General features: G+C 37.4%; 44 protein-coding genes (1 of these 44 running past the window's edge). 41 read left to right on the forward strand and 3 right to left on the reverse strand.

Going from position 1 to position 57,253, the window contains the following annotated elements:
• Positions 1–2,402, forward strand: the 3' portion of a protein-coding gene (locus OM074_RS08415; RefSeq protein ID WP_301199021.1) for a putative LPS assembly protein LptD. The gene continues 367 nt to the left of window position 1, outside the view; only the last 2,402 of its 2,769 coding nucleotides appear in the window; its start codon lies beyond the left edge, outside the window; the stop codon is at positions 2,400–2,402.
• Between the two features lie 45 nt (positions 2,403–2,447).
• Complete coding sequence (locus tag OM074_RS08420; RefSeq protein ID WP_301199022.1) at positions 2,448–2,828, forward strand: RidA family protein; 381 nt, start codon at positions 2,448–2,450, stop codon at positions 2,826–2,828.
• A gap of 85 nt (positions 2,829–2,913) precedes the next feature.
• Here OM074_RS08420 and OM074_RS08425 read toward each other — a convergent pair whose 3' ends face one another.
• Positions 2,914–4,692: an SLC13 family permease gene (locus OM074_RS08425; RefSeq protein ID WP_301199023.1), complete on the reverse strand. Its 1,779-nt coding sequence runs from the start codon at positions 4,690–4,692 to the stop codon at positions 2,914–2,916.
• A 288-nt stretch (positions 4,693–4,980) separates the two neighbouring features.
• Complete coding sequence (locus tag OM074_RS08430; protein WP_301199024.1) at positions 4,981–8,214, reverse strand: TonB-dependent receptor; 3,234 nt, start codon at positions 8,212–8,214, stop codon at positions 4,981–4,983.
• 838 nt (positions 8,215–9,052) lie between these two features.
• On the opposite strand from OM074_RS08430, the gene OM074_RS08435 reads away from it, so the two are divergent.
• From OM074_RS08435 to dnaG, 6 genes are all read left to right on the forward strand, one after another.
• Positions 9,053–10,036 (forward strand): hypothetical protein, encoded by a 984-nt coding sequence (locus OM074_RS08435; protein WP_301199025.1) that lies wholly within the window; start codon positions 9,053–9,055, stop codon positions 10,034–10,036.
• A gap of 233 nt (positions 10,037–10,269) precedes the next feature.
• Entirely contained in the window at positions 10,270–10,596 is a 327-nt protein-coding gene (locus OM074_RS08440) for a helix-turn-helix domain-containing protein (RefSeq protein ID WP_301199026.1), read from the forward strand.
• Between the two features lie 185 nt (positions 10,597–10,781).
• Positions 10,782–11,117, forward strand: a complete 336-nt coding sequence (locus tag OM074_RS08445; RefSeq protein WP_301192667.1) for a DUF4406 domain-containing protein — start codon at positions 10,782–10,784, stop codon at positions 11,115–11,117.
• A gap of 66 nt (positions 11,118–11,183) precedes the next feature.
• Positions 11,184–11,720, forward strand: a complete 537-nt coding sequence (locus OM074_RS08450; protein WP_301199027.1) for a phage antirepressor N-terminal domain-containing protein — start codon at positions 11,184–11,186, stop codon at positions 11,718–11,720.
• A gap of 5 nt (positions 11,721–11,725) precedes the next feature.
• The gene (locus OM074_RS08455) at positions 11,726–12,016 is read left to right on the forward strand and encodes a hypothetical protein (RefSeq protein ID WP_301199028.1); all 291 of its coding nucleotides are present in this window, start codon (positions 11,726–11,728) and stop codon (positions 12,014–12,016) included.
• 3 nt (positions 12,017–12,019) lie between these two features.
• Entirely contained in the window at positions 12,020–15,241 is a 3,222-nt protein-coding gene (gene dnaG / locus OM074_RS08460) for a DNA primase (protein WP_301199029.1), read from the forward strand.
• A gap of 341 nt (positions 15,242–15,582) precedes the next feature.
• Here dnaG and OM074_RS08465 read toward each other — a convergent pair whose 3' ends face one another.
• Positions 15,583–15,861: a hypothetical protein gene (locus OM074_RS08465; RefSeq protein WP_301199030.1), complete on the reverse strand. Its 279-nt coding sequence runs from the start codon at positions 15,859–15,861 to the stop codon at positions 15,583–15,585.
• A gap of 324 nt (positions 15,862–16,185) precedes the next feature.
• Here OM074_RS08465 and OM074_RS08470 point away from each other — a divergent pair, with 324 nt between their 5' ends.
• The 33 genes from OM074_RS08470 (at position 16,186) to OM074_RS08630 (ending at position 57,200) form a co-directional block, all read left to right on the forward strand.
• Positions 16,186–16,494, forward strand: a complete 309-nt coding sequence (locus tag OM074_RS08470; RefSeq protein WP_301199031.1) for a hypothetical protein — start codon at positions 16,186–16,188, stop codon at positions 16,492–16,494.
• Between the two features lie 508 nt (positions 16,495–17,002).
• Positions 17,003–17,236: a DUF4248 domain-containing protein gene (locus OM074_RS08475; protein ID WP_301199032.1), complete on the forward strand. Its 234-nt coding sequence runs from the start codon at positions 17,003–17,005 to the stop codon at positions 17,234–17,236.
• A 93-nt stretch (positions 17,237–17,329) separates the two neighbouring features.
• On the forward strand, positions 17,330–17,683 hold the full coding sequence (locus tag OM074_RS08480) for a J domain-containing protein (RefSeq protein ID WP_301199033.1): 354 nt from the start codon (positions 17,330–17,332) through the stop codon (positions 17,681–17,683).
• A 118-nt stretch (positions 17,684–17,801) separates the two neighbouring features.
• Positions 17,802–18,089 (forward strand): helix-turn-helix domain-containing protein, encoded by a 288-nt coding sequence (locus OM074_RS08485; RefSeq protein WP_301199034.1) that lies wholly within the window; start codon positions 17,802–17,804, stop codon positions 18,087–18,089.
• Positions 18,089–19,627, forward strand: coding sequence for a class I SAM-dependent DNA methyltransferase (locus OM074_RS08490; protein WP_301199035.1), 1,539 nt, complete (start codon positions 18,089–18,091; stop codon positions 19,625–19,627). The genes OM074_RS08485 and OM074_RS08490 overlap by 1 nt, the downstream gene beginning before the upstream one ends.
• Entirely contained in the window at positions 19,624–20,874 is a 1,251-nt protein-coding gene (locus OM074_RS08495) for a restriction endonuclease subunit S (RefSeq protein ID WP_301199036.1), read from the forward strand. Before OM074_RS08490 ends, OM074_RS08495 begins: the two co-directional genes overlap by 4 nt.
• A gap of 8 nt (positions 20,875–20,882) precedes the next feature.
• A complete protein-coding gene (locus OM074_RS08500; RefSeq protein ID WP_301199037.1) occupies positions 20,883–22,076 on the forward strand; it encodes an SIR2 family protein in 1,194 nt (397 codons plus the stop codon).
• A complete protein-coding gene (locus OM074_RS08505) occupies positions 22,069–23,928 on the forward strand; it encodes an ATP-binding protein (RefSeq protein ID WP_301199038.1) in 1,860 nt (619 codons plus the stop codon). The genes OM074_RS08500 and OM074_RS08505 overlap by 8 nt, the downstream gene beginning before the upstream one ends.
• Before the next feature lie 12 nt (positions 23,929–23,940).
• On the forward strand, positions 23,941–25,746 hold the full coding sequence (locus tag OM074_RS08510) for an McrB family protein (protein ID WP_301199039.1): 1,806 nt from the start codon (positions 23,941–23,943) through the stop codon (positions 25,744–25,746).
• Positions 25,739–27,055: a 5-methylcytosine restriction system specificity protein McrC gene (locus OM074_RS08515; RefSeq protein ID WP_301199040.1), complete on the forward strand. Its 1,317-nt coding sequence runs from the start codon at positions 25,739–25,741 to the stop codon at positions 27,053–27,055. Before OM074_RS08510 ends, OM074_RS08515 begins: the two co-directional genes overlap by 8 nt.
• Before the next feature lie 18 nt (positions 27,056–27,073).
• Positions 27,074–28,081 (forward strand): PGN_0703 family putative restriction endonuclease, encoded by a 1,008-nt coding sequence (locus OM074_RS08520; RefSeq protein ID WP_301199041.1) that lies wholly within the window; start codon positions 27,074–27,076, stop codon positions 28,079–28,081.
• Between the two features lie 12 nt (positions 28,082–28,093).
• On the forward strand, positions 28,094–31,312 hold the full coding sequence (locus tag OM074_RS08525; RefSeq protein WP_301199042.1) for a type I restriction endonuclease subunit R: 3,219 nt from the start codon (positions 28,094–28,096) through the stop codon (positions 31,310–31,312).
• A 133-nt stretch (positions 31,313–31,445) separates the two neighbouring features.
• Complete coding sequence (locus tag OM074_RS08530) at positions 31,446–33,260, forward strand: CFI-box-CTERM domain-containing protein (protein WP_301199043.1); 1,815 nt, start codon at positions 31,446–31,448, stop codon at positions 33,258–33,260.
• Positions 33,260–34,195 (forward strand): coiled-coil domain-containing protein, encoded by a 936-nt coding sequence (locus OM074_RS08535; protein ID WP_301199044.1) that lies wholly within the window; start codon positions 33,260–33,262, stop codon positions 34,193–34,195. Before OM074_RS08530 ends, OM074_RS08535 begins: the two co-directional genes overlap by 1 nt.
• 15 nt (positions 34,196–34,210) lie before the next feature.
• A complete protein-coding gene (locus tag OM074_RS08540; protein WP_301199045.1) occupies positions 34,211–36,766 on the forward strand; it encodes an Hsp70 family protein in 2,556 nt (851 codons plus the stop codon).
• Position 36,767: 1 nt separating this feature from the next.
• Positions 36,768–38,552, forward strand: coding sequence for an AAA family ATPase (locus OM074_RS08545; RefSeq protein WP_301199046.1), 1,785 nt, complete (start codon positions 36,768–36,770; stop codon positions 38,550–38,552).
• Positions 38,553–38,564: 12 nt separating this feature from the next.
• Positions 38,565–39,062 carry a tellurite resistance TerB family protein gene (locus OM074_RS08550; RefSeq protein WP_301199047.1) on the forward strand — a complete coding sequence of 166 codons (498 nt, stop codon included), beginning with the start codon at positions 38,565–38,567 and terminating at the stop codon, positions 39,060–39,062.
• 150 nt (positions 39,063–39,212) lie between these two features.
• Complete coding sequence (locus OM074_RS08555; RefSeq protein ID WP_301199048.1) at positions 39,213–41,693, forward strand: hypothetical protein; 2,481 nt, start codon at positions 39,213–39,215, stop codon at positions 41,691–41,693.
• 34 nt (positions 41,694–41,727) lie between these two features.
• Positions 41,728–42,390: a hypothetical protein gene (locus OM074_RS08560; RefSeq protein ID WP_301199049.1), complete on the forward strand. Its 663-nt coding sequence runs from the start codon at positions 41,728–41,730 to the stop codon at positions 42,388–42,390.
• A gap of 64 nt (positions 42,391–42,454) precedes the next feature.
• Entirely contained in the window at positions 42,455–43,297 is an 843-nt protein-coding gene (locus tag OM074_RS08565) for a hypothetical protein (protein WP_120271258.1), read from the forward strand.
• 78 nt (positions 43,298–43,375) lie between these two features.
• Complete coding sequence (locus OM074_RS08570; RefSeq protein WP_212191656.1) at positions 43,376–43,765, forward strand: hypothetical protein; 390 nt, start codon at positions 43,376–43,378, stop codon at positions 43,763–43,765.
• 18 nt (positions 43,766–43,783) lie between these two features.
• Positions 43,784–44,560 carry a hypothetical protein gene (locus tag OM074_RS08575; RefSeq protein WP_301199050.1) on the forward strand — a complete coding sequence of 259 codons (777 nt, stop codon included), beginning with the start codon at positions 43,784–43,786 and terminating at the stop codon, positions 44,558–44,560.
• Positions 44,547–44,897, forward strand: a complete 351-nt coding sequence (locus tag OM074_RS08580; protein ID WP_301199051.1) for a hypothetical protein — start codon at positions 44,547–44,549, stop codon at positions 44,895–44,897. The genes OM074_RS08575 and OM074_RS08580 overlap by 14 nt, the downstream gene beginning before the upstream one ends.
• Positions 44,898–44,904: 7 nt before the next feature.
• Positions 44,905–46,026: a hypothetical protein gene (locus OM074_RS08585; protein ID WP_301199052.1), complete on the forward strand. Its 1,122-nt coding sequence runs from the start codon at positions 44,905–44,907 to the stop codon at positions 46,024–46,026.
• Positions 46,027–46,037: 11 nt separating this feature from the next.
• Positions 46,038–46,214: a hypothetical protein gene (locus OM074_RS08590; protein WP_301199053.1), complete on the forward strand. Its 177-nt coding sequence runs from the start codon at positions 46,038–46,040 to the stop codon at positions 46,212–46,214.
• A 13-nt stretch (positions 46,215–46,227) separates the two neighbouring features.
• Positions 46,228–46,704: a hypothetical protein gene (locus tag OM074_RS08595; RefSeq protein ID WP_301199054.1), complete on the forward strand. Its 477-nt coding sequence runs from the start codon at positions 46,228–46,230 to the stop codon at positions 46,702–46,704.
• A 56-nt stretch (positions 46,705–46,760) separates the two neighbouring features.
• Positions 46,761–47,360, forward strand: a complete 600-nt coding sequence (locus OM074_RS08600; RefSeq protein WP_301199055.1) for a hypothetical protein — start codon at positions 46,761–46,763, stop codon at positions 47,358–47,360.
• Between the two features lie 20 nt (positions 47,361–47,380).
• Positions 47,381–49,882 carry a hypothetical protein gene (locus tag OM074_RS08605; RefSeq protein ID WP_301199056.1) on the forward strand — a complete coding sequence of 834 codons (2,502 nt, stop codon included), beginning with the start codon at positions 47,381–47,383 and terminating at the stop codon, positions 49,880–49,882.
• A 2-nt stretch (positions 49,883–49,884) separates the two neighbouring features.
• On the forward strand, positions 49,885–50,385 hold the full coding sequence (locus tag OM074_RS08610; protein WP_301199057.1) for a hypothetical protein: 501 nt from the start codon (positions 49,885–49,887) through the stop codon (positions 50,383–50,385).
• 13 nt (positions 50,386–50,398) lie between these two features.
• Positions 50,399–51,832: a class I SAM-dependent methyltransferase gene (locus OM074_RS08615; protein ID WP_301199058.1), complete on the forward strand. Its 1,434-nt coding sequence runs from the start codon at positions 50,399–50,401 to the stop codon at positions 51,830–51,832.
• A 1-nt stretch (position 51,833) separates the two neighbouring features.
• Positions 51,834–52,583, forward strand: a complete 750-nt coding sequence (locus tag OM074_RS08620; RefSeq protein ID WP_301199059.1) for a hypothetical protein — start codon at positions 51,834–51,836, stop codon at positions 52,581–52,583.
• Between the two features lie 2 nt (positions 52,584–52,585).
• Positions 52,586–53,275, forward strand: a complete 690-nt coding sequence (locus tag OM074_RS08625) for a DNA cytosine methyltransferase (protein WP_301199060.1) — start codon at positions 52,586–52,588, stop codon at positions 53,273–53,275.
• The gene (locus OM074_RS08630) at positions 53,253–57,200 is read left to right on the forward strand and encodes a strawberry notch C-terminal domain-containing protein (protein ID WP_301199061.1); all 3,948 of its coding nucleotides are present in this window, start codon (positions 53,253–53,255) and stop codon (positions 57,198–57,200) included. Before OM074_RS08625 ends, OM074_RS08630 begins: the two co-directional genes overlap by 23 nt.
• Positions 57,201–57,253 lie beyond the last annotated feature (53 nt).

The following is a 57,253-nucleotide window of genomic DNA, read 5'->3' on the forward strand; positions in this document are numbered from 1 at the left end:
CCTACGGAATTGAAGATTCCTTAGGTGTTGCCAGCGGACTGCCTGTATTTACAGACAAAAGCGGTTCGTACGAAATGAAAAAGATAAAATACAATTTCGAAAGCAAAAAGGCTATTATCGAACATGTTGTTACTGAACAGGGCGAAGGATATGTTGTTAGCGAATATGCAAAAAAAGCACCTGATGATTCATTTTCGATAAAAGACGGACATTATAGTACATGCGACAACCATGAACACCCTCACTTTTACCTTAACCTTACAAAAGCCAAGGTTATTCCAGGTAAAAAAACCATCACTGGTCCGGCCTATCTGGTTGTTGAAGACATCCCGCTGCCAATTGGGATTCCGTTTGCAGTTATACCCAACACAAGCAGCTATAGTTCAGGTATAATCATGCCTTCGTATGGAGAAGAAAGCAACAGGGGTCTGTTTTTACGCGACGGAGGCTATTACTGGGCTGCCAGTGATTACTTCGACATGGCCATTACGGGTGATTTATATGCCAACGAATCCTGGGGTTTAAGGGGTAATTCCAAATACAAACTCAACTATAAGTTTTCAGGAAATTTAAGCGTTCAATACATAGTGAATGTAAATAGCGAAAAGGATCTCCCTGATTACAGCAAATCAAAGGATTTTTCTATAAACTGGTCTCACCGTCAGGATTCCAAAGCCAATCCATTTCAAACCTTTTCAGCAAGTGTAAACTTTTCAAGTAGTTCGTTTGACCAAAACAACGTTACAAGTGTAATCAACCCAAATAAACTGGCGCAAAACACTAAACGTTCAAGTATATCTTACAGCAGGAGGTTTCCTAATTCACCGTTCAACTTTTCGGCCAATATTTTAGCATCACAAAACACACGTGATACTACCATTAGCCTTACTACTCCTGACCTTACTTTAACCATGAACAGGATTTTTCCCTTTAAGAGGAAAAATAAAATTGGCTCTAAGGAAGCATGGTACGAAAAATTAAGTTTGTCGTATACTGCAAATTTAAGGAATTCCCTGAACGCAAAGGAGTATGAATTCTCTGAAAAAAAATTCCCTCAGGAATGGGAAAACGGCGTTAAACACTCCGTACCTCTTTCTTTAAACCTGAAATTACTAAAGTACTTTACTTTAACTCCATCTGTAAATTATACAGAAAGGTGGTACAGTAAATCAATAACAAAAGAATGGGATGAAGAGCTTGGAAAAGTGGTAACAGCCGATACAACCAACGGCTTTAAAAGGGTATACGACTACAGCTATTCTGTAAGCACCTCCACCAAGTTTTATACTATGTATACTCCGTGGCGCAAATTATTTGGTAAGAAAGTAGACCGGATAAGACATGTAATGACACCTTCGGCAAGTTTATCCTATCGCCCCGACTTTGGAGATGAAAAATTTGGTTACTATGACTGGTTTGAATATTACAACCCTAATTTAGATTCGATAATCAGGCATGAGTATTCACGATACGAAGGAGCCCTTTATGGTACTCCGGGCAAAGGAAAATCAGGATCTTTAGGCCTTTCTGTTGGCAACACCCTTGAGATGAAGGTAAAAAGCGAAAGAGACACTACCGGCTTTAAAAAAATAAAAATACTGGAGAGCCTGAACTTCTCCACATCACACAACTTCCTGGCCGACTCTCTGAAATGGTCGAGAATAAATATGAGCGGAAGAACCAAAATATTAGGGACCAGTATCAATTTTGGGGCTACCTTTGATCCTTATGCCTTAGACACTACTGCCACAGGTTCACCAATTCGCATCAATACATCGTTATGGAAGGCGGACAGAAAATTAGTAAGAATGGAATCTGCAAACCTAAGCTTTGGTTTGTCATTTGGTTCTGAAAAGCTTAAAAAATGGAGAGAACAGAGAAACGGAACCGATTCTGAAGAAGAAGAAACTGACGAATCCCAGTTACCTGAGGATGAAATGTTAGACAATCCACTGGACCGGGTTGATCGTTTAGGCGATGATTTTGCCGAGACACGGGGTACCCGCGAAACACTTATGGACGACGATGGATATACAAAGTTTGAATTTCCATGGAACATTTCACTGAACTATAGTTTTCGATTAAGCAACGGCGAATTTGACAAGCAAAAAATGGCTTACAAGAAAAAGATAACTTCGGATATTAATTTTAATGGAGATTTCTCTTTAACCCCCAAATGGAAATTTTCTTTTTCTTCGGGATATAACTTTGACAGAAAAGAAATATCACACACAAACCTTAGAATATCAAGAGACTTACACTGCTGGGGCATGAGCTTCAACCTGGTTCCTGTAGGAAGGTATAAATCTTACTTTTTTACACTTAACGTAAACTCTTCCATACTTCAGGATCTGAAATACGACAAACGAAGTAGTCCCAGAGACAATCCTAATTTCTTTTAGCACATTAAGTTCTAACGTAAGATATTAAACATAAAATTACCCAAAATGAAAAAAGTAATCAGCACCCCCAATGCACCAGCAGCTATAGGTCCATATAGCCAGGCAATAGAAGCAAACGGAATGCTATTCATATCAGGACAAATTCCCATTAATCCGGAAACCGGAAATATTGTAGAAGGTGGAATAATTGAACAAACAGAGCAGGTAATGAAAAACATTGAGGCCATACTTTCTGAAGCTGGCTACTCTTTTTGCGACGTTATTAAATCAACTTGCTTGCTTTCGGATATGGCAAACTTTAAGGAGATGAATGAAGTGTATGGGAAGTGTTATACAGAAAACCCGCCTGCCAGAGCTGCCTTTGCAGTGAAAGAACTTCCCCTGGGCGTTTTAGTAGAAATTGAAACAATTGCAGTTAAACAGTAAATTTTAACGCATTATAAAACCAGGCCAACCTACATCGGGTTGGCTTTTTTTTGCACCTTAACTACAAAACAAAGTATCAACCAAACTACAAATACATGTAATTTAAGATAACAACAGTAACCACCATGTAAATAATAGTCAATGGCCATCCAATCCTAAAAAAATCTTTAAAAGTATAACCCCCTGGCCCATATACCATCAAGTTCGTTTGATAACCTATAGGGGTAAGAAAATTAGCGGCTGCAGCAAAAGAAACCACCAATGCGAAGGGCAACGGATTAAGTTCTAAAGCATGTGCTGCAGTAAGCGATATAGGAAAGATTATTGCAACAGCAGCCTTATTAGTAATATATGCAGCCAAAACAGTTGTAATTAAATATATACCGGCTAAAACAGCTATTTTCCCAAATGGGAATAATATGGATATCATAAAGTCGGCAATCATATCAGCAACACCTGTTTTTATCATGGCCGTTCCCAATGCCAGCGACAAAGCAATAATAACAGCCAGATTATAATCAATGTTTTTAGGTAAATCCTTGGCACTAACAACACCCAGTATATTGATTACCACCAGCACAACCAACAATCCCATAAACAACGGAATTAAATTCAGGGCCGAAAGAAAAATTGCCAATAAGGTTCCTCCAAACAAGGTCCAGACTTTATATCGCTCAGGCTTCCTAACTTCTTTAACTTTTGAAATTACATAAAAATCCAGATCATCCTGCAAACGCGAATTAAAATCATCACCCGCCAATATCAGGATAACATCACCTGCTTTTAACTTTAACTCCTCAAGCTTTCCGGTAATCCTTTCTCCATTACGATGTATTGCCAAAAGAACAGAATCATATTTTGCCCTAAACTTAACATCTTTAACCATTTTAGATATTAAACTACTATTGTGGGATATAACGATTTCAACGACATCTGCCCTTTTCAACTTGCTCATCATTCCAACCGTAGGTAGTGTAAGGTTACTACCATCCGAAAGCAAGTTGGCAATATCTTCACTCTCCCCTGCAAACCGCAACAAATCACCACACTCCAGCACAAAGTCTTTGTCAAATACCTGAAAAGTATATTTTTTTCTGACAACTTCGGCTAAAAACAGCCCTTTTGAATTCCCCAAACCAGACTCTTCAATAGTTTTCCCGGCCAATTTGGAGCTTTTATGAACTTTTGCCTCTACAACATATTTACGCTCTGAGCCGGAAATTTCCTTTGACAAAATATTTCGTTCCGGCAACAGTCTGTTTCCAAAAAAGAAAAGGTATAAAAACCCGATAATCAACATAGGAAAACCTACCCAAAAGAAATCGAACATACGGATAGGTTCCATATCCGGAAATATGGTTTGATCAACAACCATACCATTAACGATAAGGTTGGTAGAAGTTCCTATAAGTGTAACACAGCCCCCTAAAATTGCTGCATACGACAAGGGCAATAGCAATTTAGATGGAGAAATATTATTCCGTTTACACCAGTTATGCACATAGGGCATCATTACGGCTACTAAAGGTGTGTTATTTAAAAACGCAGAAAACCCACCAATCCATAGCATAATTCGGGAAAGAAAACCCCGGTACCCACTTTGCCTGGGAAAAATACGACTGAAAAATATTTCGATGACAGATATCTGCCTGATAGCATCACCCAACAACAGGAGCATAATAATTACAGCAAGTTGCTCATTTGCAAAACCAGCCAATAGTTCTTTAGGAGTTAGCACCCCAAAAAAACCCAACACCATAGTTGCCACAAAAAAAGTAAAAGCCGCTCCCAATATTTCTTTGTACAAAGAAACCAATATAAAGGCCAATACAACAAATACAATTATTACATCAAAATGCTCCATCCTTAAATTTCGGGGATTTTATTTCAACAAACAAAAATATAAAAATCCTCTATATTAAATCACCTTGCCCGAATGATTCGGGAATAATAACGAATAAAATGTTGTTTTGTAACTTTTATATAAACTATAATACCATCTCTTTTATCAGATATAAAAAAGGCATCCCAACAAATCCGGGACGCCTTTAAATAAAATATTATAAATACAATCTATTTTGCAATCAGAGAACCTTCTGCAAAAGAAAAAAGGGCAAGTATAAGCTGCCCTTCATATAAAAAACTATATAAATCAAAAGATATATCTCACTCCAATTTGAGCTTGCCAACGAGAACTTTTAAATCCAGAATCATCAATTCCATAAGTTTTATTACCATTCTTATTATAATAAGAATAAGTTGGAGTTGTGCCATCAGCTTGATATCCTTGAAATTTCAATACCTGGTACACTCCATAATCACCTATAGAATAATGCATTCTTCCCCAATCTTTATTTAGCATATTAGTAAAATTAAAGACATCAAAAGTTATCTGAATTTTATTTTCACGATTTGCAGCAACTTTAAATCTAAACTCCTGCATAAATTTTAAATCCAAAGTATGTTCAAATGGCATACGTTGAGAGTTACGATCTACTATTTCACCTCGATGTTCATCTAAGTATTTATGATCATTAATAAAAGAGTTTAAATCATTCCACTGCGCCTGAGCGGTGTAGTCTCCATCATCTACCAAAACAATATCATTTTGATCTTCTGGAACATACATTAAAGTTAAGTTTTTACCATCAACTTCACCTCCTGCAGGCCCAGCGTATCTGCTAACACCATTATTGTATCCAAACGAATATCTACTACCCGATTGTCCGTTATAAAATAATGTAATGGTTGAATTTGTAAAGGAACAATAATCAAATTTATAAGATACATTTGCCATAATACGATGTCCTAAATCATAAGCTGAGTATCCTAATTTTAAATTATTGCGACCGTTTTGGTTTGGAACACGCCATTGCGATGAGTTTTGAGATGATTGTCCATCATTCATTGCCTTAGCAATACCGTAGTTATAACCTACACTAGCAAACAAGCCATTATTCCATTTTTTATCAAACATTGTGGAAAAGTTAAAACTATGACCTTTACTAGTATTATAGCCTAAATAAATTCCAGTGTACTTTCCTTCTGCACCAGAATTATTATTAACATCATTCTGGATGTTTTCCCAGATAATCCTGTCATCACCAGTTCCTGTAAGCTTTTTGCCACTATTATTAACCAACAAATTTTGATATGCTACATTATTAACATTCTTTGTATATGTTATATCAAAAGTACTATTGATACCATAAGGCAATTTTTTATCCAAAGCCAAATTAGCTCTAAACACTTGAGGCATTTTAAAATCTTCTGCAAAGATGTCTATTTGTCCAGATGGGGCTCCTTCAATTTTTGGCTGATTATTCCACTTACCACTAAAAGAATAAGCTTGAGAATAATCTGAAATACCACCAATGGTCATTCCGTTATTATTATACGATCCTCCAGGCCATACATAAGGTATGCGACTGGTAAATAAACCAGCACCCCCTCGAACCTGCATAGTTTTGTCTCCATTAACATCCCAGTTAAAACCAACACGAGGAGAGAACAATGCTGAAGTTTTAGGCATTTTACCTGTTTTAGCTCCTTTTAAATCAACTCCATAAGTATCCTCCAGGTATGGGATTACTGAATTATTAAAATCCAAATTCTCTCTAGGATCATCTAAGTACATAGGTAAATCCATCCTAACTCCGTAAGTCAATTTAAAATTATCATTAACCTGATAATCATCTTGAACATAGAATCCCAATTGTAACACTTTAAATTCAGCAGCCCCTTTAGTTCCGTCACCCGTAACATCATCCACAGCCGAAAAACTACGTCTAAAGCTATCGTAATTATTAGGATCAGCCATAAATGTAGCCAAATCAGCATATGAATAATATCCATAATTTTGACGGATAAACACATTAAACATGTCATAGTATTCATGATGCATCCCTAGAGTAAAACTATGCTTACCCGAATAAATATTTAAATTATCAGTAAATGATAGAACTTTTTGCTTTAATCTATTAGCTGTGGAGTATTGCTCACTTCCCAAATTAATCTTCTCTTCTGCCAAATATATATATGGAAACCTTCCTCCCATCGGATCTCTGTTATCATCAACATTTGTATAAACTAAACGAAGTTTATTTGCAACCTTTGAACTAAATATACTTTTCAATTCAGCTGTAGTTGAATTTGTTTTAGAAGAGAAATCCTTTCCTGAATTTGAAAAGTAAATACTTGATTTACTCGATGTAGAAGGAGATATACTAACTCCATTTGAGTATTGATGACGAATAGAAAACTTATGTTTCTGACTAATATTCCAATCTAATTTCAAAAATACTTTTTCACTTTCCAAAGTTGATTTTGTATTTTCATAAGATCCTGGATTATATCCGTAATCATTAACTAATTTGTTTTCTAAGGATATTAAATCCTGTTGACTTGCAGAACCAGTATAATCAGCAAAGTCAAAAGGTTTTGGGGTTTCATCTCTTTGAATTTCAACATTACCAAAAAAGAAAAGTTTATTTTTAACAAGAGGTCCTGCTAATGTCAATCCATATGTTTTAGCAGTAAATTCATCCATTTTTTCTCTTTTCACTTCTGGATTATCTGTAGGTGTTTTTCCTGCCAGGCTTTCATTTCGGTAATACCCATATGCCGATCCATTAAACTTATTTGTACCACTTTTTGTAACAGCATTTATACCAGCTCCTGCAAAACCACTTTGAGTAACATCATATGGCGACAACGAAATAGTTAACTGGTCAATGATATCCATACTCATTGGGTTAATTCCAATCTGCCCACCATTTGTACCACTACTGGCTAAACCAAAAACATCATTCTGAACTGCACCATCAATAGTAAAGCTATTGTATTTACTGTTTTGTCCTGCAATCTCCACTCCCCCATCAGAATTAATTTTAGCCTGGGGTGTAAGCATTGCAAAATCACTAATACCACGACTTATAGCCGGCAAACTTTCAATTCTTTCTCTTGATACTGTTGTTTTTGAACCTGTAGTATTACCATCAAAAACACCAGAAGCAACTGCCACAACCTGCACTTCATCAATATTCATTGCAGATTCACTTAATTTAACATTAAACTGTAAGGTTTGTCCTAATGTCAAATAAACATCTTTTTTAACATATTGATTATAACCAATAAATGAAACCGTTAAAACATAGGGTCCTCCTGGGTTTAAGTTTGGAAGATTATAAATTCCTGATTCATTGGTAATTGTTCCATACTGCGCTCCAGTAGGTTCATGCACAAGAATTACAGTTGCCCCGGTTAATTTTTCCCCACTGGAAATAACACGACCGGTAATACCAGATGTTGTCATCTGTGCATTTACAGAAACTGCACAGATGCACAACACAATACAACTGAGTACTACAAAAAAATACTTTTTCATTTTTAATTTGATTTAGGTTTTTCTATTATAAATAGTTACTTACAAAAATATAAAATTATTGATGCAAATATCAGCTAAATCGACCGATAAGTCGGTTTAATAATGTTTAATTATCTGTTAAAACATTATTATCTGCCAAAAATCGAATACCTCAAAAGCAATATCTGGGGTAACACCATAATTTTAGCTGCTCTGCTAAACTGCAAAAACGACTATAGCGCTAACATACCAAGAAGAAGAAGAAGAAGAAGAAGAAGAAGAAGAAGGCGCCATGTGAATAAGGAATTTTATAGTTACGAATGTACATAGTGGGAGAAAACGGATACGAGGATTCTTCAAGGTTCGTTCAAGGTTCGTTCGAGGTTTCTTCAATAAAATTGATATTAGGTTGAAGAAATTAAATACAATTTATAAAAAGTATATCCGAACGAAAAATAAATGATTTGCAATACATTAATATACAGTAACTAACAGTGGTTTTTAAGCAAGGTTTAAAAATTGCCTATCATACATTTTACTATACTTTTTGACGCAAAATAACGGAGAAAAAAGAAATTAAATTTTTTTGATTTTTTTTTCAATCAAGCCGTTTTTGCCTTCCATTTTTATTTCAATTGCATTCAATTCGGTTTTTTCTGCTAATAAATTAGTTTTGCAGCCAATGAAAATTATTTACCACAAAATTTTTGCTTATGGTTAAACTCATTGGAACAACGAAGAACGGCAGAAATAAACTTATTCAAAAAATAAGACTTATAATATGATGTAATAACACAACTTTCGATTGAGCTTGAGGATAATCATAAGCCATTATTTTTTAACATTTTAAAAGAAGCTTATGATGATAAATCAGAAAATTGTTGCGGAGAACTTTGAAAAGGATTGCCTTGCTGTATTTGAGAATTTACTGCAAGGCTACAGGAAGGCGAAAGAATCGACAGTATGGGAGTCCAAAATGGATAACCTTGTAGAGAAATTAACACATTTACCTACAGCTCCATTCCCTACCGAGTTAATGAAACTCTTTGATTATGATTTTCTCGTACAATCGGAAGATATAAATAGTATAATTGAAAAAGCCCTCATTATAAGGGAACGGATGAAACACACCAAGAGGTATGTTACCATCAAAGAACGATACTTCTCGTTTTTATTTCTGCCCCCAAACACTCACCTTAAAAGACTTGAAGTGTATAATAACGAAGGAGAACTTTGTTATTTACAGGTCGGTAAAATCCGAATAAAGCCAAAAGCAATACTCCAATGGCTTATACCCGGCAACAATCAAGTCAAATTTCAAGATGTAATAAATTTCAGACAAAAGACCTTTAACTATAAGGCATTAGAGATTTATTACTACTCACCCCTCGTTGACCTTTCGTCAACAAATCCCCAGGACTATTATAATTTTTTCAGCGACTATTTTGGGAAACTTCAATTTCTCAAATATTTCAAATCAAACGGAAATGTTGAAGCGTTTCCAAACCTCCAACAAATTAAGCCAAGAACGCACGATGCCATCTTAAAGCTTTCTAGTGCCCAGCAGGTGCTTTGGGCTTACTTTATTTTTCGGCTTTTGGGCTTAAAACACCGGGTAGATGTTGGTAACTCAACACTTGCCCGGTTTTTATGTGTGGTAAACGGTATTGATGTGGATAATTACAAAAATGTATATTTCTATCGGCTCATAGATAAAGCTCCATACATTAAAAATGACAAGAATCTTTTGGTTGACCTTGAAGTTATCAAATTGCATTTTCAGGAACGCAATTTACCAACAGGTGACATCGAAAAAGTAATCATTGAAATTGTAACCCGATAATTTGCAAAAATACCGATTACCATTTATTGCTTTTTATTGCCATTTGAATTAAAAAAGTATCCGACAAAAACAGCAAAAAGTGTCCGGTAAGGCTAATTAATGCCTTTGTAAGATGCTGAATACATGAGAAATAAAAATTATTTGAAAAATGTCGGATAGTCCGACGTTGGAAATTGCTATGCGCCTATCCTATACTTGCTATCGAAAATTTGAATAAAAAAAACAGCAAGAAAATGGATGAGCAAATGGAAGAACAGATAGAAGTGCAAATCGACTTCAAAACTGAAACTTTAAAGAATCTTGAACAGCTAAACAAAAAGGTTTCAGAACTAATAAAAGTACAACATAAAGCCGGAACAGGCTTTGACTATGTTAATGCTGCGGAACTAGCCCTGCTATTGGGCGAAAGTGTTAAAACCATTTATGGCAGGGTGTATAATAAACAGATTCCCTTCTATAAACCGGGTGGTAAGATATTACTGTTCAAATTGGATGAAGTAATGGATTGGATTAAAGCTGGTCGTCATTCTTCCTTGGAGGAAATAAAGAGCAATGTGTAATTGGTTATATGCAGTTCTAATAATCTAAAACTCCAATGAAGGAAAGGAAGGAAAGAAAGTCTCAAGTTAAAAAACAGGAAATCAGGTTCTCGTTCTTTAAACTTTTGTTGAAGAAAAAATCACATACTCAAGTTCTGCCGGAGAGCCAATTATGTAATCATTTGAACATAGTAAAGAAGTAGAGAATGCCAACTATTTATATATGCGGTAGTGATATACCCGAAAACAGTTCCAAAGGCTTGGTTGATACCGATAAAATAAAAGCCAAACTAAAGTCATTGAAATGTGCCGTTGTAAATCCAACTGAAATGCCCTTTGCAAAAATGAGTTGGACTGACAAACTGGATAACCGTGTTCAGCTTTTAAAGAAAAGCCAGGCGGTTTATGTTCTGCCCAATTGGAAAGAGAGCATAATGTCACGCATAGAGCTGACCGTTGCGATGGACTTAAAGTTGGAAACCATTTTTCATCCGATGAGCCACAAAGAGATAAAGCAAATAATAACCGCCCTTGGCAATTAGCTCGGTTCCGGCAGGGTTGTTCAAGGGTAGCCCTGCCATTATTTAAGTATCAAATTCAGAACGATTATGAAGACAAAGACAGTAGCAAGAATCAAAGATGTTAGCATCATGCTTATTGATGATGCAGAAAAGTTAGTCCCCATTAAACCAATATGTCAAGCTTTAGAAGTTAATTACTCAAGCCAGTTAGAAAAGATTAAGAGTGATGAAATATTGGGTTCAACTGTACCGCTCAGGGGTATAGTTGCTGCCGATGGGAAAGAACGAGAAATGGCTTGCATTCCTTTTAAGCTTGTATTTGGTTGGCTATTTACAATTAACCCCAAGAATGTCAAGGCTGAGGCTAAAGAACAAATCATTAAGTACAGGCTGGAATGCTACAATGCCCTTTTCAATTATTTCACTGACCAGGGAGAGTTTTTAGAGCAAAAGCAAAAGGCGTTAGAAAAGCAGTTAGAAGAAGTAGAACGAATACGAAATGATTATAGCGACCAAAAGAAGCTGCTCAATGACGCAAGAAAAGCACTTAATGATATAAAGGAATTGACTTTTGAAGAATGGCAAATGAATAAACGACAATTATCACTGGACTTTCCAAAATAAAACACATGACAGCATTAGCACCTAATACGGTATCGAAGTTATATTATTTCGATAACCGCATAAAGAGTTTCTATGAAAAAAACGGCTATACCAACCTTCCGTTTGATGGCAATAAAATTCAAAAAATGATTGAAGATTCACAGTTGGAGCTAAATGCTCTCTTTTACAAGATTTGGGGTTCAGACATGGGCTACCACCTGTTAGATAAGTTTTACGATTTCAGGGGTAACGTTTATGAGTTCTTTATGAGCCTTGACAGCAACAATCGTGAATTATTGACAGGAAAAGATTGGTAGCCGATGGATGCAAAAAGGGTCATAGAGCAAATCAATGATGAAGTTTATGAGGTAGTCTCCAATTTTGTCACACTAAAGAAAGCAGGGATTAATTACAAAGCTTGTTGTCCGTTTCATAATGAGAAAACGGCTTCGTTCAGCGTTAATCCGGCAAAAGGAATTTTCAAATGCTTTGGTTGTGATAAAGGCGGTAATGCCATTGAGTTTATTAAGGAGCATGAAAATGTTGAGTTTAAAGAAGCCGTTGAAATTGGCGCAAAGCTTTTGAACCTCAATTTTGAATGGAAAAAAAGCACCAATTGGGATGAAGCCAAATTCAAACATGAAGAAAGCCTGAAAATCGCTTGTAGTATTATTGAGAAGTTCTTTTTGGAACAAGTTAATCACAAAGATGCCCAGCAGTACATCAAGGAGCGTAACATGGCTATTCCTGAAAACGGCAGTTTCAATATTGGTTATGCTCCAACTGATAATGCTCTACTGGCCCATGCAAGAGAAAAAGGATTAAAAACAGAGATACTTGAAGAAATTGGCGTACTTAGAAGCAATGACAAAGGCGTTTATGACTTTTTTAGAAACCGATTGATATTCCCTGTTTCAAATTCACGAGGTCAGACTATTGCATTTGCCGGGCGTGATTTGAATGAAAATCCAAAGGTTAAGTATTTGAATACACCTGAAAGCAGCATCTACATCAAAGGCAATGAGCTGTATGCTTTAAATGTGGCTCGTTTTGCCATTAAAAACAATGACAGAGCATATATAGTTGAAGGTTATTCCGATGTGCTTCGGATGCACGAAATAGGTGTGATAAATACAGTCGCCACTTGCGGAACTGCACTCACCAATGCACAGGCAAAGCTCCTGAAAAAATATACCAATAAGGCTACACTTATTTACGATGGCGATAGTGCCGGGCGAAATGCCATGTGCCGAAATGCTGAAATCCTGATTAAGAACCAATTTCACGTTTCGGTATTGGTACTCCCGGAAAAACAAGACCCTGATTCTCTTTTCATCGACAACAAAACGTTTCTTCAGTACGATGAACAACAGGAGGATTACATCATCTACAAAACGGCTGAATATGCTGACCGCTTTGCAAATGACCCTGTAAAGAAATCGGAAGTAATAAAACGTATGGCTTCCTTGATATGCTGCTATGACAAAACGAACCAGGAGGTCTATCTGGACTTTGTTTCTGAACAGATTAAACCCAAGAAAGCTTGGCAGGATGCTTTAAAGGATTATAGTCAGCCTACGGAGAAAAAGGTCAAGAAAAAGGAAAACATCAGCGATATAATCAAGCTGAAAAAGGAACAACAGGAGAACCTTCTGACCAATCAGTTTTATGAAGAAGATGGAGCTTATTGGACGGTTGAAGGAAAGAACCCGAAGCAAATATCCAACTTTACTTTTGAAGCCTTATTCTGTGTGTTCCATAAAGACCCACAAGGCAGAACCGACCTGAAATATGTTTTGCGCCTGATGAGCCAATACGGAAGAAAACGCCTGGCTATTATTTCATCCGATGATTTTTGTACCCCTGCATCATTCAAGAAACAGGTACACAGGCGACATGGATTCTTTTGGTACGGTAACGATAGCCAGCTCGACAATATTAAAAATGTGAAACTGCTTGGAATACCCGAAGCCAAAGAGTTGGAGCGTGTAGGTTACAATGAAGAAAACCGCTTTTGGGTTTTTGCAAACGGCTTATACTACACGAAAAACTTTCATCCAATTGACGAATACGGTATCACTACCCATGCCACACAAATAAACAACATGGATGAATTTGAAAACATTCCTCCGGAAAGTCAGATACGAATTAACGATACCTTTCATGTACTTAATACCACAGCAGAATTTATCGGCAAGTATGGAAAAGATAAACTAAAGGAGAATATTAAACAGAGCCAGGTTCATTTGTTGCATTTCTTCTATCTGCCCTATGGTAAAGCTCTTAAAATCGGTAGTTCCGATGGTGGTAATCCATTCAAAGAAAACTCAAAGTATGTGAAGCCGATAAAAGGCAACGATTGGAACTTTGGAAAATGGGCAACTTCAATGAGTAGTGTTTATCCCGGCAATGCTGAATTATTGATTGCTTATTACATATCAACCGTTTTTAGTGACCTTATCTACAAAGCCAATTTCGGATACTTCCCTTTATTGTTCCTTTTCGGGAAACGTCAATCCGGTAAGAGTACCGCAGCCCGAAGCATCATGTATATGTTTGGTAAACCTCCGATGGAGGACGGTATTAACCTCGCATCAGGGAGTACAAGTACAGGTATGCAGCGTAGTATGGATTCCACTACCAACCATCCGTTTTGGGGTAATGAGTACAAGAATAGCATTCACAAAAATACCATCGAGGCGTTAAAAGGTATTGCCGACCGTAATGGAAAATTGACAGGTGTAAAATCGGGTGGTAATGAAACACGTATTGCCAAGCCCAGGGGTTCGGGTATAATTAGCGGTCAGGATTTACCGACACAAGACCCTGCTTTATGTAGCCGTAGTTTATTGGGCGAATTTGATGATACTAACCGTGGGAATTATTCCGATTTAAAATCATTTAAAGCAGCCGAGGAAAGTTTACAGTTTACCAATATTACATGCTCCGTTTTTGATTTTCGTTATTTGGTTGAAGAACATTACTCAAAAGAGGAACCAGGAGTAAGTTCTGAGGTCATGGATGAACTGACCCAAGAGTATGGTAATGTTGACCGAAGGACGGTACTCAATATCTCATCGGTGCTTACGCCAATGAAAATTCTAATGGAGCATTCCGATTTAGAATTTCCGTTTGATTATCAAACAGCAAAACAAGCTTTAATCCGCTCTGCAAAACTTACCATATCAGTACAGCATCAAAGTGATGAAGTGGAGCAATACTTTCATGTACTGCAATCATTGGTTAACCTTTACAAACTTACTGAGGATGTACATTACAAGATTGTGGTTGGAGAAAACAACAGCAAACAACTTTACCTGAGAGTTGGCTCGATACACGGACTGTACAGGGAACAAGCACGAAAAGAAGGATTAACCACGCTTGACCAGGCGGTTGTTGGTGAGTACCTGAAGAAACACCGCTCATTTATCGAACACCGCAGGAAAAATGTATTGTTTGGTAAAAGCCGGACAAGTGCCTACATATTGAATTATGACATGCTCAATGACCAGGGCATAGAATTGGAAAGGATAACCTTATAAAATACTAAACTATGCAGTTTTACTTTAGCAAATGGTATTAAAGCAAAAACCGTCCTCATTTCCTCAATCTTTATGAGGATAGATATTAATAGATTGATATTTAATACTATATGTTTTCTTGCTCTAAAAATAAGTGAGGACAGGTGAGGGATGAACGAGGGATAAATGAGGGACGAGTGAGGGAAAAACGGCTCTCGTCCCTCACCTGTCCTCAGTGTCCTCATTTTAATTTATTGATAATAAGATATATAGCTAAAAAGTGAGGGGTGAGGACGGTTTTGGAAAAATACCATAGCCCACAGAAAAGTAAAAAATTATTATCAGGTATCGGGTTTTTAATGTCATTTGTGAAGCAAAGAATTCTTTTTAAAATCTTTTGATAGGTGAAGTACAATAAAACACATTGATTCATCCTTGCTGTATTTGCTGAAATTTCTTTCAACCATAAAACACTCATCTTCTTCAATTTCATCAAGTTGTTGTACCATTGCTCTATCTTTTATAAAATCCTCCCACTTACAGGTAAATATCTCTCCATGTACAGGAAGATGTCCCGGATTTTCAATTATAAATCCGTTTAATCCGGCATTATCAAATTCTACTTTCAAAATGGTTTTCATCCTCAAAAATGCTTTATACAAAGTGCTAAATATAACCTGTTTGTTTCTTTTTATTGCTCGTTTTTCAAAAAATGGCTTTCAAATCATTACTTTTACAGCAAATAATAATATAAAACTGAATATTGATATAAACAAAAAAGGAAGCGAACATATAATCTTAAAATATTAAGACTTAATCTCTTAACAATCGAAAATCGCCAAATTTTAATTGCAGTAAAGAGAGTAGGTACGGGCGTGGTCTGTACTACTTTACTGCGTGGGTGTTTGGCGATACCTCGATTGTTGGTGGTTTCAGTGCCACGCTCCTTTTTAATACAATTCAGAATGAAAGATTTATATGTTTGGTTACAACATGAGGTAAATGAATCGCTTGATTTATTGGAAAATGAAATCATAAAAGATGGAGCTGATGAAATTGTCTTTTCGTCAAGTAAGGAGTTCCTGAAAAAAAGCAAGGATGTATTGAATAGAATGGTTGACTTGTTATCTGAATACGACTTGGATATAATGAAGCTGATAAATTTGATTGCCAAACTAAAGACCGAGGGTAATGATGCTGATGAAGATGCCATCATTCAATCTATGATTCTGAAAATGTTGGAAACAAGTTCCCTGGAAACCAAATTTCGCTAATTTTTTCTATCTTTATATAGCTAATTGTCAAGGGTATAATGTTTTAAATTATGCCCAGTATATATTCTAATTCATTAAAAATGAGCCTCCTATTGGGGCTTTTCGTGTTTATAACGGTTTGTGGTTTTACTATTTATTGCGTTATTCTTTGTTTTATTCTCCGCAATACGCTGGTAATATGGTGGTATTCTCATGGTATTACCGATTTTTTTCAAAAGCAGTTTCTTTTTTCTTCAAATTATCTCAAAACAGCCTCCAAAATCCCTAATACTTCGACAAGTTGGCAACAATTTTTTATAAGCTTGACAAACCACATAAAAAGACCTCTTCATTTTTCTCAATATTCAAAAAAGTCTTTAAAATATTGTCCTAAAGTCCTCAAAAGCAGTCTGTATAAGCTAAAAAGTATTCAAAAGCCTTCAAAAGCATTTGAAATATACTCAACAAGCTTACTTCTCTTAACATTTAGGTTGTGTTATCGCTCATTTTTCAATCCAAATCCAACGCTATGATAGTGCGCAGAACCATATTAAAACAGGATTTGGTAAAGAAACTTTACCCGGATAGCGTTTCGGTTGATGCAGCAATGCAGCAATTAAGAAGAGATATTGAGTTGTGTCCGGAATTAAAAGCACGGATAGCAAATACAGGACGAACCAAACGCCATTACTACAACAAACAACAGCTTCTTTTAATCCTGGAACATTTTTGTATAACACTTGAAGAATTTGAACAGCTATGAAACGTCCATTCAATTTTTATTCGGAAGTTATTCAGTCAGAATAAATAATTGAATGGTAAGTTCCATAAGACATTTAAAAATAAACATCTACTTATGAACTATTTCTTAGGTATAACCGATATTGAACAAGCCAAACTACGTTACCGAAAATTAGCAAAACAATTACATCCCGATAAAGGTGGAGCTGCCGTTGACTTTCAGGAAATGCAAGCCGAATACAAAGAATTTTTGTTGCGTTTGCAGCAAGAACAAAAGGTCATTACTCCCTTACGCAAAAATACATTAGAGGAAAATGAGTTGATAAACGAATTAGGAAGACTTGCCAAAGTCCTGATAAAAAAACAAGTGCCACAGGAATACTTACGACAGAAAATGCAAACAGCGGATTCCCCTCTAAAGAAAGGTCTGTTTGAGAATATTGTGAACTTATTAGATAGTCTTCAATAAAATTTATATTACCCCATAAAAATATTTAGCATTTATATAAAATTTCAACAGAGGTTCAGCTGGATTGTTGAAGTTTTTTTATATATTTGACAGAAAGTGACAAGTCAAAAATACAGCAATGAATATACTTGGCAAAAGATTAAGAGAATTGAGAGAAGAAAAAGGATTGTTATTAAGGCAGATTGCAGCCGATTTGGAGGTTGATACTGCTTTGATGAGCAAACTCGAAAGAGGCGAACGGAGAGCACAACGCGAACACATTAATCAACTAGCCTCAATACTAAATGTTCAAGAAAAAGAATTGGTGATTTTATGGTTGGCAGATAAGATAAAAGATGTGGTGCGAAATGAGCCTTTAGGACTTGAAGCATTAAGATTTGTTGAACAAGATATTACACAAAAATAATGGCAAAGAAGAACGGAAACGGAGCAAACGAATCGCTCGAAAAGAAATTGTGGACTACCGCAGACAAATTGCGTAAAAATATTGATGCAGCCGAGTACAAACATGTTGTGCTTGGTTTAATCTTTTTAAAGTATATATCTGATGCTTTTGAAGAGCATTATGCAAAGCTCGTAGCCGGAGAAGGTGAATATGCAGGAGCTGACCCCGAAGATAAGGATGAGTATGGTGCAGAAAATGTGTTCTTCGTACCGGAAAATGCTCGTTGGGCATTTATTCAATCACAAGCTAAGATGCCTAACATTGGTAAGTTGATTGATGATGCTATGGACTTGATTGAAGCGGATAATGCTACACTTAAAGGGATTCTTCCTAAAACTTTTGGACGTTCTAACCTCGACCCTCAAACTTTGGGAGGCTTGATAGATACCATTGGTACTATTGCCTTGGGTGATGAGAAAGCAAAATCTCAGGACGTACTAGGTCGGGTTTATGAGTATTTCTTAGGTCAGTTTGCATTGGCAGAAGGTCAAAAGGGAGGTCAATTCTACACGCCAGAGAGTATTGTAAAGCTTTTGGTTGAAATGTTAGAGCCATACAAAGGACGTGTTTACGACCCTTGTTGCGGTTCCGGTGGAATGTTTGTTCAGAGCGAAAAGTTTATTGAAAGCCACCAAGGACGTTTGGATGATATTTCGGTTTACGGACAGGAAAGTAACCAAACCACTTACCGTTTATGCCGAATGAACTTGGCTATACGTGGTATTGATGGCTCAAATATTAAATGGAATACGGAAGGTTCATTCTTAAATAATGCACATAAAGATTTAAAAGCAGACTATATAATTGCTAATCCACCATTTAACGTGAGTGATTGGAGCGGTGAACTATTGCGTGACGATGCTCGTTGGCAATATGGTGTACCCCCGACAGGTAATGCCAACTTTGGCTGGGTGCAACACTTCTTGTATCACCTTAAACCCGATGGCGGACATGCCGGGTTTGTATTAGCAAATGGTTCTTTAAGTTCCAACACAGGAGGTGAAGGTGATATACGCCAAAAGTTAGTAGAAAACGACTTGGTTGAATGTATTGTAATGCTACCCAAAGCCCTGTTTTTTAATACAGGTATTCCAGCTTGTTTATGGTTCTTGCGTAGAGGCAAAAAGAAACGCAATGGTGAAACCTTGTTTATTGATGCCTCTGAGTTAGGTTATATGATTAACCGTAAAAACAGAGCATTTGAATCTGAAGATATTAGTAAAGTTGCAGATACCTATCACAATTGGCTAAAACAAAGTGAAGAATACGAAGATGTAAAAGGTTTCTGTAAATCGGCAACTATTGAGGATATACAAAAGCACAAGTTTGTTTTAACGCCCGGACGTTATGTGGGTATTCCCGATGAAGAAGACGATGGTATTCCATTCCAGGAAAAAGTGGATGCTCTTACTACCCGATTACGTGAACAAATGAGCCAAGCCCAAGAGCTTGACCAGGAAATTAAAACACAACTGGCTAAAATTGGGATTGAGTTATGAGTGAATGGAAAGAAGCAACCATTGGAGATTTAGTAACCAGAATCACCAAGGGAACAACACCTCCAAAAGGCCAAGGCTTTGTTGACAAGAACGGAGTTAACTACATTAAATCAGATGCTATTGAATATGATGGCACTGTAGACCAGAGCAAATTTGTGCTGATTGATGAAGAGACCCATGAAAAATTCAAGCGTTCACAGTTAGAAGAAGGTGATATTCTTTTCTCTATGGCAGGTAACTATTTAGGTAAAAGTGGAATAGTTACGCAAGAAATGCTACCAGCAAATACGAACCAAGCTTTAGCGATTATTAGGCTTAATAAAGAATTGGCATTACCTCAGTTTATTGGGTTCTGTTTCAGGCAGCCAAACATGATTAAGTATGTTAATAATATGTCCGCTCAGTCTGCTCAGCCAAACATAAATTTTCAAGAGATTGCAAGTCTTTATATAAATCTACCTGATATAGAGGAACAAAAGGAAATAATTAATGTATTAGGAAACCTCGATAAAAAAATCACCCTCCTCCGCCAACAAAACAAAGACTTAGAAGAACTGGCTCAAACGCTTTTTAAACGTTGGTTTGTGGAGTTTGAGTTTCCAAATGAAAATGGTGAGCCTTATAAAAGTTCAGGTGGTAAAATGGATGAAAGTGAGTTGGGTGAAATTCCGGAAGGTTGGAGATTAATGTCACTTTCGTCTATTGCAACATACCTTAATGGCCTTGCATGTCAAAAATATCCTGTTATTAGCGAAGATAAAAAACTTCCAGTTTTAAAAATAAAGGAACTTGGTAGTGGCATTTCTGATAATTCCGATTGGGCAACTTCGGAGGTCGATAATAAATATATTATAAGAAGTGGATATGTAATATTCTCTTGGTCAGGGACACTAATGTTAAAAATATGGGATGGTGAGGATTGTGTCTTAAATCAACATTTATTTAAAGTTACTTCTGATGAATTTCCCAAATGGCTTATTTACCAGTGGACAGGGTTTCATCTTAGGCATTTCATCGCTGTGGCTCAAAGTAAAGCAACAACTATGGGGCATATTAAACGGTCACATTTAGATGAAGCAATGTGTATTATTCCTTCTATCGAAGTACTTAACAAGTTCAACCCTTCATTCAATGCTCAATTAGAATTATACATCAACAATAATAAAGAGATTCAAACACTTACCCAATTGCGAGATACCTTGTTGCCTAGGTTAATGAGTGGGGAGATACGAGTTAACCCAAATTAATTAATAATATGGAGTACGAAGAAATTAAAAAAGTCATAGAAAGCTGCCACCTAAACTTCTTAATTGGCTCAGGTGCATCTGTCCCATTCTTAGGAACGTTAAGTGATATTGAGACTTTACTGACTGACTTATCAAAGAAAGATAATGATGACGATAAGGAAATCGTAGATGCTTCAATAAAAAAGCATTACTATGATGTTGCTGTTAAAGGTAATTCTGAAATTGATTCGGGAACTGGAAGCAAATTGGATTCTGTAAAAACTTCGTACTCAAACTTTATATCTGCGATAAACATTATCCTAACGAGGAGAAAAACTAACCTCGTAACCAAGCAAGCAAATTTGTTCACAACAAACATGGACTTATTTCTTGATTACACCTTAGAAAAACAGAAACTCGCATTTAATGATGGTTTTTCCGGTAGAATGAATCCTGTATATGGTACTGAAAATTTTCATAATTCTATTAGAAAAACAAGCACTCATTATGAGTTTCAATCCGAAGTTCCTCTTTTTAATGTGTTTAAACTTCACGGTAGCGTAAACTGGAAGTTGCATAATGGTAAAATTACGTATGATTACGGTCACACTATACTAAATGAGATTAACTCTTTATCAATTAACAGTGGTGATTTCCTTCCAATTGAATATGAGTCTGACGAAACAGATGATAAGGGTAATAAAATATGGAAATGCTATTCGATTGAGGAACTTTATGACACACAGGATTTACTTGGAATAGAAAAAGGAGAAGCTCATACCCAATTCATTGACACATATAATAAGCTTCAAATGGTAAACCCTACGAAGCAAAAGTTTGAAATAACGACTCAAGACGTTGTGTTTTATGAATTACTAAGGATGTATTCTAATCATTTAGAAAGGGAAAATTCAGTATTATTTGTTTTTGGATTTTCATTTGCTGATGAACACATAAGAGAAATTACAAAAAGAGTTGCAGCCTCAAATCCAACCTTGTTAATTGTAATTTTCGCATATGATTCAAAATCCAAAGAAAGTATTGAAAAAGAAATCCCTAAATCAGCTAACGTAAAGTTTATATTTGATTCAGAAGATAATGTAAAATATTCCTTAGAAACAATTAATCATTCTTACTTTAAAAAATTAGCGGAGGAACTTGAAGGTGGTAGTAATGAAGATGCTGTAGTTATAGATGAACCTAAAACTGTGGAGAATGAATGACCTTAATGCAGTTTTAAAAATAGGAATTGTAAACTCCGTAAAAGGACGTAAAGTTGATGTTATAGTCGATAAAAGTAAAAATGCTTCCCATTTATTGCATAATGGGGATATTATTAAAAATGTCTCTGTTGGTGGATATATTAAAATTACAAAAGGATTTGAAGAACTTGTTGGAAAGATAGAAGGAGAGTATATCTCAACGGATAAATCATTAGATAGAAAAGAGTATGCTCATAACAGGGATAAGATAAGCAGGGTTCTTAATGTAAGTTTGGTTGGCTACTTTGAAAAATTAAAGTTTAAACAAGGCATTAAGGAATTACCCTTAATTGAAAACGAGTGCTATTTACTTACTCAGGATGAATTTAATCGGGTACATCATTTTATCAAAGACATAAACGGAGTGCCTGATATACCTATTAGGATAGGTACTTTGGCTAGTGAAAAGGGCAAGGAAATATCTGTAGGTGTAAATAGTTTATTTGCAAGTCATATTGGTGTTTTTGGTAATACAGGAAGTGGAAAGTCATACACACTGGCAGGACTCTACCACAAATTATTCGAAGCCTATCAAAATAATTCCGGCTTTAAAGCCAATGCCAAATTTCTGATTATTGATTTCAACGGAGAATACCTTAATGGTGCTGAAGGTGATAATATCATAACAGATTTTAAAAACAAAAACTTATACAAACTAACAACTAGGGAAGAATCAACAAAAAAATATCCAATTACTGAAAATGAAATTAGCGATGTTGATTTTTGGTCTATCTTTTTAACTGCGACAGAAAAAACGCAAAAGCCATTTTTAAAAAGAGCTTTAAGTAATGACTTTTATTTTAGTAGGTTAAATGACGAAAATGATTTCAAATACGCAATTTCTGTAATATTGGAATCGCTAGTAACAAAAAAAGTTGATAAGGGTGATATTATGCAATTTCTTAATGATGTTGCTAACTCAACAAAGGCAGAAAATATTGACATCAGTGACTTAATAGATGATTATCAGCAGAATCTAAAATGGCATAGCAATCAGCAGAAGTATTACTTTGAGGATGATGAGCAAACATTGTATGAGGATAATGATGATTTCAAAGAGTATGTTATTACAAATAAACTCGATGATTCATCAATACAGGTTGATGAAATTAGTTACCTTGAAAAAATCAGATTACGTATTGTCTTTCAATTCTATAATGAAATAGCAAAGTTCAACCTAAACACTGAACATATTTCGCCTCTTTTAAAAAGATTAAAGAATATTGAAAACTTGGATAAAGTAATTACGATTTCGTCTGACCATAGCGACAAATTCATAGATATAATTTCTCTTGCAGATGTAAATACTTCAATGAAAAAGGTTCTCCCCTTGTTAATTTGTAAGCAAATCTATGATAAGAAAAAGCAAGAACGAAACGATAAAAAGTTTCTAAATATTATTATTGATGAAGCTCATAATATATTATCGTATAGTTCTCAAAGGGAAAGTGAAACCTGGAAAGATTATCGTTTAGAGACTTTTGAAGAAATCATAAAGGAAGGTAGGAAATTTGGTGTGTTTTTAACAGTTGCAAGTCAAAGACCATCTGATATATCAAGTACGATAATATCTCAATTGCACAATTACTTCTTACATCGACTTATTAATAATAAAGATATTGAAGCAGTAGAAAGGACTGTTTCTTATTTAGACCAAGTGTCATTTGAAGCTTTATCTATATTACCAACAGGCACATGTATTTTGGCTGGGTTAAGTGCGCAAGTGCCAATTATAATTGAAATAGATAAAATTGAAGATGGATACGAACCTTATAATAAAACAATTAAACCAACTGATTATTGGGGAAATTAAAAATTTATAGATATGCAAACATCGACAGATATAAATTCCAAGGATTATGTTTATACTCTTTATAATCAATTCATTGATGAGTGTGTTTTAAAAAGTAATTCCATTCTAACTAATGAGAATGACATATTTACATTAGAGGCTTTGCATGAAATAAAGGGGCGTTTTATTGATGGTGCAATTGAGGGGTCTGAAAGTAATTATTGGGAAAAAATTGGTCAGCAATTTAAAGATGCTGATTACAATGTTCGTTTGTGCTTTGCCCATTTGAATTGGTTATGGTATTTACCAGCTAACGATATAACAACAAATGCAAAACAAGATACTCCATACCGGATTCTTGAACATGAAAATTATAAACAACAATTTAAAGAATCGTGTATTGCAAATTTTTACCCTCAAGTTGGTATAGGTTCAGCAGGTCAATATCATAAAACCAATAAACCATTTGAAATAAGTTACTTGCTTTTGCTATGTGTTAAGTTAAAAGAAAAGGTAAAAAGTGGCGAAATAGGTGCATTTGATGAGGTAAATCAGGAAATTGTAAATGTAGCATCAACGCTTTTTGATAATAACTGGTTAAGAATTGAAGACCGAACATTCAATTTTATGAAAGAACGGGCAGTTGCGATGCAGAACCTGATGCTTCATTTAGCAAAACCTGATTATTACGAGCCAATAGCCTCATTGCAGGATAAGAAATCATTAAAATTAAATTTTGGTAGTCTGTTAAACGGTCAGGGTGATGGTGAATTATCTATTGACGATGAGATTTTTGAAATTAGGAAGAAACTAACAGAACTTGGCGTTATAAGTGAGGGCGAAAGTTTCTATTCAGAGAAACTTAGACCCATTTGGGATAGTAGTCTTCGCAATGTAGCGGATGATATTATGGCTTTGCAGTATAAAAAGTCAATCGTATTATATGGCCCTCCCGGAACAGGAAAAACTTATACCGCAGAAAAACTAGCTAAAGCCTTTATTACAAATCATTTTCTTCACAAGAAAGATAACCTCGAAAGGTTTTTTACTGAGGGTATCAAGAATATTGAAGGTCGAATCCATCAACTTCAATTTAATCCGAATACTTCATACGAAGATTTTATTGCCGGGTATCAATTAAAATCTAACGGAACCAGTTCTGAAACTGTTGCAGTAAAAGGGCAATTGTTTGATATTATTGAAAAAGCAGAATCAGAACAAGAAACTACCGACAAAGCAGGAACCGTTAAATTACCTCATGTACTGATTTTAGACGAAATTAACAGGGTTGATTTATCAAGGGTATTTGGTGAATTTTTCTCTGCAATGGAGTACCGTGGAAAGTCAATTAATACGGCAGTAAAAGGCATAAGCTTAACAGTACCCGAAAACTTATACATTATTGGCACAATGAACGAAATTGATTTTTCTGTTGAACGTGTTGATTTTGCTTTGAGAAGGAGATTTGTATGGCTTTATAAGGGCTATGAAGAAGATTCACTAATTCAAATGCTTAACGGCTCTTTACTTGAAAAGCATGTGGAAGATTTTTTAAGAAGGTGCAAAGGGCTGAATGAATATATCAGTAAGCATATTGAAGAACTTGGAGAAGACTATCAAATCGGTCACGCTTTCTTTGCTGAACTGACTAAAATATATCAGGAGCATGTGAATTTGGTTGGTAAAAACAGACCAAAAGACAAACTGTATAATGAAGCAAGGAAAATACTATGGGAAATATCAATCAAACCTATGATAACGGCATTCTTAGGTAATACCGATAAGACAACCATTAAAGAATACATACAAGAATCAGGAAAAATTTTCGGAGTTGAGTAAGAACATTATACATATCGAAGTTAAAGATTGTAGCTACATTGAAATGGATGCAGAAATGGCTCTGCATATAAATCAATGTTTTACTGAACAAAGTGTTTTCCGTTTAAGCGAAAGAATAAAAGAAGATGAAATTCCTTTGCTTTCTTACGACTACAAATCAAGAAAATGGTTGACAGGAAGATATATTGGTGAACTTAATTTTCAATTTAAAAATCAGTCCTATTGTTTAAAAGTAGTGCCCCGATTTGGTAATGCTATTGTGTTACATCTATTGGAGGAAATATTCAATGTCAAATTAGCTAAAAACAAATCCGACAATAAAATAAATCAAGAATCGCAAAATCAACTAATAAAAAAGTTGATAAGCCTTATATGGACCAGGGAGCTTGGAAAAGCAAACGTTCATGGCATTCCAAAACACAAAGTCAATAATACATACATTGGCAAATCAGTAAAAGGGAAATTAAAAATTAGAGAAAGTATTCTACCGCTATACAATAGCAAACAAATAGTTTCCGAAAAAGTAGAGAAAACTGCTGATGTAACGATTTTGACAATATTACAAAAGGCGTATAGAATTTTATCCAAAGATTATTTTCTCACCCCAAATATGCTGTCGGATAATGTAACAGATGTGCTTAACCATGCTCAAAATTTCCATATTAAAAAGGGGGTTAATGCTAATGAGTACCGAAAAATAAAATACGGAGCAATTTATGAAAGCTTCAGGTCTGTTGTTGATTTCTCGTGGGTTATTATTCAAAGAAAGAATAATAGCATAACTCAAAAGAATTCTGATAAGGATACCGATGCTTTATTTCTTGATATTGCAGAAATATGGGAAAGCTATTTGCTTTCTATATTGAAGAAAGCATACACCACGAAAGGCTGGAAAGTTTTCTCAAAGAAATTTTATACATACGAAAGTCAAAATTTCAAAAGAGGCTTAATTCCTGATATAATTCTTGAAAAGGATGACAATGTATTTGTTTGGGATGCCAAATACAAGAACATGGAGTTTCGTTCAATTGATTATGACAGGAACGACTTTTTTCAGATTCATACTTATGGAGCATATATGAAGGCTCAAAATAAAAATGTGATTGGTTTGGGCTTATTATATCCGTTCAATAAAGAGCTGAATCAGGAAAACGAAAGAAATAATTATTCATCTACTTTATTTGGCGTAAATCAATCAGACACTTGGTTTAAAGTTGATGGAATAAAGTTGTCAGGGGATATAATATCATTAGAAGCAAGCAAAGAAGCTTTTCTTTCCCGGATTAATAAACAAATAATAAATGCGTAATTACTAATATTCAGGCTGATGAGCGATTTTATTCAAACACAGAGACAAAACCAGATAAATTGGCGTAAAACCAATATTTCTACTGCTGAGTGGGGCTTTCAAAATGGAGGTAAGTATGAGCATATTATTCCCAAAAGTAAATGGATAGAAACCGTTTACCTACCTATTAGAAATGAGCTAACTACATACTTGGTTGAGAAAAATATAAAAGAGCATACAGGTGTTCACAATTTAATGAGTTCTTGGGTTTTGAGTGCTAATCTGTATTTTCCTGTTCGTAGTTCAGAAGCGTTCAAGAAATTGATGTTGCAGTTTCTACAAGAAAAGATTTCAAAAGACATTACCGAACTTGTGGATATTCAGCTTGAGTTTGCCTTTGAAGCAAACAGTATTCTACACCCATCAACATTATTGGGTGAAATGGATGGCAGCAGAGGTTCAGGTCAAACTTCTCCTGATGTAGCGTTTCTTGTAAAAACTAAAAATGGCGATGGAATTGTTTTGACAGAATGTAAATATTCCGAACACAGCTTTTACCCTTGTTCTGCACGAACTGTAAAAGGAAGAGAAGAAAAACCCGATAATCCTGATCCCAAAAGATGTTTAGAAGTTTTTACCGAAAACGGTTATAAAAGAATTTGCCATCAAACAGTTTGGGGAAGAAAATACTGGAACAACCTTAGTTTGTCAGATTCTGCTCAATCAAAAATTAAGCGATGCCCTGCTTCAACAGGTGGGTATCAATTATTTCGTCAGCAATCTTTAGCAGAAGGCATAGCCCAAAGTGGCAAATACGCTTTGGTAGCATCTACCGTAGCCTTCGATGGAAGGAATAACGATTTGATTACTTGTCTGAAAACTACGGGTATTGATGACTTTCAGAGTGGATGGAGTGAATTATGGAAAGGGAAAGCCCTGTTTAAAACATGGCATCATCAAGATTGGGTTGCATTTGTTCGGAAAAATCAAAAGGATAATAATTGTAGTGATTGGCTAAGTTATATGAATGAAAGATATGGATACTAAGATATATTAAGCATGACCAAAATAACTGAAAACGATATAGAACTTTGGGCAATTGAGGAACTTGAAAACCTTGGTTGGAACTATATTCATGGTGCTGTTATTGCGCCTGATGGTGAAGAACCGGAACGAAATTCTTTTAGTGATGTAATTTTGAAAGGTCGCTTACAAGAAGCTATTGCCCGAAACAATCCTGAAATACCTTTTGAAGCCCAGCAAGAGGCATTAAAAAACATTGAGCGAATTGTTTCTCCTGAACTCATGGTCAATAATCAGAACTTCCATGAGCTATTAACAGAAGGAGTTCCTGTTGAGTATCGTAAAGATGATATTCAGCGTGGCGACCGGGTTCAGTTGGTCAATTTTAGTAATCCAAAACAAAACGATTTCCTGGTGGTAAATCAATTTACCATCATTGAGAATAACAATAACAAACGCCCTGACCTGATTCTGTTTGTGAACGGTTTGCCCCTGGTCATATTTGAATTAAAAAATGCTGTTGATGAAAATGCAACTTTACATTCAGCATTTAAGCAAATTCAAACCTATAAAGACACTATACCAGGTCTGTTTACATTCAACACTTTTTGTGTTCTGTCTGATGGTGCTGATGCAAAAGCTGGTTCTTTATCGGCTGGATATTCTCGTTATTTAGCATGGAAAACAAGTGATGGCATTCAGGAAGCATCTACCCTAACAAGCCAATTAGAGGTACTGATAAAAGGTTTAACTAATCCTGAAACCTTATTAGACTACATACGCCACTTTATTGTTTTTGAAGAAGATAAACATATTGATGCAAAAGGAATATCCTCTATTAAGACTATAAAAAAAGTTGCAGCCTATCATCAATACTATGCTGTAAACAAAGCGATTGAATCTGTAAAAAAAGCATCTGCTGATAATGGTGACCGAAAAGGTGGTGTAGTATGGCATACACAAGGTAGTGGTAAGTCGCTTTCAATGGTGTTTTTTAGTGGTAAGTTGGTTTTACAGCTTAACAACCCAACCATTTTAGTAATTACCGACCGTAATGATTTAGACGACCAATTGTTTGATACTTTCGGTTCATCAAAACAACTATTGCGTCAAGTTCCAATCCAGGCAGAAAGCAGAGAGCATTTAAAAGAATTGCTAAAAGTAGCCTCCGGAGGAATTGTATTTGCTACCATTCAAAAATTCCAACCCGAAGATGGTTCGAACATATATGAGCAACTATCAGACCGCACAAACATTGTTGTGGTTGCAGATGAAGCTCACCGCACACAATATGGTTTTAAACCAAAAACTATTGATGTAAAAGACGATAATGGTAATGTAATTGGTCAACGTTTGGTTTATGGTTTTGCTAAGTATATGCGTGATGCTTTACCCAATGCAACGTATCTAGGATTTACAGGGACTCCTGTTGAATCTACTGATGCAAATACCCCTGCCGTTTTTGGTAACTATGTTGATATTTACGATATAGCTCAAGCCGTTGAAGATGGTGCTACCGTTCCTATTTACTATGAAAGCCGTTTGGTGAAAATCAATCTTTCGGAAGAAGGCAAACAGCTTATTGAGGAACTGGATGAAGAATTAGCCAAAGATGAATTAACCGATACTCAAAAAGCGAAAGCCAAGTGGACAAAGGTTGAAGCCATTATTGGTAGTGAAGCCCGATTAAAGAAGGTAGCAGAAGATATTGTTTTTCACTATGAGGAACGCACCAATAGCGGTATCGAAGGTAAAGCCATGATTGTTGCCATGAGCCGACAAATAGCAGTTGACCTGTATAAGGAAATCATTAAAATACGCCCACATTGGCATGATGATGATTTGGATAAAGGTGTGCTAAAAGTAGTGATGACTGCTTCTTCATCCGATGGTCCAGAGCTAATGAAGCATCATACATCAAAAGACCAACGCAGAGCATTAGCCGACCGAATGAAAGATACCTCCGACCCGATGAAATTGGTAATTGTTCGGGATATGTGGTTGACAGGATTTGATGCGCCAAGTATGCACACTTTGTATATCGACAAACCAATGAAAGGTCATAACCTGATGCAAGCAATAGCAAGGGTTAACCGTGTATATAAAGATAAACCGGGCGGTTTGGTGGTCGATTATTTTGGTATTGCCTCTGATTTAAAAAAGGCACTATCCTTTTATTCCGATAGTGGTGGAAAAGGCGACCCGGCAGAAGCACAGGAAAAGGCGGTTCAGCTTATGTTAGAAAAACTTGAAATAGTTTCTCAAATGTATTCAGAGAACCCTACTGTTCAACATTCAGATTATGCTATGGCAGCCGAACCTAAAGTTCCTTATGGTGATGGCTTTGCCTATGAAGATTATTTTGATGCTCCGGTAAAGCAGAAGTTAGAACTTATTATTGCGGCAGTAGAACATATTCTTAGTTTGGATGATGGTAAAAACAGATATGTAAGAGAAGTAACAGCTCTCTCAAAAGCGTTTGCTATTGCCTTACCTCACGATGAAGCAATGGATGCCAAAGATGAGATTGCATTCTTTCAGGCAGTTAAAGCCCGAATCCAAAAGCTTGATATGGGTGAAGTTTCAGGTGGAAAAACCGATTACGAAATTGAAACCGCAATTAAACAAGTTATTGATGAAGCCATAGTTTCTGAACAGGTAGTAGATATTTTTGATGCAGCAGGAATTAAAAAGCCGGAATTGTCTGTATTGGATGATGACTTTCTTGAGGAAATGAAAGACATGAAGCATAAGAACCTTGCTTTGGAAGTCCTCAAAAAACTACTCAACGATGAAATAAAGGTAAGAGCCAAACACAATATTGTACAGAGCCGTACCCTAATGGAGATGTTAGAGTCATCTATAAAGCGGTATCAGAATAACTTAATCACCGCTGCCGAAATCATTCAGGAAATGATTGAACTGGCAAAAGAAATAAAGGAAGCAGATAAGCGTGGCGAAAAAATGGGATTATCAAAAGATGAATTGGCGTTTTATGATGCGGTTGCCTCAAATGGAAGTGCCAAAGATATGCTTGGTGATGAAGTGCTTCTAAAACTTGCAAGGGTACTTGTTGAACGTGTTAAAGCCAATGCCACAATAGACTGGACTATAAAAGAATCTGTAAAAAAGAAGCTGAAAGTAATCGTAAAAAGAACGCTTCGCCAATATGGTTATCCACCGGATTTACAAAAGTTGGCAACAGAAACTGTATTAAGCCAGGCAGAAGCTTTGGCAGATTTTTGGAATGATTGAAAAATTTTTTGAAAAAATTAAACAGAAACAGATTTGAAAGCTGTAACAATATGTTAAAACAAAACATATTTTTTAACTTACAGCTTTTATCAAAAATGGCTGATAAAATTAAAATATATAATAGTGATGTGCTATGAAAGTTATTAAACAAAACCCTTTTAGAGTGCTTGGGCTGCTTGGAAACTCAACTGAAAGGGAATTGCAAAAGCAAATCGGAATTATTAAGCGTTATGCGGAGATAGGTAAAACCAAATCATTTGACTATGATTTACAAATTATCGGTAATCTGTCCAGGACGAGTGAAGAAATTCAAATTGCTGCAAGCAGTATAGAGCAAGCTCAAAAAAAATTACATTATTCTTTGTTTTGGTTTATTAAAAACTCTCCTCTCGATGAAGTTGCCTTAAACCATCTAAATCAGAACACAAACAAGGCGATAGAGATTTGGAACAAAACACTTAAAGATGAAGTAACGCCAAAGAATTATAGTGCTTACTTAAATCTATCAACTTTATACCTTGCTTTATCTACAATTGGAGAACAATTAAGTATAAGTGAGTTGCAACAAGCTATACTTCTTAAAGGACAATTAATCAATTCCGAAAGCTTTTTAGACCTTTCAAAAGAAGTAACCGGGAATGGCATAGGTATAAGTTCAGATGATGTCAATAAAGCATTTGTTGATGAAGTAATCAGTTCTTTAAAACCCTTTTTAGATAAAGCAAACGGAATTAATACAAGGGAATTGATTTCTCTTTTTAGTTCCTATCCTGTCAGCGTTCAAAAATACCTTGCATCAAAATTCACAGAAGTTCCAATCTCAAATATTGAGAATAGTATTGATAAAGCAACATCTAAGCGAAAAAGCAATCCGAGAGATGCAGAAGAACATGGAGAAGAACTATATAAGCAGACTAAAGCTGACATTACACTTTTAAACAAACTGCTTGGTAAAGATAGTGTTCAGTATCAGATGTTAGTTAATAAGTTAGCAAATGAGATATTACAATGTGCTGTAGATTTTTTCATTGAATACCGTGATAGTGATGAATACGACCCAGGTGAGCCTGCTCTAAAAGTAATGAAAATGGCTAAGTCTATCAATCCGACTGGTCAAACCAAAAGTCGTATAGACGAGAATATTGAGAATTTGCAAGAGTGGATAGATGGAAGTGAAGAAAGAAATATTCAGAAGAAAATACATGACGAACTTGTATTTATAGGTTCAAAACTAGAAAGATTTCAAAAGTTATCAGATACAGTATCCAATGCGAAAGATTTGGTTGTTTCCTGTAAACCTAAATTAGATAGTATTAAAGCTACTTTAGGCTCAACAAATGAGATATATTTAAAAATGTCATCAGCGATAGTAGGTAATGCTCAAGGCATGTTGGTAGCTGCTGTGAATGAAGCTCAGGAAGGCTTTAAAAGATATAAAGATTTTGGGGGGTTAGGTTACTCTCATTCATATTCTGGAGATTCAGAACTAAATAAACTTTTAGGTAATTTAAAGGTAGTCTCCTTATCCGAATTAAAAACAATAGTTGTTGGGGCGTATGAAGTTACAACTCTTATGACTTCTTTCGATATGGACTATCAATTAAGAAGTAAATTTAACGAAAATAGAAGTGCTTTAGGTAATATTAAAAATCAAATCCAATCAGCAACAAGAAGTACAACCCCTTCATATAGTAGCGGAAGTAGTTCAAGTGGCAGTAGTGGAGGTTGTTACATAGCAACAATGGCTTATGGAAGCTATGACCATCCACAGGTTATTATTTTAAGGAAATTTAGGGATGAAATATTATCCCACTCTATTTTTGGAAAAGCTTTTATAAGGTTCTATTATGCAACTTCTCCTTCGTTGGTTAAAGCATTGCAGAATCAAAAGAAAATAAACCACTATATACGCAATATTTTAGATAGATTAATTAAACACATACAATAATGAAAAGACTTATAATAATACTTGCATTGACCCTGCCATTTTATGGCCTTTTTGCTCAAACAGATAGTGTTGAGATTGCCAGCTTAAAACAAAAAGTAACAGAGATTGAGAGTACATTAAATACCGCAACCTCAAAAACTGATAAGCTAGAAACACAGAATAAATCACTATTAAAAAGATTGTCTTCATTAAATAATGAGCTAAACTCCTATAAATCGTTTTCTGCAAGTCAAATTGATAGCTTAAAGGGTGTTATTAGAACTAACGAAGCTAACATTGATAATACAGCCAATGAGTTGGGGATTAAGATTAATAAATCTGAGCAAAATACAAACCAGAGCATCTCCCACCTTAATGAATCACTAAGCCAGACAACTCTTTATTGGATAATAGCCAGCGTGATTTTAGCAGTATTGTTGTTAGTTGTTTTCCTTATTCTCCGCAAACAAATCTTTAAACAAAAAACCGACCTTGTTACAGATATTCAGAACACGAGAAAAAATCTTGAAGAAGAAGGTGTTAAATTGGACAATAAATTAATAGAAGTCCTTGAATCTCAACTTAAAATTGTTGATGGCAATAAGTCTCAAACAGCATCCCCAAATGAAACAGACCATACTTTGGCCTTGAAAGTTGCTGACGAAATTATTCGCATTCAAAAGAATCTGACAAGGATGGATGAAAAAACGAAAGGCTTGAAACAGCTTTCGGCATCAGTAAAACGAATCCAAGATAACTTTGCTTCAAATGGATATGAACTTGTTGAAATGCTTGAACAACCATATAGTGAAGGTATGAAAGCATCTGTTACGTTTGTTCCGGATGAAAACCTTGAAAAAGGTCAACAAATAATAACAAGAATTATTAAACCGCAAGTGAATTATCAGGGTGTTATGATACAAACAGCCCAAATAGAAGTTAGTCAAGGAGAATAATAAAAAATTAAAATAATGGCAAGAACAAAAATAGATTACGGAATTGACCTTGGAACAACCAATTCAGCCATCTCCAGAATGGAACATGGTGAACCTGTGATAAAAAAGACCGATACACTTAAAGATACGATGCCTTCTTGTGTGTATGTAAATAAAAAGAAGGCGATACAGGTTGGTGATAGTGCTTATAATGCAATGAAGCGTGATAAATTAAAGGCAATGAAAAGCTTTGATTCTGATGCTTCAAATTCCTTCATAGAATTTAAACGTACTATGGGTACTGATAAAAAGTACAATAGCACGAACATGGGGAAAGAATTTTCCTCGGAAGAATTATCAGCAGAAGTCCTAAAAACATTGAGGTCTTTTGTGTCTGATGAAACTTTTAAATCAATAGTTATTACCGTTCCGGCGAAGTTTACAATTAACCAAAAGGATGCAACAGTCAGGGCTTCTAAATTAGCTGGTTTTGAACATTGTGAATTATTGCAAGAACCTATTGCTGCCTCTATGGCTTATGGATTAGATAGCAAAAGCAAAGATGGTTATTGGTTAGTTTTTGACTTTGGTGGGGGTACTTTTGATGCTGCTCTTTTAAAAGTTGAAGAAGGTATAATGAAGGTAATAGATACCGAGGGTGATAACTATTTGGGAGGTAAAAACCTTGATTTTGCAATTGTTGATGAAATTATAATACCTCATTTGCAGGAGAATTTTGCAATAGATTCAATAATTGAGGACGAGAAGAAAAAGCACGTTTTACAGGAGACTGTAAAAGCTTTCGCTGAGGAAACCAAAATTCAAATGTCATTTAATGATACCTTCAATATATTATCCGATTTGGGAGATATACCAGGAGAAGATGACGAAGGAGAAGAATTTGAATTGGATATTACGGTTACTCAGGAAATGATGCAAAATACCCTGGGTCCAATTTTCCAAAAATCAATAGATATTTGTAAAGACTTATTAAAAAGAAACAGCCTGTCAGGTTCTGATTTAGATTCCTTAATTCTTGTTGGGGGGCCAACTTATTCTCCTGTTTTAAGAAAGATGCTTGAAGAACAAATCTGTAAACCAGATGTTAGCGTTGACCCAATGACTGTTGTTTCTAAAGGTGCAGCTCTTTATGCTTCAACAATTGATGTTTCTGATGAAATAAAAGAACAGCAACGAGACAAGACAAAGATTCAATTGGAGTTTGGTTACGAAGCAACAACTGTTGAAGAAGAAGAATTTGTTACAGTAAAAATATTAAAAGACAAAACAGAAGGTGAAATCCCATCTAAAGTTTTTGTTGATGTCGTTCGTGCAGATAAAGCTTGGTCGAGCGGTAAAACAGAAATAGATGAAGCCGGGGATGTTATTGAAGTAAAACTAAATTCCGGTAAACCCAATGCTTTTGATGTATTGACGTATAATGAGCAGGGTGATTTATTACCTAGCGAACCATCAAGTTTTACCATTATTCAAGGCTCAAAAGTAGGAAGTGCTACGTTACCTTATAACATTGGTATTGAAATAAAAAGTAGAGCTTCCGGCAAGGTGGTTTTTAGAAGTATTAAAGGATTAGAAAAGAATCAATCTACACCAGCAACCGGAACAATAAATGGGTTAAAAACTCAAAAACAAATTAGACCAGGTATCGCAGAAGATTCTATCAAAATACCTATATATCAGGGAGAACATGGTGCAGAAAACACAAGAGCGATTTATAATGAACATGTTTACGATGTTATAATTTCAGGAAATGATTTACCTAGTTTATTACCTGAAGGTAGTGATGTTGATTTAACCGTAAAAGTTGATAAGTCTGAAGGGATAAGTCTATCTGCATTCTTTCCAACACTTGACTATTCACACGATATTGAAGTGCCAAGTAATACAACGCAAGAAGAAATTGATGCAGGGTGGCTTGATGTAGAAATCAACAAGGCTAAACAAACATTAAGCTTAATTCAACAAGAAGGAATCTACTCAGATGAAGAAACGCTTGCCAAATTAAATTCTGAAATATCTGAAACACAAAAACGTTTTGAACAAGGAAAGGGTGATTACGACCGTAAAAAAGATGTACTTGATAGTTTAAGACGCTCCTTGAAAAAACTTGACGAAATACAAGCTTCAAGTGAATGGCCTAAGACAGAAGAAGAATTAAAAGATGTTTTCTATCGTTTAGAGGAAACTAATGAAAGATTTGGGAACGAAAAAACTACGGCTGTTTTACATCAGTTCAAAGAACAAATTCCTGAAATAATTAAAGAAAAGAATGTTAAAGTTGCGCAAGAAATGATTGACAATATGCGTTCACTTGATTTTGCTTTAGTTGACCAGGGATTAGGTGCTCAGATGGAAATCATTTATCTGAAAAATTTCAATGATGAATTTGACACTCTGCATTGGAAGGATAGAAACAGGGCTAGGATGACATTAGATAGAGGTTTGCAAATGGCAGCAAATAACCCAACTAAAGAAAAACTAAGACCTGTAATTATTGAATTGTTTAATTTACTTCCTGAAACCGACAAACCTATGATTGGTGGTGGTGATGGTAGTGAGTTAATTGGTTAATATGAAGCAGTTTTTAAACAAAAAGCAAATAATAAACTCCACCTATGAAGTTCAATTCTTCTTGGGTGGGGATTCTTATTGCCAAAAATACAGGGTTAAGGGAAACGATGGGAAATCCTATTTATTGAAGCTTTATAACAGTTCAAAGCTTTCTAGTTTTGATTTTTCAAATGCAAACCTTTTTGAGGTTGAAATACTAGCATCAGTAAATTCATCAGGGGTAGTTCATTTAGTAAATAATGGAGAACTAATAAATGATAATCAGAAATATCATTATATCGTAAATGAATTTATTTCAGGAGAGAGTATTACCGAAAAGTTGAAAAGAGAAGGCGTTTTTTCACCTTATGCAGCTGTCCCGATAATTATAGAATTACTTAACTCATTGAAGGATTGTCATTCCCACCCCAAAAGTATTATTCATAACAATATTAATACATCAACGGTTACGCTTGATTATTCTAAAAACAGGGAGAAACCAATACTTACCGATTTTAACCAGGCAAAATATATTTCGAGCAAAAGCAATTCTGTTAATTTGAATCGCTTAAATCCATTTTTTATTGCTCCTGAATTATACAATGGGATTTTCACTCCCCAAAGTGATATTTTCTCTGTTGGTGCTTTACTCTATAATATGGTGATGGGGATTCCTCCTTGGTATATTGAAATTCCTCCATTTCAACATACTCAGGAAAAATTTATTTCTGCAATAAATGAAAAACGATTGACACCTCTTAGCTTCGGGTTAAAAGAAATTGAAGAATTGGATGATGAGCATCTAAAAGAAACACTAAAGAGAGCTTTAGCTTTAAATATAGATAACAGATTTAAAAATGCAGATGAGTTTATTGACGCATTAAATCGAAAAACTGCATTACACAAACCTGAGAAGAAAACATCGCCTGTAAAAAAAGCTAAACCTAAAAGTGGTGAGGGATTTTCTGCTATTGCAGGGATGCAGGAATTAAAGGATATACTATACAATGATGTAATCAGGGCTTTAAACGAAAAGGAACTGTATGAAAGTTATGGGATAACCATTCCTAACGGTATGTTGCTTTACGGGCCTCCTGGTTGTGGAAAAACCTTTATCTCAGAAAAATTTGCAGAAGAAGTCGGGTTTAATTTTTTGCAACTTAAACCTTCTGATATAAAAAGCAAATATATCAATGCAACTGAGGAGAAAATTGGTGAAATATTTAAAGAAGCTATTGAAAAAGCTCCTTCAATAATTTTCATAGATGAAATTGATGCCGTTGTTCCTAATCGCGAAGGAGATGTTCACCAAATGCACGCTTCCGCAGTAAATGAATTTTTAGCACAAATGTCTAATTGTTCCGAAAAAGGAATTTTTATTATCGCTGCATCTAATCGACCCGAAAAAATTGACCCAGCTATTCTTAGAACAGGTCGTATTGACCGGGTGATTTATCTCTCTCCACCGGATTACGAGGCACGAGTATCAATGCTTAAACTTTACTTAAAGAATAGACCTGTTGATTTAGGGGTTAATTATGAACGTATTGCTCAGTTAACCGAGAATTATGTTTCTAGTGATATTAAGTTCCTTGTAGATGAAGCATCAAGAGCTGCTTTAAAAATCAAGGCTAGAATCACTCAAGAAATAATTGAAAAGGCAATTGAGTTAAATCAACCTTCGGTATCTTATTCAGAAATAAAGAAGTATGAATTACTTAAAGAACAATTGGAAGATAAAAAAACAAATAAATCTGAGCCTCCAGCAAGAAGACCTGTTGGCTTCAAAAGAACAGATAATAATTAATACCCAATAATTATGGATAAAACAGAATTCAAAAAGCTTTTGTTTAAAGTTGCATTTTGTACTATGGCTTGTGATGGTCATATTGATAAAAGGGAAATTGAAGAATTAAAACTAATGGATAAAAACACTACCTTTTTTGAGGCTATTGATTTATCCGATGAGTTATCTGAATTAGTAAATTCATTAGATAAGAAGGGTACTAAAATAATTGAAGAACTTTTTGAAAGCTTATCAAAAATAGAATTAAACGCAATTCAGGAGTTGATAATTTTAGAAGTTGCATTACGAATTATCAATGCAGATGAAATACATGATGAAAACGAGGTTCGCTTTGTCAATCTGCTTAGGGGAAAATTAGAGGTTCATGACGAAATTATTAATGACCGATTTGGAAAGCTTGATATTCTTCACACCAATGAATATTCAAGGAACATTACCTCAAAAAGTTTGGAATCCTTCCATCTACCTGATATGAGTAATATTAAGGAGATTGATTTAAAACTAGATTAGTTGTAAAACAAAATAAAATAGAGAAGTCGGCACCACCGACTTTTTTTATGCTCATTTTTTGACAAATTTCTTCAAAAACTTACAAACTCTTTCAACTACCATTAAACCCTAACATCCCCACCATTAGCCTACTATATGTTTGTTTCCATTATGGAAGCAAGCACAAAGAAAATATTAGGCACATTAGCAGCAGTTGCAGCAGTTGGCGGTGGTTTCTACCTGATTAAAAAAGGCAAAAAGCTTCTTGCCGGGGCAAAAATGAACTTTGCTCTTTTAGGATTCCGCATCCACAAGATGAACTTACAGGAAGTTCAGTTTGCCGTAAAGCTTCGCTGCTACAATCCCACCAAAGCCCCCATCACATTAGCCGTTAACCAGGTAGTTGCAAATTACAAGGGTTCGGCAGTCGCTTATTCTACCCCCGATATTAAAGGACTTACCATTGGTGCAGGCAAAACACAAGAGCCTGAAATCGTTTTTCAAGTGCCATACCTGAACCTTATGGGTAAAGGTCTTACTCTTTCCGTGCTTTCCAATACTCAGCAACTTAAAGCTGATATGACTTTCACCATGACCATCAGCGTTAATGGCGAAACTCTTACTACCACGCAATCATTATCAGAGGACGAAAATATGAACGGATTAGCATTGGGCGAATTGGGCATTGTATCCGGCCCACGAAACACCCAAAACGGTAAACGTTTCAACCACCTTATAAAAAAGGCAAACGGACAGGACACATTTATAAAAAACGGCAACGTAATTGAAACCGTTGAAAGTTGTATTGATATTATCGGTACGCATTTTCGGGAAGTCGAGGAACTGGCAAGTATGCTTCAAGGTGATTCACTCAAAGAATCTTGCAGAAACATCTTCAACTTTTCGTACAACTATTTACAGTACCATAAAGACGATGATGGAACGGAACAGCTCCGTACTCCTTCACGTTCTTGGTTAGACGGACAAATTAAGTTCAAACAGAAAGGCAAATCAGATGCAGGGATTGACTGTGATGATTACAGCATTTTTGTGGGTTCGCTTTTAAAGTGTTTGGGCATTCCGTTCAAGCTCCGTATTACCAAGTATGACGGTAAAAAGAACTTTCAGCATATCTATGTGATTGTTCCTGCCGTTGGTGATTCCGAAGATGAAATCGTTATCGACCCTGTTCTTTCAAAGTTCGATTACCAAAAGCCATACAGTTTTGAGCGTTCGGATTTTGATATGTCTCCTTTGCAATTGGCAGGACTTAGAGGTATTGACGGTATAACAGGTACAAGTGCTTTAGGATTACCCATATCGGTTTTATCAGGCATTGATTTAGCTGGCGGTGTTCAGGCACAAGCCAACCATGAAGACCTTATTGCCATTGTTTCAGGTGTTGACTTTGACGATGCCATAAATGGTTTAGGTGATGCAGAAGATGCCACATATAACTATTTAGTCCGCACCCGGAATTATCTCTTAAAGAACAGGGATAACAAGGATAAAATGGCTCACGTCCAAAACCCTGACCAATTCATTTCCATGTTGGACCAGGCTATCAAGTTTTGGAATACTCCACAACGTGATGCCGTATTGGATAAACTATCTGATATTGAAGAAAAGCTTGCCGAAAATGGTCTGATTAAATACGATTCAGAAGCCATCCAGGGATTGGCTGAATTGGATGAGTTGGACGATGAAATGGACGGCTTGGGAAGAAGAAAAAGACGTAGAGGTCGATTCTTCAAGGCAATAAAACGTGTGGGCAAAAAGATTGGCAAAGTAGCCAAGAAAGTAGTTAAGGCAATCGTAAGGTTTAATCCTCTATCCATTGCAATCAGAGGCGGATTATTGGCAGCCTTACGCTTAAATATGTTTGGTATTGCCAAGAAGCTTCAATATGCCTACTTGCCAGACAATCTTGCAAGCAAATACAACATCGACCCGGCAAAACATGCCAAACTAAAGAAGACACATGGCAAGGTTCGTAAGCTATTTAAAGGTTTACAGGGTAAAGAATCCAACCTTAGAAAAGCAATCCTGAAAGGTGCAAAGCAAAAGAGTTCCGACTTCTCACTTAAAGGAATTGACGGTTTACTTGCTGATTTGAAAGGCTTGGAAGCCATTGGCGAATTGGCAGAATTGGGCAATATGGGTGCAGTTGCCACAGGTGCATCGGTAGCAGCAGCAAGTGGTGTGTTGGCAAAAATCGGAAGCTGGTTAAAGCCTATCAAAAACATCTTTACAAAGGTTAAGAGTAAATTCAAAAAAGCTGCTCCTGCAACGGAAGCGGTATCTCAATTTACCAATCAGGCAGCTCCTACAACTGAGGCTTATGCTCCACCAACAAACAGCGTGATGCCTCCATCAAATAGTATCATGCCACAGTCTGGCAGTTATACTCCCCAACCCATAATGAAATCCGGGAATTACACTCCTCAATCGACTTCAACAAATTCTACTGCAATAGGCAAAAAGAAACTGAGCAAGGGAGCAAAAGTCGGTATTGGTTTAGGTGTTGCAGCACTTGTTGGTACAGGAGCTTATCTCATGTTCCGCAAAAAAGGCAGCACTCCGGCTAAACGGAAGTCATCCCCTAAGAAAACTACCAATAAAGAAGATTTAGGAAGCATCAAGCTTCAATAAATAATTGTGAATCAATAATTAAAATTTAGAAAACATGGCAGTTAAAAAATCAACGTCAAGTACCCCAAGGAGAACTTCAAGAGGTACAAAGATTGACTTTATGAAAGCTACCAACAACATAGGCAAGCCCATTGCTGCCGTAGCAGGGTTTGCAGTTGGCAAGTACGCTTTAAAGAAGTTGGAAAAGAGCCAGACCGTTAGCGGTTTGTTGGGCAACGAAATGAAAACCTACATCGTTCCGGCAGCCGTTACTATGGGCGGTTTGGTTGGTACACAGTTTACCAAAAACGAGTATGTAAAGCTGGGCTTGGTTGGTGCAGCAGGTGCAGGTGTTGAATCCATTATCAAAAAAGCCACAGGTAAAACTATCCTTCAAGGATTAGAGGGCATTATCGGTGATGAAGATTACAGCGATGTGGACGAAATGGACGGACTACGTGCCTTAAATCCAATCACGCAAGCACTCCCGGCAGCCGACATTGACATCGAGCGTGAAATTCAGGCTTCGGTATCAGGTGCAGCATCGGACTATTCGATGAGTGACGACCCCATCGGCAGCGCAGCCAATGATTACGCAATGAGCGATGAGCCTATTGGCAGTTCAGATGATGACGATGAGCCAGTTGGCAAAATCCAAAATCTCGACCCCGACAGCATGGACTATGACATCTTTTCGGGCGATATGATGGCATCCTGATTCTCACTAAATAACATTTAATCAATTTAATAACAAAGGCTAATAAGCCGCAAAACAAATTATCATGGCAGAAATTAATGAGCAAAATGATTTGTACCCTTCGATGGAAGAAATAGAGGGTTTAGAAGAAGCGATTCTTGAAAAAGAGGAAGATGCTTTAGAGAAAGAAGAAGACCAGGACGATGCGGTCGAAGGCATTGGCGATTTAGGTCGTTCACGCCGTAGAACAAGACGCAGAGGGCGCAGAAGTCGCAGAAGAACCAGTCGTAAACGTGCTGTACGTAGGTCATACAACGCCGGAGCAAGAAGTACGGCTGTAAAAACAGGACTTACCAAAGACCTGACTTCAAAAGGTCAGTTTGAACTTCGCAGACAGCAATTGCCACCAGAAGTGCAAAAAGCATTGAAAGATGCACGTATGCAAACCGTTGACACGGCAATCTACACCGTTAAGTCGATTAAGGATAAGTCCGACATTGATTTGATGGAGGCATCGGACGATAAAAAGGCTGGTCGTACCAACCTGAACCGTGCGCAGTTGGATTCAGGAAAATATTTCCTGTTAACTGATATTGTTCTTGAGTACGCTCACGGAGCATCTGAAGAAGACAACGACCCGGCAGATTTTGCTTTTGGTCAGTTTGCTTTACCTCCGGCAATCTTGAACGGTACTTTCGAGATGACGTTAGGCACGAAGGTTATTGTACCTGAAATCTCATGTGCGGTATTCGATGATACCGATACCACAAAACGCAAATTCCAATACAAGCTTGCCAATCCAAAATGGTTAAAGCCATCAATGGATATTACACCAAAGCTGAACATGCCGAAATCGGTATCAGGTGATAAGATTTACCACCCTGCCGTTAAGGTTACGCTATTGGGAACTATCACAGAGAAAGCATAAGAGCTTGATATGTCATAATCGTTCGGGGGCGGTCAGCGGTTGTTAACCGCCCCTTTTTTCTTCTTAATCATTTGAAAAATGGAAGTACAAGACAATAACATACGCAAATTACAGGTCGTGAAATTCGAGGTTAAAAAAGGTCAGACTTACGAGTTTAACGGTAATACCAAAACGGAACATGACCGTATCAAAGGCATATTCTTACGCCTATCCAACCAACAGGCATTACCCGGTGCCACACTTAGGGTTTGGATTGATGATACAGAGATAATCCCCGATGATACCGAAGTAGCATTGCTTCATCACAACGATGATATGAGCATTAAGGACGTAGCTTTTCCTGTGGATGAAAAAGCCAAGAACAGCCCTGTGCGTGTCATTTACAAAGACGACAGCGAGAACCTGGCTGTTAATGAAAGCTACAATGTTCGTGTGTATCTGCTTGCCGAGGTAGAGAAAAAGAAATAACGCTAAAATCTCCCGACAATGAAACGATATTTTGTAATTACAAAAACCTCAGTTGGCAATAAACACATCAACGAACAGGACTTGCTCCCTGCTTCCTGTAAACTGATTACAGGCATTGCAATAAACGCCCTGGTTAAAAAGGAATCGGGATTGGAAGATGTAGCACAGGATTTAGCATTTCCACAGGCTTTAATATCCGATTTGTTACTGACCGATGGCATTACCAACCTGTTCTATTCATACTTACGCACAAGGGCAAGCGAAGCAGAAAGCAAAGACTTTTTTGAGACTGATATTCTTCCGGCAATCGTTGATATTCTGAGCAACAATATCAAATTTACTTGTCTCGATGCAGAGCAGCAAAGCAACCTGAATAGCAGTATTGCAGAGCTTTTCAATACGCAGTTTGCCGATTATCTATACAACGAAGTGGGTTTGTTTGAAAAAGGTCAAACCATTTCAAGCTTTGAGTTTGCTGACTTGATAGCACAGGAAACATTAACCTTTGCCTATCTGCATAAATCCGATGTTTTTCTTCGCCCTGTTAAGGTTTACAAACAGCCAGAACCTTATGAATGTGGCAATATCAGCCTATTGGTTAATGGCAACAGTTTTCTATTGCGTGATTACATGCTTACTGCAAACCGAAAGGTAAAGCATCTGAGCAAAGAGGTTATCCCATTCCATGAGCCTTTGGAGGTAAACAGCAATATCCATACAGTTTTTAAGAGCAACAAAAACAGTGGGGACAATACGCTAACCATTAGAATCTACATTGAATATGAACACGAGTGAATTATTACATACCATCGCAAAAGACCGTGTTTCAGGGATGCGAACCATCGACAGCTACCAATTAAAACCAACGGTGATAATGGTAACAGGTTCGGATATTTCGCTGGACCTGAAAAACGACATGTGGATTCTGAACACCAAAGGTCTGCCAAGCTCCATTGATGAAATGGAACTTATAAGCAGCGATAACGTGTTTACCGCTACACCCGAAGAATACGACTTTATGGATGAATACCGCTACCAGGTATTCACCGATTACATAGACATCAAAACCCAAGCGGAAAACTTTAAGCCTTACCGATTGGAGTTTGTAAAGATTATTCCCCACCGAAATTAATACGACTATGTTGGATTACAGAGAGCAAATACAAAGCATATACGAGTTTATAAAGCGTTCCGAGGACGAACAAAAATACCCTTACGCTTACGAAATATACCTGGTTACCGCAGCACAGGAAACAGCACTTACGTCAAGAACCTCCGGAACTGAAAAGTTTAACCGTGACATTGAGAGTGCCATTGAAAAGGCAAAGCAGTCTCATGGTTCACTCAGGGTTGATGTGTTTGGAGGCAAAAGCCCCAATGCAAGAAGCCTGAATAGTTACAAGGTGAACATCAGCAAGCTTTTGAATCCTCCCAAAGAACCCATTGAGAGAGCCGAGATACAAACTATTATCCAGGAGGAAATGAAACAGAGCCAAATCCAAAACAACACCAATGGATTGGGTGAACTGGATTCCTTGTTAGGATTATTTTCAGGAGATAACCCTGCTGTAAAATCTAAACTTGACGGTCTGTTCGGAGTATTCAATGCCTTATCTGGCAATAACAAAGAGGTTGAGCGAATCAGCTACCAAAAGCAGTTGGATGATTTCAAGTTCGAGACACGCTACAATACTTTGGAAGAAAAGTATGAGCGTTTGCGCAACGAGAATGCTGAACTACGAGCTGAGAAAGACCGCTACCAAAGCGAAAACAGGGAACTGAAAACCGATAAGACAGACCTTGAAAGCCGTCTTGCCGGGTATGCTCCCAATGAAGTGATGAAACGTGTTGCCACAGGTGCTTTGGTCGGTATCGGTTCACGCTTGCTTACCAACAGTCCAAAAACAGCAGAATTATTAGGCTTATCAGCCGAAGAACTCAAAGGAGCATTGGGAATGCTCGATGATACCGAGGAAGAATCAACGCAGCTCCCTGAAACCAATGTTGAGATTACCGACATAGGAACGGCTAATACACCCGAAGACCGCAAGAAAGCGGAGATTATTAAAAAGCTATCCGATGCCCTTTTGACATGGGAACTACAAGATGTAGCCAAGATTGCAAACATCGTTGGCTTGTGCCTTGACAAAGCAGAGCTGATTAATAAAACCCTTCTGTTCCTGAACCAAGCTGTGAATGGCATATCAGAACAGGAACCGGGGAGCGCAGAGTTTGATAACGAGGATTTAGATAACGATTAAAAAATACGATTATGAGAAAGTTTAAAGTAGGAATCACCATTGAAGCTGACAGTACCGAAGTAGTTCAGCAAGTAGGAAATCTTTTGCAAAATGCAGTCAACAAGGTTGAGCAACAGGACATGATTAAGCTCCTGACCAAGGTTGCCAAGAACCCGAATATTGTAAAAACCGCATTACGATACATCTAAAAAACTCAGCACCGTGCAACAGTTACCACCAGTAAATAAAGCAACATTAATAGCCAATGGCATTAAATACGGATTGCCCATTTTGGGGGTTGGTATCGGTATTTACGCTGTTAAAAAGCTATTGTTTAAGAAGAATCCTGATGGCACTTCATCAAGGATTGCTCCATCTATAAAAGATACGGTTATCGACAGGCAAAACCTGACTATTTCTGCTTCTGATGCTGCTTTATATGCCAATACGCTGTACGGTGCAATGCTCGACTTTGGTACAGATGAAAAGGTCATTTACTCCACCATTGATAAGATACAAAGCAAGGATGACATGCTTTTGGTGATTAAAGCCTTTGGCATGAAACAGTATTTGTGGGGAACCAGGGCAGCATTTTTAGGTCAGGATTTTAACCTGATTGGCTGGTTCAGACAGGAACTCAGCGAAAGTGAAATTTCCAAAATCAAACCCAAGTTCGACAGTTGGGGAATCCCTCTCTAACAGGCAATGCCTGAGATGATTATTCAAGCATGAGCTATTAAAAAACAAATGAGAAAATGAACAAGAAGATATTATTTATTTCGGGAGGGGTGTTAACCACAGGGGCAATAGTTACCACAATTGTAATGATTCGCAGACGAAACAAACGCAAGCGTGGGCTATTGCCTCCTCGTGGTTCAAACGTTTTGACGACCAACAATAACGAACTGCCCTCAAACTTTCAGAATTGGAACGGTGGAAATACCTATCTATCCAATGCACCTAGGGGCATCCGAAACAACAATCCGGGAAACCTGATTTTCACCAACATCAAGTGGAACGGCAAACTACCCAAAGAGCAAAACAAAGACAGGCGTTTTGAAATGTTCATTGCTCCGGTTTATGGTGTTCGTGCTATGATTAAAGACCTCAAGCATGACATTGAGAAGGGCAAAAACACAGTACCGCTATTGGTCGAAGAATATGCACCCCGATTTGAAAACAATACAGACCATTACATTCAAACGGTTTGCAAGGATTTAAAGGTCAGCAAGAGTGCAAAGCTCCTGCCTACCAAAAATACACTCCGCTTATTGGTGCTTTCAATGACAAAGGTTGAGACAGGCGGTAATTACGTCTCCAACCAATTGTTTGAGCAAGCCTACGCAATGATTTAGCAATTAAAAAGACTTTAGATATGGGAACGATAAAAATGTTTAGGGGAACAACCCCACCGTTATTGAAAAAAGGCGAATGGGCTTCGGATGGCCAGTACGCTTATTTGGGTATGGAACACGAACAATACAAGGTGTTTCAGGGCGTGTTTGACATGAGTAAAGACCAGCAGATAACGGGTTTTGAATACGATGTTGAACGCAAAGCGATTATTATTCCTTCGGGAACTCCTTTCTCAAAGCTTCAAAGGCTGTTTGATTCCCTGCCTAAAGCATTGAAATACCATACCAATAAAAGTGCAAGTATCAGCATCATGTTCGAGGATGGTACTTACATCAACGATTTGGGAACGTTCCTGGTCCTTCGTGATTTCTCTTACCAAATCAACATCTGCTCATTGAGCAATAAGGTGGATGGTGTTGTTGGAACATACGTTAAGCCTGTAATTTTCCAAAGTGATAAGGCTATTGAGATTTACAATAGTGCTATCAATTTTGCAGATATACGGTTTGAATATACTGATGCCGGAAGTGGTGCAATTGCCTTTCTGAACAGTACCACCAACATTGATGATTGTTGTTTCGAGGCAAAGGTCAATCAGTCGTGTGTATTTGACAGAGGCTACAACAAAATTGTTTTTTCTGATACCTACTTCAAGATGAACAGGGATATTCAGGACACGATACTTGACAGGGCTTCGGTCGGTTCATTCATCAATATTGCACGTTCAAAATCCGCTCCGGAATACAGACCAAAAACCATTGTTCAGCAAATAAGCGGTGGTCTGATTATCGCCGGGAATGTTGAAGACTTACTCATTTCAGAAAAAAGCCCTGTGTACATGCCCAATGGTGGTATCGAGGTACACGGTGGTTTTGTAACCGACCCTGATGGAAATATCAATATTGCGATTCCAACAAAGCTTTCGCAATTGGAAAACGATATGAACCTGACTTCCAATTTTGAAGAACTGCAAAACAAACCAACAACCATTAGTGCAGAACAGGCAACGGCAATTGAGAACAACAACAAAAAGAGCAGCTATCCACAAGCTGATGCTGAAAAGCTTGCAGGGATTGAAGAAGGTGCTACTGCCGGGGCAGATTGGAATACAAATATTCAAAATAAGCCAACTACCATATCAGTAGAACAGGCAGCAGCTATCGAGGCAAATACGCAAAAGCGTTCCTATTCAGAAGCCGATGAAAACAAGTTAGCAGGAATTGAAGAAAACGCCACCGTTGGAGCTGATTGGGACATGAATGTGCAGAACAAACCTGTAACCATCTCCCCACAACAAGCAGCCGATATTGAAGCCAATAATGCTAAACGCAGTTATCCCCAAGCTGATGAAGATAAACTTTCAGGCATAGAGGAAAATGCGACAGCCGGAGCTGATTGGGAAACAAATATCGCCAACAAACCGACTACAATTTCAGAGGAACAAGCGACCGCAATTGAAGCGAATACAGCCAAACGTTCTTACCCCGAAGCTGATGAAACCAAATTGGCAGGGATTGAAGAAGGTGCTACTGTTGGAGGTGATTGGGAAACTAACATTCAGAATAAACCTGTTACCATATCGGCAGAACAGGCAGCAGCTATTGAGGCAAATACCGAAAAGCGAAGCTACCCACAAGCCGATGAAGATAAGCTTTCAGGCATTGAAGAAAACGCAACTTCCGGGGCTGATTGGAATACCAATATTCAGAATAAGCCTACTACTATTTCAGAGGAACAGTCAACCGCAATTGAAGCAAACACGGCAAAACGTTCATACCCCGAAGCGGATGAAACAAAGCTTGGAGGAATTGAAGAAGGTGCGACTGTTGGAGCAGACTGGGAAACCAACATTCAGAATAAACCTGTTACCATATCGGCAGAACAGGCAGCAGCCATTGAAACCAATGCCCAAAAACGCAGCTACCCACAAGCTGACCAGGACAAACTTTCGGGTATTGAAGAAAGCGCCACAGCTGGGGCGGATTGGAATACGAATATCGCCAATAAGCCTACCACAATAACAGAGGAACAAGCTATCGCTATCGAAGCGAATACAGCAAAACGCACTTATCCCGAAGCGGATGAAACCAAACTTGGAGGAATCGAAGAAGGGGCTACCGTTGGAGCTGATTGGAATACCAATATTCAGAACAAACCAACAACCATTTCGGCAGAACAAGCAGCAGCCATTGAAGCCAATAATGCTAAACGTTCATACCCCGAAGCCGATGAAACTAAACTTGGCGGTGTAGAAGAAAATGCCACCGTTGGGGCTGACTGGGATGTCAACTTGCAGAATATTCCTGACTTCCTGAAAAAGTTCATACAGGTGTATGCTGATTCCGGCATTTTCTCAGGTGAAGATTGGGAAGCAAAGCTGGCTGAGATACTGAACTTCCAAATCAACTTCATGAAAAACTTCGTGGATGCTGATGTGGATAGCCTTTCGGTAGATGTTGCAGGAAACAATCTGAAGCTCACTTTCAAAGACGAAACAGACAAAACCATTACACTACAATAATTATGAAAGCATTAGTAATAGCAAGCCTTTTCTCGGCATTTATAGCATTGGTAGTTTACCTTACCTCAATCATAGCGGTTCATGGCATCCGCAAATCAATTTCCGATAGCAATTACTTCTTACGCAAACCCTACAAGCTTGTATTTGAGATAGTGATGTGGGTTTGTGGACTGGCCATCATCATAACAGGTCTTTTTATTAAAGAATCTGCCGATTGGTGGGTTATCGGAGGTGGTATCGGAATCTTTTTAGTCGGTGTATTTTCCGACTTTAAGCGAAACCTGTTTATCCGGATTGCTCACTATGTATCGGCAATTGGTGGTTTTGCACTCCTTGGATTAAGCTATTATTTCAGCTTTGGTAATATCGAATACACCATCATCATCGCTATTTCGGCTTTAATTGCAACAGGCTTTGCTGATAAGCGAATTTGGTGTTTAGAGCTGACAATGGCAGCAGAGATATTCGTAGGTCTTTTCTATTTGGCGCACACAATCATGTAGTTCTGGTTTGTTCATGGATAAAAAGGGCTACATATCAAGGATTCGTGAGGATTTAAAAGGCGGACGTAAGCACTCTAAAACCACTATTGAAAGCATTGCCAAAAGCTTCGGTATTGCCAATAAAAACTTGGTGAAAGAATTTACCGAACTGGCAATAATCCTTAATGCAAGAGAGATAGCACACGACAGTTCGCTGACCACTTACGAAAAGTACCTTGATATTGTAGCCCTGTATCAATCACAGGTTAACCTATCCATGCGCACAAGCATGAGTGTGTTGATGCAGCAATATTCCACTCCGGCACCCATTTCGTTCCTGGCATCGAGTTATATCTTAAAATCAGGCAGCTTATCAGGCTACAAGGCTTTTAAGAATATCGTAAAGGGAAGCACTAAAGGTAAAATTGTCGGCAATGCTCATCTTACCAATGATAAAAACGATTTTCCAAGGTATTTAGAGCCATCGGCAGGGAACGGACTTTTAACCATTGCTTTGCCTTATCACTATACCCATGTTAACGAGCTGGATGATGTAAGGCTTGCCAACCTGAAAGAACAACCTTTTGCAAAGGTCAGCTCTTGGGATGCTTTAAAACCTCCGGTAGCTTATGACAGAACCTTTGACGGCATAGTTACGAATCCACCTTTCGGTTCACTATCTCAACCTGAACTTTTCGGAAAATTCAAAATCAAGCGGTTGGAACATGCAATGGCATTAAATGCTTTGCGTTGCATGAAGGATAATGGAAAAGCTGCCATTATCATTGGCGGTCATACCACTTGGGATGAACATGGTCGTGTAACCGCAGGAACTAACCGTATTTTCCTGAATTACCTCTACCACTTTTACAACGTTGAAGATATTATCCCGATTAACGGTAAAAAGCTTTACTCCAGACAAGGAACTTCAATCAATACAAGGTTGATTCTGATTGATGGAGCAAAAGCAATTCCCGATGGAGCATCTCCGCTTAAAAATAAATTGCACAGCACCGTTGTCAATACACATGAAGAACTTTGGGATAGGGTTGGTTTAGGCAATGGCAAAAAACCAAAGCAACAAACCAAAGATGCGAAGGTCATTAAACTTCGTGCTAAAGCCATCCTGATAAAGCAGAAACAACTTTCGTCAATTAATACCCAAAAGAGTTTTGAAATAATCCATAATGAAATTGTGGACTATTTAAAGAATATTAAAGGAGCTTATCAAATAGAAGATGTGTTTGAGAATCCCAATAAATACGGTGATGTTGTTTCTCATTTCTCAGCAAGATACGACCAGAAAGACAGGTGGAATTATAGAAAAGCTCAATTTGTTATTACCTGGAATCAGTTAAGACTTTTCATCCCTGATTTTGGTTATAGAATTCTTTCTAAACCTGAAATAGATAGCATTATACCATTCTTGAAAGAAGGCTTTCCACTACTATTTAATTCCCCTGCCTAATATGAAACGTAGTGTAAGCTCCATATTAAAACTTAAAGCAAAAGCCATAGTCATTAGGCAAAAGCAGTTATTCTTGGGAGGTATTCCTACGAGTGAACAGCTACGCATTTTGGTAGCTTGTGAAGAAAGCCAGACAGTTACAATGGCACTTCGCAGTCAGGGGCATGAAGCTTATAGCTGTGATATTCTTCCAACCACAGGTAAACATCCCGAATGGCACATCCAGGATGATGTGTTGAACCAATTAGATAAAGGTTGGGATATGATGATTGCTTTTCCACCATGCACCTACTTGACAGTTTCAGGCAATGCCTGGATGCACGACCCGGAACGTCAAAAGGAACGCAGGAAGGCATTGGCTATTATCCGCAAACTGATGAAAGCTCCGATTGATAAAATTGCCATTGAAAACCCTATTGGTGTTATCAGTACCGCCATCCGCAAGCCTGACCAAATCATTCAGCCATACTTCTTTGGTGACAACGCAAAGAAATCAACTTGCTTGTGGTTAAAGAACTTACCGCTGTTAGAACCAACCGATATGCTTGATGAAGACCAATTGGAATACAAGCATTGGTACGACAAGAAGAAAAAACGTTGGAGACGGCAACCGCTTTGGTACTACAAAGCAAGGGATTTAAGCGATGAAGAAAGACGCAGGGTTCGCAGTAAAACCTTTCAGGGGATTGCCGATGCTATGGCTGACCAATGGACGGCAAAACAGCAAGTAAATAATAGAAAAACTGCCTAGCCATGAAGATACTGAACTTATATAGTGGCTTGGGAGGAAACCGCAAATTGTGGAAAGGTGTTAGCGTGACTGCCGTTGAGAATAACGAGCAGATTGCAGCCGTTTACAAAAAGCATTTTCCAAATGATAAGATTGTGATTGGTGATGCACATGATTACCTGGTCCGCAATTTTCGTGACTATGATTTTATTTGGAGCAGTCCACCGTGTCAGAGCCACAGCAAGATGATGAGAGCCACACGGCACACCATTAACAAATATCCTGACTTAAAACTATATGAAGAAATCCTTTTACTCAAATACTTCTTCAAGGGCAATTGGGTAGTTGAAAATGTAGCCCCTTATTACGAGCCACTCATAGAACCAACCGCTAAAATTGGAAGGCATTTGTTTTGGAGCAATTACCATATCGAGGCAATTGATATTCCCGGAATCAAAGGCATTTTCTCTGCTACTCCGCAGGAACTTAAAAAGCAGTTAGGCTTCAATTACAAGGGTAATATTTACTACAAAGGGAATCACGATGGAGGGCAAGTTTTGCGCAATTGTGTTCACCCGAAACTTGGACTGCATGTACTCAATCAGGTTAGTCAAGGCAAAGCAAAAAGGAAGGCTTTCATTCAGCAGAATCAAATAAAGGCAAGGGCAATTGAATTAAAACAGAAGCAGTATGAAACAAACAATAGCATTTAGCAAAAGCAGCATTACCATAAAATTTGGTAGCGTTCCACCAAAACATATATCGGCAAGGCTTATTGAGTTGGGTTTTAAAACCACCAACAACAAAAGCTTTGTTCGCACCAAAAAGCTGGCTCAGAACGAGCATGAGTATTTACAAGGAATGTTCGGTCATAAAGGGCTGGGCATGGCATATATCCCAACAGCCGAAAAAGGTTTTATCCTGGATACAACCGTTCCCGATTCTATGGGACATGAAATGCACATCGCTATCCGAAAGGTTAAGAAAAGTATCGGGATGCCTTTGTTTGACTATGCCTGTGAGAAACTCGATTACAGTAATGACGAGCTTGTAAAGTCGCTTTCATGTGAACAGATTGATGCCGTTTCTTTGGCAATTTACAATATCGAGAAGCGTGGCCAAGGAATAATTGTTGGCGACCAAACAGGAATCGGCAAAGGAAGAACCGCAGCAGCTTTAATCCGCTATGGTGTTAAAAGTGGATTGCAACCTGTGTTCCTTTCGGAAAAGCCCAACCTGTTTACCGACCTGTATCGGGATTTATCCGATATTGGAAGTTCTGCCCTGGTTCCGTTTATCGTGAATACCAAAGAAAGCAAAACCAATGTTAAGGACAAAAGCGGAGAAGTCATTTATACAGCTCCCGAAAAACCTACACAAGAGCGAATTATCAAGGGTAAGAAAGTACCCAACAATTACAACTTTGTTTGTGCCACTTATTCGCAGTTCAATCAGCCGAAAAAGCCAGCCAAACAAGAGTTTTTAAATGCTGCAAGTAGCGGGAATATCATCATAATGGACGAAGCTCATAACGCTTCGGGAAGCTCAAATACAGGTGAGTTTATGCAAGATGTATTAAGGCAAACCAAAGGCGTTTGTTTCCTTTCAGCCACCTTTGCAAAGCGACCTGATAACATGCCGATTTATGCTCAGAAAACTTCGATGAGCGATGCCAATATGAGCAAAGAGGATTTGGTTGAAGCCATCACCAAAGGCGGTGTTGCATTACAGGAAGTATTAGCAGCCCAATTGGTTTCAGAAGGTCAGATGATTAGGCGTGAACGTTCTTTTGAAGGTGTGGAAGTCAACTACATCGAGCTTAAAGAAAAAGCCAAAGAGCAAGCCGAAACTGCCGACAAGATTACCTCAATCATCCGTGATATTATCGGATTCCAGGAGAAGTACATCAATAAACAAGTTGATGAGCTTGATAAGATTGCAGCAGCCGAAAGTAAAGAGGTTGAAACACGCAAAGGAACTGAGAAAGCCGGGGTTGATAATATTCCTTACTTCTCCAAAGTCTTCAACGTAATCAATCAATTGCTCTTTAGCCTGAACGCTGCCGATGTTGCCGACCATGCTATTAACAGGTTAAAAGAAGGTAAGAAACCTATCATTGCTTTTGCCTCCACAATGGGAAGCTTTTTAGAAGGAATGGCAAAACCCGATGATGTGATAAACGGTGATTTCTCAACCGTTTTAGAAAAGGGATTGGATTCAGTTCTTCGTTACACAGAAAAGGATATTGACGGAGAATCACAGGGCAAACAGTTTAATATTGCCGATTTATCGGAAGATGCTCAATTGGCTTACTACGATATTATCAGACGAATTGAACAGGCTTCAACAGGCATTACTATCAGCCCGCTTGATTTGATAATCCAAAAGATAAAAGAAGCCGGCTATTCAGTTGGTGAGGTTACAGGTCGAAAGCTTTGTGTACAATACAACTCTACCAAAGCAAAGAATACAACGGCTTTGGTGATGAGCCGAAAAAAGGAAAATACAGCTGACTTGTTTCGTCAGTTTAATGATAATGAAATTGATTGCTTGCTGATTAACCAAAGTGGTTCAACAGGAGCTTCGGCACATGCCATTGTAACCGATAAGGTGCCAGCAGAAAAGGTGAAGCAGCGTGTAATGGTGATACTCCAACCTGAGTTGAACATCAATACCGAAATACAAAAGCGTGGACGTATTAACCGTACAGGGCAGATAATGAAACCGATTTACGATTACATTATCTCATCCATCCCTGCACAAAAGCGGTTTATGATGATGCTTAAAAAGAAGCTGAAATCATTGGATGCCAATACCACCTCCAACCAAAAAAGCAGTAAATCACAATTGGAATCCGATGACTTTCTGAATAAGTACGGTGACAAAGTGGTTCGCCAATACATGTTGGAGAATGAAGAGCTAAACAAAGCCCTGGATAACCCGCTCAAATTTGAGGGCAAAGAGAGTGATGAGACACCATCCGAAGGTGATGCTTCAAAAGTAACAGGGCGTGTGGCTGTTCTATCTGTAAAGGAACAAGAGAAATTCTATCAGGAAGTCATTGAGCGATATAACGATTACATCGAATACCTCAAGCAAGCCGATGAGTACGACTTAGAGGTTGAAGTCCTGAACCTAAAAGCGGAATCCCTTGAAAAGCGTGTGGTGATTGCCGGGAAAGGTGGACGTTCTGTTTTTGGTAACGATACTTTTTTGGAAAAATGCGAATGCAACGTACTTAAAAAGCCCTATGGCAAGGCTGAACTTGAAAAGTTGATTCAAAAACAACTAAACGGTAAACATCCCGATAGCGTTTCTGAAGAAATAGTATCATCCCATGAAAAGTGGGTATTAACTAAATTAAATTCAGATTTAAAAGATTTAGAAACCAAATACTTAGAACTGCAAGCGGGGATTATCTCCGAAAAGGGGTATCAGAAAATCCCCGTTTTCGATAAAGCTGCCCAACAGGATTACATCGCTGAACGAACCGAAGAAATTGAAGAAGGGAAACAAGCAGAGATTACCAAGACCAAAACACAAAGCGAGAACCGCAAACGCTACCTGAACAACTTTTTTAAGTTCTTCAAAGTCGGTCATGGTTATTTCTATCCGGCAGTAAGTTTTGAAACTGATAGCAGCGATAATTCATACTGCGTATTTCTTGGTTTCGACATTAATCCTAAACGCAAGAATCCTTATGCTCCATCATCGGTGAAGCTTCGCTTTGCCATATCGGACAGTCGTAAATACATCGTTCTCCCTGCATCGGGCGATACCGCTAAAGAAATTGAGCGTGTCATGAGCCGTAGTATGCAGCTCACAACAGGTCAAAAAGAAAGTTTGATTGAGCGTTGGGATGAAGCCATTAAGGACTTCACAGCAGACCGACAAACCCGATACATCGTAACAGGAAACATATTACAAGGCTCTGCGGACTTTCCGGGCAAGTTGGTGAGCTTCACCACCAAAGGCAGAGGTGTTCAAAAAGGTATTTTAATGAGTGAGGCATGGTCGCCAGATAACAACGATAATAAAGCAGATAACTATGTTGTAGCTCCAATTGCCAAACTGCAAAAGCACATTATGAGCCTTCGCAACGGGGCTACCATTGCGACCGAAAACAGGATTACAATAGCCAGGCATTATGATGGCTCTTTTAAGGTCATCATGCCTAAAACCAAAACACATATCCCCATTTACACCGATAAAGAAGTGGTGAAGCTTCTGGTTAATAATCGGGATGGTTTTGAAATGGTATCGGGCAATATGAGGGCTTCCGTTGAAGAAAGCAAGATGCCCAAACTTCTTAATCTGCTTGGTGAGCGATTCAGTTTATCGGTTAAAATTCCTCGCCATTACTACGATGAGTTTTTGGATAAAGGAACAAAGCGAAGCAATACAACCGATAGCCTTACCAATGAAGCAATGAAGATGTTTGAGCAAGACAAAAAGGAATTTCCCAAACGACTGGCCAAACAAAAGCAATCCGCACCCAAGGGCAAGAAAATAAGCATCGACAACGGCAAGCAACTGAAACTTGTGAAGCTTCGTGCAAAGGCAATCCTGATTAAGCAGAAACAGCTTCGGGCAGTTGCCGGGCTTGGTACTCATCCTAAAATCAAGACCATACTATGACGGAAAAGGAGTTTTATAAAAAGTACAAAGCCATCCACAAGGATATTCGCACC

The organism is Plebeiibacterium marinum (genome assembly GCF_026013615.1).
Lineage (GTDB): Bacteria > Bacteroidota > Bacteroidia > Bacteroidales > Marinilabiliaceae > Saccharicrinis > Saccharicrinis marinus_A.

Excerpts from the sequence above, each read along its gene's own strand:
- OM074_RS08465 (WP_301199030.1), bottom strand. The coding sequence starts at position 15,861 with ATGAAAACCATTTTGAAAGTAGAATTTGATAATGCCGGATTAAACGGA.
- OM074_RS08570 (WP_212191656.1), top strand. The coding sequence starts at position 43,376 with ATGGAAGTACAAGACAATAACATACGCAAATTACAGGTCGTGAAATTC.
- OM074_RS08490 (WP_301199035.1), top strand. The coding sequence starts at position 18,089 with ATGGCAAAGAAGAACGGAAACGGAGCAAACGAATCGCTCGAAAAGAAA.
- OM074_RS08510 (WP_301199039.1), top strand. The coding sequence starts at position 23,941 with ATGCAAACATCGACAGATATAAATTCCAAGGATTATGTTTATACTCTT.
- OM074_RS08440 (WP_301199026.1), top strand. The coding sequence starts at position 10,270 with ATGGATGAGCAAATGGAAGAACAGATAGAAGTGCAAATCGACTTCAAA.
- OM074_RS08470 (WP_301199031.1), top strand. The coding sequence starts at position 16,186 with ATGAAAGATTTATATGTTTGGTTACAACATGAGGTAAATGAATCGCTT.
- OM074_RS08425 (WP_301199023.1), bottom strand. The coding sequence starts at position 4,692 with ATGGAGCATTTTGATGTAATAATTGTATTTGTTGTATTGGCCTTTATA.
- OM074_RS08520 (WP_301199041.1), top strand. The coding sequence starts at position 27,074 with ATGAGCGATTTTATTCAAACACAGAGACAAAACCAGATAAATTGGCGT.
- OM074_RS08525 (WP_301199042.1), top strand. The coding sequence starts at position 28,094 with ATGACCAAAATAACTGAAAACGATATAGAACTTTGGGCAATTGAGGAA.
- OM074_RS08615 (WP_301199058.1), top strand. The coding sequence starts at position 50,399 with ATGGATAAAAAGGGCTACATATCAAGGATTCGTGAGGATTTAAAAGGC.
- OM074_RS08480 (WP_301199033.1), top strand. The coding sequence starts at position 17,330 with ATGAACTATTTCTTAGGTATAACCGATATTGAACAAGCCAAACTACGT.
- OM074_RS08585 (WP_301199052.1), top strand. The coding sequence starts at position 44,905 with ATGTTGGATTACAGAGAGCAAATACAAAGCATATACGAGTTTATAAAG.
- OM074_RS08445 (WP_301192667.1), top strand. The coding sequence starts at position 10,782 with ATGCCAACTATTTATATATGCGGTAGTGATATACCCGAAAACAGTTCC.
- OM074_RS08575 (WP_301199050.1), top strand. The coding sequence starts at position 43,784 with ATGAAACGATATTTTGTAATTACAAAAACCTCAGTTGGCAATAAACAC.
- OM074_RS08620 (WP_301199059.1), top strand. The coding sequence starts at position 51,834 with ATGAAACGTAGTGTAAGCTCCATATTAAAACTTAAAGCAAAAGCCATA.
- OM074_RS08545 (WP_301199046.1), top strand. The coding sequence starts at position 36,768 with ATGAAGCAGTTTTTAAACAAAAAGCAAATAATAAACTCCACCTATGAA.
- OM074_RS08530 (WP_301199043.1), top strand. The coding sequence starts at position 31,446 with ATGAAAGTTATTAAACAAAACCCTTTTAGAGTGCTTGGGCTGCTTGGA.
- OM074_RS08630 (WP_301199061.1), top strand. The coding sequence starts at position 53,253 with ATGAAACAAACAATAGCATTTAGCAAAAGCAGCATTACCATAAAATTT.
- OM074_RS08600 (WP_301199055.1), top strand. The coding sequence starts at position 46,761 with ATGAACAAGAAGATATTATTTATTTCGGGAGGGGTGTTAACCACAGGG.
- OM074_RS08555 (WP_301199048.1), top strand. The coding sequence starts at position 39,213 with ATGGAAGCAAGCACAAAGAAAATATTAGGCACATTAGCAGCAGTTGCA.
- dnaG (WP_301199029.1), top strand. The coding sequence starts at position 12,020 with ATGGATGCAAAAAGGGTCATAGAGCAAATCAATGATGAAGTTTATGAG.
- OM074_RS08450 (WP_301199027.1), top strand. The coding sequence starts at position 11,184 with ATGAAGACAAAGACAGTAGCAAGAATCAAAGATGTTAGCATCATGCTT.
- OM074_RS08610 (WP_301199057.1), top strand. The coding sequence starts at position 49,885 with ATGAAAGCATTAGTAATAGCAAGCCTTTTCTCGGCATTTATAGCATTG.
- OM074_RS08435 (WP_301199025.1), top strand. The coding sequence starts at position 9,053 with ATGATGATAAATCAGAAAATTGTTGCGGAGAACTTTGAAAAGGATTGC.
- OM074_RS08540 (WP_301199045.1), top strand. The coding sequence starts at position 34,211 with ATGGCAAGAACAAAAATAGATTACGGAATTGACCTTGGAACAACCAAT.
- OM074_RS08485 (WP_301199034.1), top strand. The coding sequence starts at position 17,802 with ATGAATATACTTGGCAAAAGATTAAGAGAATTGAGAGAAGAAAAAGGA.
- OM074_RS08535 (WP_301199044.1), top strand. The coding sequence starts at position 33,260 with ATGAAAAGACTTATAATAATACTTGCATTGACCCTGCCATTTTATGGC.
- OM074_RS08420 (WP_301199022.1), top strand. The coding sequence starts at position 2,448 with ATGAAAAAAGTAATCAGCACCCCCAATGCACCAGCAGCTATAGGTCCA.
- OM074_RS08565 (WP_120271258.1), top strand. The coding sequence starts at position 42,455 with ATGGCAGAAATTAATGAGCAAAATGATTTGTACCCTTCGATGGAAGAA.
- OM074_RS08605 (WP_301199056.1), top strand. The coding sequence starts at position 47,381 with ATGGGAACGATAAAAATGTTTAGGGGAACAACCCCACCGTTATTGAAA.
- OM074_RS08625 (WP_301199060.1), top strand. The coding sequence starts at position 52,586 with ATGAAGATACTGAACTTATATAGTGGCTTGGGAGGAAACCGCAAATTG.
- OM074_RS08495 (WP_301199036.1), top strand. The coding sequence starts at position 19,624 with ATGAGTGAATGGAAAGAAGCAACCATTGGAGATTTAGTAACCAGAATC.
- OM074_RS08580 (WP_301199051.1), top strand. The coding sequence starts at position 44,547 with ATGAACACGAGTGAATTATTACATACCATCGCAAAAGACCGTGTTTCA.
- OM074_RS08500 (WP_301199037.1), top strand. The coding sequence starts at position 20,883 with ATGGAGTACGAAGAAATTAAAAAAGTCATAGAAAGCTGCCACCTAAAC.
- OM074_RS08475 (WP_301199032.1), top strand. The coding sequence starts at position 17,003 with ATGATAGTGCGCAGAACCATATTAAAACAGGATTTGGTAAAGAAACTT.
- OM074_RS08430 (WP_301199024.1), bottom strand. The coding sequence starts at position 8,214 with ATGAAAAAGTATTTTTTTGTAGTACTCAGTTGTATTGTGTTGTGCATC.
- OM074_RS08560 (WP_301199049.1), top strand. The coding sequence starts at position 41,728 with ATGGCAGTTAAAAAATCAACGTCAAGTACCCCAAGGAGAACTTCAAGA.
- OM074_RS08505 (WP_301199038.1), top strand. The coding sequence starts at position 22,069 with ATGAATGACCTTAATGCAGTTTTAAAAATAGGAATTGTAAACTCCGTA.
- OM074_RS08550 (WP_301199047.1), top strand. The coding sequence starts at position 38,565 with ATGGATAAAACAGAATTCAAAAAGCTTTTGTTTAAAGTTGCATTTTGT.
- OM074_RS08590 (WP_301199053.1), top strand. The coding sequence starts at position 46,038 with ATGAGAAAGTTTAAAGTAGGAATCACCATTGAAGCTGACAGTACCGAA.
- OM074_RS08455 (WP_301199028.1), top strand. The coding sequence starts at position 11,726 with ATGACAGCATTAGCACCTAATACGGTATCGAAGTTATATTATTTCGAT.